The sequence below is a fragment of the Bacteroides sp. RTP31139st1_H2_RTP31139_211217 genome (assembly GCF_040227615.1).
Lineage (GTDB): Bacteria > Bacteroidota > Bacteroidia > Bacteroidales > Bacteroidaceae > Bacteroides > Bacteroides uniformis.
Map to the genome: position 1 here is coordinate 1 of NZ_JBCNZM010000018.1, position 52369 is coordinate 52369.

A 52369-nucleotide genomic window follows, 5' to 3' on the forward strand; every position below is an offset into this window, starting at 1 on the left:
ACTCACCACCCTGAATGGCACAATCAAGCCACTCCTGACGCTTCTCCACCCTATTGTAAAGCATGGAGAACATCCATACTTCCCGGCCTTGCAGCCAGATAAATTTATCCGTGTCGAAAACATTCCCCTCCCGATCCAGACAAGTAAAATAGCCACCGTATTCGGTGTCTTGGGAATGATTCAACCAAAAAGGAAGAACATTATTCATAAGTTCGTCCTTATACTGATTCGCCAATTTCTTAAAATCCATCATCTTCATTCTTTTTTAAATAGGGCTGGGAACGTTTTTTATCCGACATGCATCTAAACCAGCCCTTTACATTCACATTATTTATCTGTTGTATAAGAAATTACATCTCTTACCCAAATATCTGCTCCTTCAACGGGGTTTACCCATTTACAAGTCACGGTATATTTGCCATAAGACTGTACATAATTAAAGAACAACTCATGCTTACGGTGATTATACTTCAGCGGAAGCTTGCATACCTCAATCAATCTATCATTGAAATACACTTCCAGTTCAGCAACGTAATCTTCGGGCACATTCTCACCTTTCAATTCACCTTTAATGACAGCCCCCACACCTTCAAATTCGAAGGTCGGGAAATTAGCAATCCAATTCTCCACTACCACTTTTTTATCAACTTTCAAGCCTTCGAAGCTAATCTCCAATTGTGCAGGTTCCAGTTCTTGAAAACAGATAGTCACCTCATCGCTTCCAACTTTTCCACCGTTTTTTTCTATCATTTGTAAAGCGTGCCCAAAACTCAATTCACATCCTTTATTAAAGCTCACTGTATTATTGAAAGGAATATCTTCGACTACAGTCAGCTCTTTTCTGAATTTCTCGGGAATGCGATTATACCCAATCATTGTTCCCAAAATTCCCCCAGAAGAAGCCGGATTACAATCTGAATCCTGACCGGCACGTGTAGAAATATCAATCGTCTTCTCAAAGTCACCCTGCCCGTAGAGAAGCCCTAAAATGATATATGCACCGTTCACATAAGTCTCAATATTGAAAGGCATCTCAACCCCATCTGGACAAGCAATATCATTGGATCCCCATTTTTTCTCTATTTCTTCCCAACATTTTTTCCAATCCTCTGGATACTGTTTATGCCAATTTATAACATCAGCCATGCATGCATGAAAACGACTTTCCCGAGGAATAGACCTCAACGCCTCCGTCACAACATACTCAACATCATCGCTCACATAAGCCAAAGAGTACATGGCTGCTACATATACACCACCATACCAGCCATCGCCATACGCCATGATGTGTCCTACACGATCGCAAATTTCAGTAGCACTATTTACCATACCTGGAGCCATGATACCTGCAAAATCCGCTTCAATCTGAAAATCCAGACAATTGGCATGGGGATTATTTTTCCAATGCCCGCTGGCGGGAGGAGTCAAGCCATGAAGAAGATTGTAACGGGCCATCTGATTGGCATGACACAAAGGGTATTCTTTAGCCAAAAAGGCTGTGGCAAAAGAATCGGCCGGAGCATCCAAACCGTATCTTTCAAAAGTCTCCACAAAAGTCAGGTCGACATATACATCGTCATAAAGACCGCCACCACCATCGTACCATTTTTTAATTTCACCCGGTCCCCAAGGCATCACTATCGAATCCGGAATCATAGTAGACAGATAGCGGAACTCTGTAGGACCTCCATACGTACAGCCGATAACCTGACCGGCCCAAGCACCTTTTACTTTATCAAACAGAGCATCTTTTGATAGAGTAAGATTCAAATTCTCGTTTTGAGAACCACCACATGAGCATAAAGTTGCCACCAAACAACCACTCAATAAAATTTTTCTAACTTTCATCATATCTATTATTAAGGTCAATTTTTTATTTTCATCCAATAACGTTCAATCTCTTCCAATGATTTTCCGGTGGTCTCCGGCACCAGTTTCCAAACTATCAGCATGTAGGGAATACACATGGCAGCAAACAGGAAGAATGTTCCGGCGGGGGTAAGATTTTGGAGCATCCAGGGGGTAAGCTGCCCAATCAGGTATGTACCTATCCACAATGCAAAACCGGCAATGGACATGGCCAGCCCACGCACCCGGATTGGATACATTTCGGAAAGCAATACAAACACGACTGCGCAAATGGAAACCGCACAGCAAAACACATAGAACAAAAAGAAAACTAGCAGGAATAGGCTTGAAATGCCCCATGATTCTCCGGCAATAAAATAAAAGCCTATCAATACCAATGAAAGAATCATGCCTGAAACACCGTAATACACCAATTTCTTACGACCCACTTTATCAATAATGGCAAGAGCCAGTACAGTAGTCAGGGTATTGACTAGCCCCACCAACACCTGATAGAACAAGGAATCGCCACCGGAAAGGCCAGCCCCTTCAAAGATGGAAGGACCATAATACAAGACTGCATTCACTCCCATAAACTGTCCGAGGATGGCTATACATACACCGATAATAACGGCTTTCATAATACCCGGCGACAAAAGCAAGGACCACTCTGATTTGGTTTCGGAAGTAAGAACAGACTTCGTTTCGTTCAATTGCACCAACGCTTCTTTGGAAGAGCTGTAAATGTGCTCCAAAATATTGACCGCACGCTCTTCACGATTGCGGACAATCAGCCAACGCGGACTTTCCGGAATAAAGAAGACAATGGCAAAGAACAGCAAAGCAGGCAAAGTCTCCATTCCCAACATTCCTCTCCATACTTCATTCACAAAAATCCAGTTAAACCAGCTATCGGCAGCTCCTGCATGGGTCTCAGCATACATAAGCAACTGATAATTCATTAGATAAGCTCCTAAAAAGCCAATGGTAACCGCTAATTGATAAAGTGATACCAAGCGTCCACGATACTGAGCTACCGACACCTCGGATATATAAAGAGGGGATACAATGGAAACCACACCGATACCTACACCTCCGACAATACGGTAAACCACCAACTGATTGAAATCTGCACATACCGCACAACCGATAGCAGACATGGAAAAGAGTATGGCCGACAGAATCATGGTACGTTTACGACCAAGCTTGTCACTTAAAATACCAGCAAAGAGCACTCCTACAATAGAACCTATCAACGCACAGCCCACATACCACCCTTGCGACATGGTATCTAAATTAAACTGAGCGGTTACCTTGGCAATGGTACCGGAAATGACTGCTGTATCATATCCGAAAAGAAATCCTCCCAAAGCAGCCACAACAGACAAGAAAACTACATAACCAATATTGACCGAAGATTTCATAGTATAAAATTTATCGATTAAATTCAAATTATTCTTTTACAAGTTGCTTATAAACAGTACCGAAGCGATCGGTCACTAGTACTTCTATGCGAGCCTTTTTATCTTTAGGAACAGCCTTAAACAAATGATTGGTAGGAAAAGCATTCACCCAGAGTGCACCCATCTTTTCACGATCGGAAAAAGCTTCTACAGCAGCTGGATCCAAACCTTCACAACGGGTCATCTCACCCATACAAGTACCATTCTCGAACCACTCTACCTTCCACTGCTCATCCCAATTCCAGACATTGGCCAGCACTTCTTCGGGAAACTCTTTCGAACTACCCGGAGCATAAGCCTGAAACTGGTATTCCAGCGGATAATCTACCGCTTTGTAGTGCCACTTCACCTGATTACCATCTACCTCATAAAGTCCAAAGCCTTGGGGGGTACCGTCAGAACAAAGCATGGATTTCCAAAAACCTGCACATACAGCAGCTGTATTGTGTTCCATTAACCGGTCGTTGAACACCACGTTACCGTTCACATGGGTATGTCCGGTAATGAGGTGTGCCTCATGGTCTTTCAGCAAATCATACAGACTATTGGCATTGCTTGTCTCGTCGGGTAGCAAGGCATTGAACTTGATGTCCTTGGTAGTGCTGGAAGGAATATGCATCATTACAAATACCAGATGATCTTTCGGCACCAAAGCCAAATCTTTCTCTATCCATTGCAGTGTACGTTCATCAATGTAACCTATATAACGATAATCCCTATTGATATAAAAACAATTGTCTAGTATAATATAATGTGCCTTTCCACGATTGAAAGAATAATAAATGGGACCAAAATAGTCCTCATAGGTCTTGTATGAATGTTCAAAAGAACGTACACCCATTTCCATATCATGATTTCCTATGATACGGTAAACAGGCAATCCCAGACCGCCAGACACTTGAATGTAATCTGGGTATAAACCAGGAGTATTACCCACAATGTCACCACAATCCAACACGAAGGCATCACGCTCCTTGGCATACTTTTCCATAAAGGCTCGTGCCTTACCTACATAAGAACGATAACTGTCTAAATGCTCCTGACAGCTGACTTGCACATCAGTCTGTACCATAAACACATGCTTCATATCATCTTTCAGATTCCTCTTCAATTCAAAATCATACTTTAAACGGCCTTTCTTAAGCGGGAAAAAGAAAGCGATATGCCCACCACCCTCTTGCGGCAGATAACCTGCAGGCGTGGAAAGATATACAAACCGAGCATCCCGGTTGCGCGGCAACTCATAACGGCCCTGAGCATCAGTCAGCACCACGTCAAAACCATCTGTCACCACAACACCAGCAAGCCCTTTGCCTTTACAGGTCACCACGCCTTCAACGGGATCTGGATAAATTGCAGCCTGCATGATTGAGACAACCAAGAACAGACAACAACTGCAAAACAATCTGAGCATAAAATTCATAATCACTTAATATTGAAATATTCCTTATACCTATTATACAAGTGTCCTGCCTGCAAATATGCTGATTGGGGACTCATAAAATGAGAAAACTCAAAAGTGATGGCCTTGTCATAACCGGCTCGCTTGGCAGCCTCCAGCTTCATCCGTAACTTGTCAAACTTAATAGGCAAAAAGTCGATGGGCATGTCACGATCAAAGGTTTCAGCGTTTGTCCAACATTTCATGCCATACTTATCAGCCAGCTTTTTGTTCACCGTAAAGAAAGCATCCAGTTCATCGTAATCGATATGTCCGTCCTGAAAAGCACAGGCGTCAACCACATCATGAATGCCATCGAAAATTTCATTCCACTCCCTTTCATGCTCCTGAACAGAAACCGCATTCTCCTTTGTCAACTTATCTGTACCCATCACGGCCTTTTTCCCGTCAATCCACGGAGAAATAAAAGTCGGCAAACCGCCGGAGACATCCTTGCATTGTTTGCCCATCGCATGAAAGGCATCAATGGCACCCTTCGTCTTACGGCTTATCTCACAACTGATATACCATCCGCCGAAACTCTTGTACTTCTCACCGTACCTGCTCCACACCTCATCAATCACATACTTGTTATCCTCAACCTCCCACGAAAGGTCACCGGTATCCCAGTACTTGCCCGAATCATATAAACCAAAATAGAACTTCATGTGATATTTCCCCGCCAGCCGAAGGAACATGTCCAACAAATCGACGGAAGGCATATAACACCCTTTGCCCAGCAAATGCGCCGAAGGATAAGTAATGAATTTGCGATAACCCGACCGGATCATTATGACCGTGTCAATTCCAATACTCTGCATATACCGGAAATCCTGATCCCATTCCCTTTCCCCCCAATTCTGATGGGGAATATCATGGGATATCTCATCCAAGAACGTGCCGGTAATTTTAAGTGCATCGCCCATGGGAACTAGCATGGAAGAGGCAGACTCTTGAGAAAAGAAGCAATCCCCATCACCCTCTCGCCCCAACAATGAAGGGGCCATGAATGCAGACGCACCGAACAAAGCGGTCCTCTTTAAAAAATCCCTGCGTGTTTTCATTATTAATAAAATTAAGATCAACCATTATATATTAAACCTATCGAATACACTTTTTTAAGATAAAAAATCAATTATGTTTTTCATTGTTTTAGATATTAATTGTTATTATTCAATTATCACGCTGCAAATATAGATATATTTATTATATTTGCAAGACTTAATAAAGTATTTAATTAATATATAACCTACAATTAATATATATTAACGCGTAATTACAAAACAATTTACATAATAACAAATCAAATACATAATATTTTAGAATAATAAATCCGTATTTATTAATATAATAAACAAAATAGAGTAAATAACATAAAAATACATACATATGAAACAGAACTTATTAAAAGAAATGGAAACCGGGAGCAAGAATGCACTCTTAAAAAAAAGGATCATCACACATTATATATATAATGGGAGCTCCACTATTACCGATTTGGCCAAGGAACTCGATCTGAGTGTGCCCACAACCACCAAATTCATCAATGAAATGTGTGAGGACAACTATATAAACGACTATGGGAAACTGGAGACCAGTAGCGGCCGCCATCCAAGCCTATACGGACTCAACCCGGAATCAGGATACTTCATTGGAGTGGACATTAAGAAATTTGCCATAAACATCGGACTGATCAATTTCAAGGGGGATATGGTGGAAATCAAGATGAACATACCATACAAGTTCGAAAATACACAGGAAGCTTTGGAAGAACTGTGTGCACTCATCCGAAACTTCATAAAGGGAACGGAAATCAACGACAAGAAGATAATGAACATCTGCATCAACATCTCCGGAAGAGTAAATCCGGAATCAGGATATAGTTTCAGCATGTTCAACTTTTCAGAGCGTCCTTTGGCGGATGTACTGAATGAAAAGATAGGATACCCGGTCTGCATAGACAACGACACAAGGGCCATGACCTATGGAGAGCATATGCAAGGATGCGTCAAAGGGGAAAAGGACATCATCTTTGTCAACATAAGCTGGGGACTCGGAATCGGCATCATCATAGACGGGAAGGTATACACGGGAAAATCTGGATTTTCCGGAGAATTCGGGCATGTCAATGTTTTCGATAATGAAATACTGTGCCACTGCGGCAAAAAAGGATGCCTGGAAACGGAAGCCTCAGGATCGGCACTACACCGCATCCTGTTGGAAAGAATCGGTAGCGGAGAAAGTTCCATACTATCAAAACGGACTGCAGAAAATCCGCCCACCTTGGATGAAATCATCACCGCAGTCAATAAAGAGGACTTGCTATGCATTGAGATAGTGGAAGAAATAGGCCAAAAACTGGGAAGGCAAATAGCTGGATTAATAAGCATATTCAATCCGGAACTAGTAATAATCGGGGGTACACTATCATCAACAGGAGACTATATAGTGCAGCCAATCAAAACGGCAATAAGGAAATACTCATTGAATCTGGTCAACAAAGACGCCACGGTGACTGTTTCCAAGCTAAAAGACAAGGCTGGAGTAGTTGGGGCCTGCATGCTGGCACGGAGCAGAATGTTCGAAATTTAAAACGACCATTGCCAGCATAATGGGATTGACAAAGAGTATACCAAGAACGCAACTATCATATGCAAAAATATTGAAAAAGCGAGTCAGTAGTTGGTTACTGATAAAAGCACAGAATAAACCAGCATCATGATAACCGATTTCCAATACTGCCTCATATTGTGGAATTCGAAAATGCAGATTATTAAACTGTCAATAAAGAGAAGATGGAATCTATAGGATATACTCGGAAATATTACGAACATAACAAAGATTTGGGAAAGTATACCCTAAGATAAGGACAGAAAAGCAAGAAGCCATCATTACGGGTATCTATATTACTATAATTCCCTATCTGTAGCCTGCGTAGTGGGTTTAGGTGACGGAAAGAGGTTGTGGCAATCACAATCTCTTTCTTTTTATGATACATGGGAAGCTGTTGCATTTCAGATAAAATCCTTTACCTTTGCCGGCAAACACATTTATCAAGATATCAGGATGAAGAAAGTACTTAAATTGGCCGGAGGATTCATGGTCGGGGCATGCATCGGTTTCGTAGGAGTAATAGGTGTAAGAGTCCTGGTTTTGGGAGACTCGTTCGACGGTTTACACAGCAAGTTTGCCGAAACCGGCATGCTGGAGACGGTAGGAATTTCCCTGTTAGCCATACTGATTCTGCTGTTCTCCATCTTCCTGCAAGTACTTCTGCACGAAGGCGGGCATCTTGTCTGCGGACTGGCAACCGACTACCGCTTCGTCTCCTTCCGCATCTTCAACCTTACCTTCATACGGAAAGACGGGAAATTATGCATCAAGCGTTTCAGCCTTGCCGGAACGGGAGGCCAATGCCTGCTTACCCCACCCGAAAGGCCTCTTGAAGATATCCCAACCACCTTGTACAACCTGGGTGGAGTGCTTGCCAACCTGCTGACCGCCATCCTTGCCTTCCTCCCCCTGCTGACCGTAGACGGGCTGCCTTACCTGCTGAAATTCTTCCTTCTGATGCTCTCTTTGATTGGCATTCTCCTTGCAGGGATGAACGGCATCCCCATGAAGATGGGCGGCATCGGCAATGATGCCGACAACATGTGCCTGCTTCTCAAGGACAGCAAGAGCAAGCAGGCACTGGTCACCCAGCTGCGCATCAACGCATTGGTGCAAGAGGGCATGCGTCCTAAGGACATGCCTGCCGAATGGTTCAGCCAAACGGAAGACATCAACTACAAAGATGCCCTGCAGGTCACCATAGCCTTGATGAGCGCCTCGCGCCTGCTCGACTGCGAAGAATGGGAAGCCGCCTACAATGCATTTGAGAAAATAATGAGCCACCGGCACGAAGTCATCGGGCTTTTGATAAAGGAAACCGCTTGCGAGCTGCTCTTCACCGCATTGGTGACAAAGAGGACCGCACGGGCAGAAGAATTATATACCGATGAGCTGGATACCTACATCCGGCAATATAAGGATGTGACGTCTTCCAAACAGCGGCTGCTCTGCGCCCTGGCACTCTACCGGGACAAGGACACAGCAAAAGCAAAGGAGATTTACGAAGCCACCTGCCAACGGAAAAACAAATACTTGATGCAGGGAGAAGTCAGTTCGGACATAGCCTTGATGAAATCAATCCTTACCGCCAAGAATGCCTTGTAAGATGGAACGATATTTCTTTTACTTGTTATATCTACTGCTTGGCTGCTCACTATGCGGTTGTAGCAGAAAACAAGCGCCAAAGCAGACACAAGACCCGGATACGGAGACCACCATCCCGTACGCCGACACCATAGCGGCACCCGTCCCTCCGGCTCCGGCTAAAAGCCGGACAGCCCGCTACCTGGACTCCCTCGGTTTCGTCAACATCGCCGAAGCGGACAGCAGCATCGCCATCGACTTGATGTACACCCGTGCCGACAACTTCACCGGAACCCTATTGTACGAAGACCTGAAAGAAGCCTACCTGCACCCCGATGCCATGAAAAGCCTGAAGCGGGCACAACGCCTACTGAAAGAACAGTACCCCGGCTACAGCCTCATCGTCTACGACGCAGCGCGCCCCTTGTCCGTACAGCAGAAGATGTGGAACGTAGTGAAAGGAACCTCCAAATACATCTATGTCTCCAACCCCTCACGCGGCGGCGGCCTGCACAACTACGGATTGGCGGTGGACATCAGCATACTCGACGATAAAGGAACTCCTCTGCCCATGGGCACCCCGGTAGACCATCTGGGCAGGGAAGCCCACATCACAGAAGAAGCCGTGCTCGTGGCACAAGGCAAGCTGACAGAACAAGAACGTGAAAACCGGCTGCTGCTCCGGCAGGTAATGAAAGAAGCCGGATTCCACCCGCTACCCAGTGAATGGTGGCACTTCAACCGCGTCAGCAGGCAGACGGCAAAGGAGCGATACCGGGTCATCCCTTAACTCTCACCCCCAGCTTGTCCGGAAACTTAAATTTGCTATCGCTTTGACGCGGATGACGCAGATGACACGGATTTTTAATATTCTTAATCTGCGTAATCAGCGCCATCTGTGTCTGAAAAATAATCAAACAGAAAGCTACGAATTCATGCCTTACTTTGCCCTTTTTGAGATAACTTTGCATCAGAATAAATAAGCCAAGCCATGCCTTTATCCCAAGACACCCTCCGTTTCATTCGCGAGCATCGCCGCGACGACGTACGTAGCCTTGCTTTGCAGGCACGCCGCTACCCTTCGGTAGACATGCCCGCTGCCATCACACAAATTTCCGGCTGGCAGGTTGCCAAAGAGAAAATACCCGCATGGGCGAAGAACGATGACATCCTCTACCCCGCCCACCTCTCATTGGAGCAATGCTCCTCCCAAGCAACGGCACAGTATAAAGCGGAGATCATAGCTAACCTGCTACGCACAGAACAAGAGCATCCCGCGAAGGACAGCGCCCCTGTACCAGCCGCCACCTTTACCGACCTCACCGGAGGTTTCGGCATCGACTGCTCCTTCCTCTCCTGCTGCTTCGGGCATGCCACTTACGTCGAGCGCCAGGAAACCCTCTGCCAGATAGCCGCACACAACTTCCCTGTCCTCGGCCTGAACCACATCTCCGTCTGCCACGCAGACAGCGTCTGCCATCTGCAAGAGATGGAGCCCGTGGACTGTATATTCATAGACCCTGCCCGCCGCGACGGACACGGTGGAAAGACCGTAGCCATCGGCGACTGCGAACCCGATATAGCCGCCCTCGAAGAACTGCTGCTGCGCAAGGCAAGACACGTACTGGTAAAACTCTCCCCCATGCTCGACCTCACCCTTGCCCTGAACGATTTGAAGCATGTCCACCAGGCACACATCGTCTCCGTGGGCAACGAATGCAAGGAACTGCTGCTCTTGCTGGGACAAGGCGAAGGAGTGCCGGCAGACGACATCCCCATCCATTGCGTCAACTTCACCGGTGTACCGGCTCCCCAAGCCCTCGTCTTCACCCGCCGGCAGGAGAAGGAGCGTGCATGCCCCTACACCCCTCAACTGAAATCATACCTCTACGAACCGAATGCCTCCGTGCTGAAAGCCGGTGCATTCCGCAGCCTCTCCTCATTGTATAAGGTGGAAAAACTGCATCCCAACAGCCACCTCTACACCTCGGACCACTTCCTGCCGGACTTCCCCGGCCGCAAGTTCCGGATTACCTCCTCCTGCGGCTTCGGCAAGAAAGAAGTGAAAGAGATGCTGGCTGCCGAGAAAAAGGCGAACCTCACCGTGCGCAACTTCCCCGCCACCGTGGCCGAACTGCGCAAACGACTGAAATTGGCCGAAGGGGGAGGCACTTATCTCTTTGCCACTACTCTGGCAGACGAGAAGAAGGTACTTATCCGCTGCCAGGCTACGGGATAAGACACCAACCCCTATACCTTCCTCTGCACGAGATGTACATCTCATGTTGCTCGAGATGTACATCTCATACAGTCCGAGATGCACATCTCGTGCATCTTTAGCATCAGTCTGCCAGATGACGGCAAAGGGAGATACCGCCGAAAAGGTACTACCTCCAAGAATTTATGTAACCTCATTGTAACTGAATCGTTATCTGTTCTTCAACGCTCCGCAACCTCCACGTAACGGCAACCCTCTACTTTTGCGGCAGATTATTAACAGATAATAACAAGTATGAAACAGATTTTGAGAGCATTCTTATTCTTACTCCTATTCACCGCCACCGTCAATACGGCCATTGCCGACGAAAAAGCAAATGTCACGAAACAAGGAACTGTACGTGGACGCATCATCGACGCCACTAAACAAACTCTCCCGGGTGCATCCATCTACATCGAGAAACTACACACTGGCGTGACGAGCGACGTCAACGGCTTCTACACTTTCTCCAACCTTGACCCGGGAACCTATACAGTAAAGGTGAGCTACGTGGGCTACTCTCCCGTAGAACTGAAAATCACCATCCCCGCAGGCCGTACACTGGAAAAAGACGTCGTGCTGAATGAAGGCGTGGAATTGCAGGAAGTCGTAGTAGGCGGCGCCTTCCAAGGCCAGCGCCGCGCCATCAACTCACAGAAAAACAACATGGGGATTACGAATGTAGTCTCTGCCGACCAGGTAGGCAAGTTCCCCGACTCCAACATCGGTGACGCCCTTAAACGTATCTCCGGCATCAACGTGCAGTACGACCAAGGCGAGGCGCGCTTCGGGCAAGTGCGGGGCACGAGTGCCGACCTCAGCTCCGTCACCATCAATGGCAACCGCGTTCCCTCTGCCGAAGGCGATACACGCAACGTACAGCTCGACCTCATTCCGGCAGACATGATTCAGACCATCGAAGTGAACAAGGTAGTAACCGCCGATATGGACGGCGACGCCATCGGCGGCAGCATCAACCTCGTCACCAAGAACTCCCCCTACAAGCGCACCATTGCCGCCACTGCCGGAACCGGCTACAACTGGGTGAGCGAGAAGGCGCAACTGAACCTTGGCTTCACCTATGGCGACCGCTTCTTCAACGACAAACTCGGCCTGATTGTATCGGCCTCCTATCAGAACTCACCTTCCGGTTCCTACGACACCGAATTCGTGTGGGAGCAGGATGACAACGGCAAGACGTACGTCAACGACTACCAAATCCGCCAATACTACGTCACCCGCGAACGCCAGAGCTACTCTGCCGCACTGGACTGGGACATCAATGCCAACCACAAACTGACCTTCAAAGGCATCTTCAACAACCGCAACGACTGGGAGAACCGCTACCGCACCACGCTGAAAGACCTTGACCCCGACGGCAACGCCACCGTACGCATACAGACCAAAGCCGGTACACCGGACAACCGCAACGCCCGCCTGGAACGCCAGCGCACCATGGACTTTGCCCTTGGCGGCGAACACCTCTTCGGCGCCCTCTCCATGGACTGGCACGCCAGCTATGCCAAAGCCAGCGAAGAACGTCCCAACGAACGCTACATCGACTTCCAACTGAAAAAACAGAAGTTCGACATGGACCTGAGCGACGAACGCGAACCGTTTGCCAGCCCCAAAGCAGGCTCTACCATGACATTGAACAATGAATTCAGCCTGAAAGAGCTGACGGAACAGCAGGAAGACATCAAGGAGCAGGACCTGAAGTTCTCTGCCAACTTCAAGCTTCCTTTCAAGAACGGCAACAAGCTGAAGTTCGGCGCAAAGGTAGTACGCAAGACCAAGGATAAAGAAGTGGATTTCTACGAATACTCTCCTCTGGACGAGGACGCCTTCATGACGAACAGCCTGGCAAATACAGTGGACCAGACCAACAAGAACTTCATGCCCAACAACAAGTACCAGGCAGGCATCTACGCCAGCAAGGAATACACCGGCTCTTTAGACTTGAACAACGCTTCCCTATTTGAGAAAGAGCAGGTGCAGGAAGAACTTGCCGGAAACTTCAACGCCCGCGAAACCGTGACTTCCGGCTACCTCCGCTTCGACCAAAAACTGACAAAAGACGTGGAACTGATGACCGGACTCCGCATAGAGAACACCAACCTTGCCTATACGGGACGCACCTACGATACCGACGAAGACCTCACCAGCAAGACCGACCGTCAGCGCAACAGCTACATCAACTTCCTGCCGTCGCTGCTCGTAAAGTGGAATGTAAACGATGACTTCAAAGTACGCGGTTCGTTTACCCAAACCTTGTCACGCCCCAAATACTCGGCCCTCGTGCCCAGTGTGAACATCAAACGTTCCGACAACGAAATCACCATCGGAAACCCGGAGCTGAAACCTACCGTCTCCTACAACTTCGACTTGAGTGCCGACTATTACTTCCGCAGCATCGGTCTGATAAGCGCCGGCATCTTCTACAAGAAGATAGACGACTTCATCGTAGACCAGGTGAGCACCAACTATGAGTATCAAGGCAACACCTACACCCGCTTCACTCAACCCAAGAATGCAGGCAACGCCAACCTGGTAGGTGTAGAGTTATCCTACCAGCGCGACTTCAGCTTCATTGCTCCCGCTCTGAAGTGTGTAGGTTTCTACGGAACGTACACCTACACCCATTCCCGTGTGGAAGACTTCAACTTCGAAGGACGCGAGAACGAGAAAGACCTGAGCATGCCCGGCTCGCCGGAGCATACCGCAAATGCTTCCCTATACTTTGAGAAAGGCGGTCTGAATCTGCGCCTGAGCTATAACTTCGCTTCCGACTTCATCGATGAAATGGGAGAAAGCACCTTCTACGACCGCTACTATGACAAGGTGAACTATATGGACGTAAACGCCAGCTATACCTTCGGAAAGAAGTTCAAGACTACCTTCTACGCCGAAGCCAACAACCTACTGAACCAGCCTCTACGCTACTACCAGGGCACGAAAGACCGTACCATGCAGGCAGAATACTACGGCGTGAAAGTGAATGCGGGAGTGAAGATTAATTTCTAAACAAACCATCCAATGCATTAAGTATCTCAACTTCCCCTCCTCCGGGGAGGAGGGGTGCCCGAAGGGCGGGGTGGTAGGGAGCATAAAGCTATAAACCATATAATACTCCTCTGTGTATATCGCTACCACCTCCCCCTACGGGTACTCCTCCTCCCCGGAGGAGGAGAAGTTGAGATACCATCAGATTATCAACTATCAATACTTTACTATTTAATCAAAAAACAAAATGACAATGAAGAAAATATTCCTTTTACTGTTTATTGCCCTACTCGGCAACGCAGCCATTGCCCAAATCACCGATTACTCCATCTTCGACAAGAAGTTCAACTTCTACGTAGCCAACGACCTCGGCCGTAACGGCTACTACGACCAAAAGCCCATCGCCGAACTGATGGGACAGATGGCAGAGAACGGCGCAGACCCCGAATTCGTACTTGCCACCGGCGATGTACACCATTTTGAAGGCGTACGCAGCGTGAACGACCCGCTTTGGATGACCAACTACGAACTTATTTACAGTCATCCGGAGCTGATGATAGACTGGTTCCCCCTGCTGGGCAACCACGAATACCGCGGCAATACGCAGGCTGTGCTCGACTACAGTAATATCAGCCGCCGCTGGACCATGCCCGCCCGTTATTACACCAAGACGTTCGAGGACAACGGCGCTACCATCCGCATCCTTTGGGTAGACACCGCCCCGATGATTGACAAATACCGCAACGAAAGCGAGACCTATCCCGATGCCTGCAAGCAGGATTACCAGCAACAACTTTCCTGGATAGATTCCGTACTGACTGCCGCCAAAGAGGACTGGGTTATCGTTGCCGGACACCATCCCATCTATGCCGAAACCCCGAAGGACGAGAGCGAACGTGCCGACATGCAAGCACGCCTCGACCCCATCCTGCGCAAGCACAAGGTGGATATGTACATCTGCGGACACATCCACAACTTCCAGCATGTACGCACGGCAGGCAGCGACATCGACTATGTCACCAATTCTGCCGGTTCGCTCGCCCGCAAGGTGAAGCCCATCGAAGGGACCGTATTCTGCAGCCTCGAACCGGGTTTCTCCATTGTATCGGCCAGCAAAAAAACACTGGAACTGCGCATGATTGACAAGAAAGGGAATGTACTGCACACGGTGACGCGCAGCAAATAGTCTAAAGCAGCACGCAAGCAGACACACTCCCTAAAGCCTTGTCCAACAACCACTTTCCTCCCACGAAGCAGAAGAGTATGTTTCGTAGGAGGATTTTTCTATCTCATACGACAAAAACAAAGCCTATCCGCAGGAATACAAGAAAAAGCCCTATATTTGCATTTGTCAATACATAACTATGATGAAGAAGATACACTTCCTGATACTAATCAGCCTGCTACTTGCCGCTTGCAGTGACGACGACAAAGAAAAACAACCCGCTTTTGTGACCAATATCACCATATCCGATGCCGGAAAGACCTTCAATCCCGGTGATGCCGTGACCGTCAAAGCCGACGGTTTGCAGGCTATCGTGAAGGCGACTTCATCGAAACTTATGATTTCCAGACAAAGGAATGGAGGATGTTTATGTTCTACGTACCGTTTGCAGAGATTTTACTGGCACGATAACCGGCCCCGTTACTGCTTTTTCTCCCTCAAGTCATCCTTCGGTATCGTCGTCTCACTGCCGTCCCTCGTCGCCATGTAGTGGGGCGACATTATCTCCACGCCAGCCTCGTTGAACTTGTCCTGAATGTTCTGGTGCAGGTCGGAGTAAATCTGTGCCAGGCGGTCGGCATCCTTGATGTAGGCATTCACCTGATACACCGGATACCAATCGCTGAGCGAAGTCTCAAGCACAAAGGGACGCGGGTCGTCCACCACGCCGGGCGTGCTCAGCGCAGCTTCCGTGAGCAACTGATGCACTTGCCGCCACGGGGCGTCGTAGCCTATCGTCACCTCGGAGTGGATGATGAGTCCATACTCGCGCGCCGACTGGCTGTAGTTCACCGTGTGGGAGGACATGATGAAGGAGTTGGGGATGGTCACCACCTCGTTCTTCGGAGTGCGGATACGGGTGACGAGCGGTGTTTTCTCAATGATGTTGCCCGTAGTGTCATTCAGCTTGATGCGGTCACCCAGCTTGAAAGGCCGCATGTAGGTTATGACCAGGCCTGCAATGATATTGCCGATAACCGTACTGGAACCGAGCGAAACTATCAAGCCGACAAACACGGAGATTCCCTGGAAGACTCCCGACTTGGAACCCGGCAGATAAGGGTAAATCATGGCAATCATAAACGCATAAAGCAAGAAGCGCACAATGTGATAGGTAGGAATGGCCCAATCCGGATAGAAGCCGTTTATCTTCAGCCGTTCAGCCTGCACCTCATTGGCTAGATAGCGCACCAGTCTGACCAGATACTTCACCGCATAGCATATCACAAAGATAGTGAACAGATTGGGAATATAGTCGGCTATTCCATTCAGGATGACCTTTATAGGATTCCAAATGTAGGAGAATAAGGTATAAGCGAAATTCTTGGTCTGAGGGAAAATGGAGAATAATAGCGGAACCGTCAGCAGCAACTGCAACAGCATGACTACATAACGCACCAGGTTGGCAACAAACACCAGCAGGTTGACCTGCTTCTGCGTGTCCAGCAATTCATAATCCTGAATGGAGATCGGTTTCAGCTTGGTATCCTTCAGCCTCTGGATGCGTAGTTTGAGTTTTCTGAACAGCCAGTTGGTAAACTTGAACAAGAAGAACTGTCCCACAAGCACCAGGATAAAGTACAAGATACGTTTACCCAACTGCCACAAGCTATGCTCCTTCTGCATGGCTTTCAGTTTGTCCACCACGACATGCCTCTTGCTGGCGGCCAGCTGGTCACGGGTACAGTTTTCCCACAAAGCATCCTGATCGGTAAAGGAAGCGATGACCTTCTCGCCATACATCAAATCCGTAACAATATCCGTACTCTCCAAATAAACAGAGTCCGGACGCAGATTGAAACGCGTGCCCAATGCTTCGATGACGCTGCTTACATCCTTGGCCCGCTGTTGGGGCGTATGCCCTCCACGCTTGGCATACAGATAGAACAAGGTGTCCTTCTCCACCACCACCGGAATGCCCGGCGTCACTGCCCGCAACGAATCAATGCGTTGTTTCTGCAATGCCAGCTTCACCGAATCGACCGCATAGCTCGCCAGCCTCATCTGCTCCATTTCCATCCGCAGGTTGGCCTCGTTCAGCCGGGCTGCCTCCAACTCCTGCCGAACAAGCGACAGCTGAATCGAATCGGAGTCGGTCCTTGCCACTGTGACACTCCCCACACTATCCTCACCTAAAACACTGAGCACTTTATCTACCAGCTGAGCTGACACTCCGCCTGCCAGCATCAACAGCCAACAGAGACAGAAAGCACGGATAACCTTCATATATAAACTTCTTGATTTAATTCTGGTTGCAAATATACCCAATAAATGCTTCAAACATACGGAATGTTTTTAACTTCCTATCCTAATCAACATAACTTTTTCATGCAAACATGAAAGTTCTGTATCCGGTTTGCATTATCTTTGTACTCAAAATTAACATACCTATGGATATATTGTTTCTTGTCGGAGGACTGCTCCTCATTCTTCTGGGTGCCAACGGGCTGACAGACGGTGCCACATCCGTTGCCAAACGTTTCCATATACCGTCCATCGTCATCGGGCTTACCATTGTCGCCTTCGGTACTTCCGCACCGGAACTCACCGTCAGCATATCCTCTGCCCTAAAAGGCAGTGCAGACATTGCCATTGGCAATGTGGTGGGAAGCAATACGTTCAATACCCTGGTGATTGTGGGTTGTACGGCCCTTTTTGCCCCGATAGCCATCACCCGCAATACGCTGAAACGCGAAATCCCTCTTTGTATTCTTTCGTCCGTCGCCCTGCTGATTTGTGCCAACGACGTCTTTCTGGACGGCAGTGGCGAGAACATACTCAGCATCACCGACGGCCTGTTGCTGCTATGCTTCTTTGCCATTTTCCTAAGTTATACTTTTGCCATCGCAAAAAGGGATGGAAGCATGAAGGAACCGGAAAAGGAGCCCCTGCAGGAAGAAGACGAAATCAGGCTGCTGCCCGCGTGGAAGTCTGCCCTATACATCGTCGGCGGACTTGCCGGCCTCATCATCGGAGGTAATTTCTTTGTAGACGGTGCCAGCGGCATAGCCCGCGGATTGGGTGTCAGCGAATCCATCATCGGGCTGACGCTCGTGGCAGGCGGCACTTCACTGCCCGAACTCGCCACCTCCATCGTAGCCGCCTTGAAGAAAAACCCCGAAATAGCTATCGGAAACGCCATCGGAAGCAATCTCTTCAATATATTCTTCGTGCTGGGTTGTTCGGCCTCCATCACTCCATTGCGCCTGACGGGCATCACCAATTTCGATTTGTGGGTACTCGTAGGGGCCAGCATCCTGCTTTGGCTGTTCGGTATCTTTTTCGGGAAACGCATCATCACCCGGGTGGAAGGAAGCATTCTGATTCTCTGCTACATTGCCTACACAGCGGTACTGATATACAACCTCTAACAGCAAATTTACAGACACTCTACGCGGTATTTTAAAGATTATCACGTTTCTTTAAATAAGGCAAGCTGCACTTCGGCATAAAAAATAAGCAAGCTTATTTTGTTCTGCCCTCAGTTTGCATTACCTTTGCTACCTCAATATTGAACAACTATGGCAATTACAATCAAGAAAGTAACCACAAGACGGGAACTGGAGCGCTTTATCCGTTTCAACTACCTGCTCTACAAGAACAACCCTTATTCCGTCCCCGACCTTTTCGATGACATGCTCAACACCTTCAACAAGAAGAAAAACGCCGCATTCGAATTTTGTGAAGCCGATTATTTCCTGGCTTATCGGGAAGGTAAAATCGTAGGACGCGTAGCTGCCATCATCAACCACAAGGCAAACCGGACCTGGGGCAAGAAGGAAGTCCGCTTCGGCTGGATAGACTTCATCGACGATGCGGAAGTCTCCGATGCCCTAATCCGCACCGTGGAAGAATGGGGAAAAGAACGGGGAATGACACATATACAAGGCCCGCTGGGATTCACAGACTTCGATGCCGAAGGTATGCTCATCGAAGGATTCGACCAGCTCAGCACCATGGCCACCATTTATAACTATCCCTACTATCCGCAACATCTGGAACGCATGGGCTTTGAGAAGGATGCCGATTGGGTGGAGTATAAAATCTACATTCCCGACGCCATACCCGACAAGCACAAGCGCATCTCCGACCTCATCCAGCGCAAGTATAACCTCAAGGTAAAGAAATACACATCTGCCAAGAAGATTGCCCAAGACTATGGCCAGGCCATCTTCGAGCTGATGAACGAAGCTTATCAGCCACTCTACGGCTACTCTGCACTGAGCCAACGGCAGATTGACCAATACGTCAAGATGTACCTGCCCATCCTCGACCTGCGTATGGTGACATTGATTACCGATGCCGACGACCAGCTGCTTGCCGTAGGCATCTCCATGCCGTCACTCGCCGAAGCGTTGCAGAAAGCCCACGGGCGCCTGCTTCCTATGGGTTGGTATCACCTGGCAAAGACCATCTTTTTGAAGAAATATCCCAAGATGCTCGATTTGCTGTTGGTTGCCGTGAAGCCGGAATATCAGAACAAGGGGGTGAATGCACTGCTCTTCTCCGACCTTATACCCGTTTATCAGAAGCTAGGCTTCGAGTATGCCGAAAGTAATCCGGAGCTGGAGCTGAACGGCAAGGTACAAGCGCAATGGGAGTACTTCAAGACGGAACAGCACAAACGGAGAAGATGCTTTGTGAAGGAGATAGGATAAGCGGCTAATCCAAAAAATCATCATAACTTTTCGGATTAGAGAGGAAAAGCCAACAATATAAACCGCTCATCAGACATAAACCTAATACGGAAAAACCGAACAGCAAGAATATATGACACTTATTCATCACAACGAAGTTCCCGGCAATTATGCCCACTGCATCCACCGAGACTGCCCCCTTGCCACCAACTGCCTTCGCGCCATGGCCTGGGAAGCACTGCCCAAAGAAATTATCTCCGTACCGGTACTGAATCCTGCACAAACCAAGACTACAACCGATTGCCCTTTCTATCGCAACGCTGCCCCGGTGACCTACGCCCGCGGCTTCACCAAAATGCAGCAGCAGATGTTTCCCGAACAATACTTCCGGTTCAGCAACCGGCTGATTGCCAGCTTCGGCCGTAATCCCTACTTTGAGCGCAGACGCGGCGAACGCCCACTCTCACCTAAAGAACAGCAGACGGTACGTGCCGCACTGAAGCACGCAGGTGTGTCGCCCGACCTCGAGTTCGATGCCTATGAGGAGCGGCTCAGCTGGAACGACTGACCCATCCGTACACCTGCAAGACTCGCCCTGACAGAGGACTCCTGTCCTTCCGAAAAAACACGCGAATACTTGCGTAGCAGTATCAGAGTTCTTTCAATGAGAATACCACAGTACTTGCATGAAAGTACCGCGGTACTTATATGGAAGTACACTTGTACTGCCATGCAAGTACTACGGTCGCACCATAGGCTGTGGCAAGACGAACCAGCCTTTGAAGAAATAATATCTCTCACAGAGCGTTGCATTGTCTAAATAAAAAGCGTACCTTTGCAAAGTCCGACCGGAGAAATGGTCCGGACGTAAAGACAGCATTTTTTGTTTTATCCTAAGAACGAAATCGGCAAAATTTCAAAGGTAAAGGATAGAGACAATGTGACGCTCATTCTGATTTGCGTATGCTTCTAACGTAACATTTGCTACGTATGTCGTGTTATATGCAACAGCGTGAGAGTATTGTTTCTTCGTTCATTTTGCCATGGTGTTTGCCGATACCAGTTCTTGATGAACAGAACCAGGTCTCACGCTCTCTTTTTATAGTCACCCTCTTTTACATGCCACCCGCGGAGATCTACCGGCAAGAACTCATACACACATGAAAAATGAGATTCACATAGGCAAACTAATCAGACAACATCTGACAGAAAGCGGACTTTCCGTTTCTGAATTTGCCAACGCCATCCACAAGACACGCACAAATGTCTATGATATCTTCAAACGAAAGAATGTGGATATCGAGTTGCTTATGGCCATCTCCGAAACCCTTCATTTCGACTTCATCAACTGCCTGCACGATGCCAATTCCACTGCAAAGACACCAACCCGAGAATGCGGGAAGTATCTTGTGGTAAAGATTGTCGAAGAAAGCGACCTGGAAAAAGAAAAAACCGTTCTCTTCAGTTACAAGCTTGACATGTAGAAATTTATTGACGATCCCGTTAAATCGTCCGCACAACGCACCCTGCAATCCAAGCAATACCAAGATGTAAGAGCCGTGGTCAATACGAATGAAAACCTGATACAGTTTTTCAATTCATACCCGACATCATGTATCAACAATGATTTCGGCACCCGATGGGCCATGTATGCAAATACACCACTGAGCAAACAAGCCCAGCGTACTCTTTATCCTGCCTTGAAACAAGCCATCAGCGGAAAATCACAGTATGAAGCCGTCAGCAGATTACTGAATTTCGTTCAGACGGCCTTCGTATATGAATACGATGACAAAGTATGGGGATGCGATAGGGCTTTTTTCGCGGATGAAACCCTTTATTACCCGTATTGCGATTGTGAAGACCGTTCAATCCTATTCTCCCGATTGGTCCGCGATTTGTTAGGACTGAAAGTCGTACTGATTTACTATCCGGGGCACTTGGCAACCGCCGTCTGCTTTACAGAGAATGTAAACGGAGACTACATTTCCATGAATGGCAAGCGCTACACAATTTGCGACCCGACTTACATAGGAGCACCCATAGGAGCTACTATGCCCAAAATGGATAATCAAAAGGCAAAAGTCATACTTTTAGAATAGGGCAAGTCTCCATCATACATCACCATGTTGCAGCTGGAAGTCAGGATAGCAGATATCCGTTCCCGAACAGACAGAAGCGATATCCTGCACAAATAATCCACTGAACACTTGGGATATACAGAAAATCCTACTAACTTTGCCCATTGCCACCCTGGCAAGGGGCAATTTTTATTTATAGGAGAACTTGATTATGGCAACAACAACCATGAACCTTGATGTGCAACGGGCCGAAATCATTCGCCAACTCTTCGCCACAGACAGCCCGGAAGTGCTGAAGAAAGTGCAACGCACATTGAAGAATGCACTGAAAGCCCTGCAAACCGAAGAAAAGGAGGAAACCGAATACATCAGCAAGGAAGAAGTGATGGACGGCATTCGTGAAGGACTGACGGAGATGTTTCGTGCACAACGGATGGGGATAAAGCAAAAAACCTTGCAGGAACTGATAGATGAATTATAATATCGTCACCGAGAGAGCGTTTTTACGGGAAGTAAAACGTCTCAGTAAAAAGTACAAATCACTGAAACAGGACCTTCAGCGATTACAAGATGAACTATTGGCCAACCCGCAAGCCGGTGCCGACCTTGGCAACGGTGTCCATAAAGCGCGCCTTGCCATCGGCAGCAAGAACCGGGGCAAAAGCCACGGTGCATGTGTCATCACCTACACCTACCGCATAGACGAAGAAAACGGGAACATCACCCTGCTCTACCTCTACGACAAGGAAGAACGCGACAGCATCTCTGCTACCGAAATAAACCAACTGGTTGCCGAAGCCAAGGCATCTGCAGGCCTCTAAGCCCTCCTCTATGCGGCTCTACCTCCACCCCCCTGCCATCAATACCGAAGGACAATATGAAAAACAAACATAACTACAAGAGCATCTACCAGGAAGTCAAGAGTACAATCCTCGACCAGACTTACCCCACCAACACACTGCTCCCTACAGAAACCACACTGGCCGAAAAATACGATGTCTCCAGACCGACGATTGCCAAAGTATACAGCCAGCTGCAAAAAGAAGGACTGGTACAGAAGAACAAAGGCAAAGGAACCGTTGTATTATACCAAAAAGAGTCTAAAAGCAATTACACCTTCGGCCTGCTGCTGCCCGGAGCCGGCGAGTCGGAAATCTTTTCGATCATAAACGACCAAATATTAAAGCAGTCCGAAGCCATGCAGTTCACCTGCCTGTGGGACGGGGCCACAGCCAGCAACGCCCAGATAAGAAAAAACCTGATTGAATCGTGCTGCAACAACTATATCAGAAGGAAAGTAGACGGCATATTCTTTTCCCCCTTAGAGCGGGTGTCGGATGCAGATATCATCAACAAAACCATCTGCAGCCAAATAAGCCGCGCCAATATCCCACTGATATTGATAGACCGGGACATTGTACCCCCTCCCCAGAAAAGTCCTTTCGATGTAGTCTCCCTGGACAACTACGGAGCCGGATGCACGATGGCGCAACATCTTATCGATGCCGGATGCCAACGCATCTATTTCCTGTACAGGCCCAGCTCCGCCTATTCCGTAAAAGTCCGCTACCTGGCCGTAAAGAATACCTGCCAGGAACACGGCCTGCCCTTCGACTTGCAACACGAGTATTGCGGCAACCCCGAGAACATGGACTTCATCAACCGCATCCGGATAGAGCGGGGCAAGACAGGCATCATATGCGCCAACGACGCAACCGCCGCCGTACTGATGTCTTCATTGGAAGCAATCGGTTATAAGACAAGAACCGACCTGCTCATCACAGGCTTCGACGACATGAAGTACTCGCAACACCTGAAGTGCTCCCTCACCTCGTTTGTCCAGCCCTGCAAAGAGATTGCAGACGTCAGCATCGAACTGATGATGCGGAAAATCAAGTGCTACAACCGCCCTCCGGTAAGCGTATCCCTGAGAGGAGATATCATCATAAGAGATTCTTCCAAATTCTTGAAACCATAAAAAGACGGAATGTGCCGGATTTCTCATAAACTAAAAATCACCCTCGCCACAGGTAGTTGCAACGAGGGTGATAGCCCGGATTATTCTGCCAAAGGCACCACCTTCAGGTTTGTGATTTCCATCTTATCGCACGCAAACTGAAGCCTGTCTACAAACAACTTCTCCCGATAAGAAATCATCGTCCGCTTACCGGCAATTTCCGTATCCACCATCGTACCATCAAACTTATCGGAAGCCTTAACCAGCATGCGCACTGTAAACGGTCCGTCTGTATCCGGCAACTGCTCAATGGCATAATTCCTTCCCGATTGCGGTGCCCCGCCCTCGCGCAATGTCTTTTCATCGCAATCCGCCCGAGCGGTTACAAACGAATACTGCGCCCGTCTGCGCTTATTGTCCAACCGCCATTCGCAAGCATCTTGCAACGCCTTGTCAGCCGACGGCAACAAGCAGACAGACAACCGACCGTCGGCAGCCGTCGGATTCACATCAAAAGTCAGCAAAAAAGACCGGCAGGGAATATTCTGTGCTTGATTAGAAGATGCCTCTACAGCAACCTTCCTATTCAGGGTCACCAGCACCAGTTCGTCCATCCATTTCGTGCCGATTCTTCCATCGGGCAGTTGCACCAACTCATGAATCACCAACGGGCCTCCCCACGCTTTCATCCACATCCAGCCGGCCATCACATACCGATTATCGAATATCCTCGAAATGGTAGGCACACAAAGGCCGTTATAGAAATCCACTCCCGATGCCACCATATCCTTATACGCACTGTCCGGCTGCTCCGCACGCTTGGACCACAACCTCGTGAATCCGCCTATGATGTAATCATAATCTCCCCAATGGAAGAAGAACGTGCAGTCTCCTCCCAACGGGAAATTCTCGTTCAGGCAATGCCAGCCACCATTCACCGAATCGGACGCCCACGTGCCTTGCGCCCCATAGTTGGCAAGCATCTTCAGCCTTCCTTCGGGGTCTACATAGATACTCGGATTCTCGCACGGATGAAACAGCACACCGGTTTTGGCAAAGTGAACCCCGTCTTCGCTGACAGAATAAGAGGCACCTGCCGCAACACCCCTCATTTGATGCCTGTCGAACGCTCCCGTATGTCCCTTCTTGTCCAGATACTCGTAAAGCTCGGGAAGCGTAGTCTGCTCCCTCGGATAGATACGGGTGGTATGATAGCCATAACTGATGCAAAGCTTGTCATCGTAGACAAAAGGAGTGCCGGTTCCAAACGTCTCCCACTGCTCTTCGACAGGAACCGCAGCCTCGTGCTCGGTCCAATGCTTGAAGTCTTTTGTAGACAAGTGTTCGAAGTAGTGTCCTCCCCTGCCCAGTTTGCTCTGATGCCCGCGCCGGTCGTACAAATAGAACAAATGATAAGTGTCCTTATGATAAAGGCTGACCACATCGCCCACCCACGTATTATGGCCGGCAGGCGTCCAGAATTGCACTTGAGACCCATCCCCCCGAACCGTTCCTTCTTTACGTACCGGAGCCACCGCCGGATAAACCAGCTCTGCCTTTGAGACAAAATCCGGATTGATTTCCCACTTGTCCATTTGTTCTGCCAAAGGATACCCCAAAGGGAAATCATTATCGAGCAATTGCCCGTCTACATACATCGTCCATCTTGCTCCTGTAAAATTCAATAGAACGTCGTGCCTTCCCAAGGGGCTTTCCAACATAGCCAAGGGAATGCCCACCGGCATTTTTTCCACTTTCCCCTCCATGGGTGTCTTGAGTGAGATGACAGCCTCCAACACAGGAACCGACCCATCGGCCATCTTAAAGGCCGGATAATTTTGCTTGTCCCTATCCAGCGGATTGTGCTGGCGCAAACATACATCCAGCACTCCCGGGATTTGCAAAAGACACCTGTCCCTGTTCGGGATGGAGAAGTCTGCATTGAAACGGATAGAGAAACCCTTCGTAATATCCTCCAATGCAGGTAACGGGCCACTCCAATTCCGACCATCCAATTCTGCTATCGTTCGATTGGACGTGCTGGTATCCCAATGGTTGCTTAGTAACGCTACTCTTGCTCCATTCTCTTCTGCGGCCTGCGGTTGTTTCCCGCAAGCAGAAAAACAACCGGCCAACAGCAAATTCAAAGTAATTACACCTAATGTATTTTTCATATCAACCTATTTTTTATTATTCATAGCCATGCAGCAAGCACCGAAAGCAGCCTCTTCTTTTATGTCAGATAGCCTTAGCTCCCTTTCGAAAACCTCTTCAAGCGCATGTTGCATCAGCCGATTCTTCTTTATACCATTACCGGAGCCTATCAATTTCGTTTTCCCCTTACTGATTGAGCCCGGTATCAAGACAAAATAGTCGTACAAGCTATCGCATACACCATCAACAAATCCAATGATTAAATTCTCCGGAGTGAAATTATTCAAAGAGATACCTTCTATCTTCCCCCGTTTATTAGGGTTGGAACGAGTGCCGCAAAACAGAGTTTCCACCTTGATATTCTCTACCGAATCTGCCTGATATGCCATAGAGGTCATCCGTTGGAACAGATATTCATCATCCGCCTCTGTCCCGGCAAAAAGTTTCAAAGTCTTTCCGAAAAAGTCTTTCAACATGACAAACGATATTCCGCCACAAAGCGGTGCCCCAACCAGCAAATAGCCACCGCCCGGAAAAGGCCGTGTATCCAGTTCGTCTATCTCGATATATTCATCAGAGTACACGGAGATTTGGCTGCTGGTTCCGATGGTAATGTGTATCGACCGGTCGATGTCCTTGACCGACCCTAAGAAAGCAGCCTGGTTATCACCGATAGATACACAAACCGGAATATCATCGTAATGCCCTACCACGGTTTTTGATCCGACAACGGTTGGCAATATCGATTCATCAATGCAGAGCCTGTCGAACAAAGATGACTTGAACCGTAATTGCTGTTTGTCAAACAATCCCAGGCCTGCCGCATTCGATGGTTCAATACTCGGAACCGTTTGTTTGCATAACCGCATAGACACATAATCCATGATTGTGCACAATTTAACCGCCTCCTCAGGAACAATGCCATTCTGCAGGTTGTAATAATGTGTCGCAAGTCCATATCCCGTCGCCATAGGCCAACCGGTCACTTTCGTCATATAGCCGGCATAAGTCTCCCCATCTTTATACGGAAGATTTCCCCTGCCGTCTTGCCAAGTGTACAAAGGGCTTGCTGCCACTCCATTCGCATCAACATACAATATACCATGCATTTGTCCGGAGAAACCGATGCCCTTTATATCTGTGCACAAAATTCGCAACTCGCCAATCATTTGCTCAACGATGCGATAGATCCGTTCCGGGTCTTGGATTCTCTCCCACTGACAGTTTGAAACCAAGTTTGCGTTGTTCTCTTTGACTATCGTCTTACTGCTTTTATCAGAAGGGTTATAAGCAATTCCACAAATGGAACTGGTTCCAATATCGATTCCTATATATTCCATAACATCCTCCTCTTTAAGAACACTTATCCATCTTACCGGACAGGAACAAAAGATAGGCCACACAGACTGCCAGAATAATGACAGTACCGATTTGTCCGCCCATGCAATCGGAAGCCATGCCCATCAGAACCGGGAAAACTGCTCCTCCGGTTATGCCCATAATCATCAGTCCGGAAATTTCATTGTCACGCGAAGGCATATAGAGCAATGCGCGCGAGAATATCACAGAAAATACATTTGAATTGCCGATGCCGACGATTGCCACACAGGCATAAATCATCATCTCGGAAGAGGCGAACATCAGTCCCACAACTCCCACAAGCATCGACACCACGCTACAGACAAAGAATTTCACCGGCGAGAATTTTGCCATGATGATTGTACCGGAAAAACATCCCAATGTGCGGAACAAAAAGAACACACTCGTTGCATAACCGGCCTCCGACAAAGAAAGCCCTATACGCTCTTGCAACAGCTTCGGAGCCGAAATATTAACACCAACATCAATGCCTACATGCACCAATATACCGACAAACAATAAAAGGATGACCCCATTTTTCAACAACAAGACACACTCCTTGAACGTCGAAGAGCTGTTTTGAGCTTTAGCCTCTGCAACCGGAGTAAACAGCAGATAAAGAACTGCCATGACATCTATCACCGCAAAAATCAGAAACAGCAATCTCCAATTATCCATTTGCACAGCTGCATGTACGGCAATCAGCGGGGCAACAAACGAAGCGACGGACTTTATGAACTGACCTAAAGTCAGGCAACTTGGCAGCCGCTCCTCAACAACCAAGCCAGCCAACAATGGATTCAGTGAAACCTGCATCAGGGTATTTCCTATGCCGATGAACGAAAAAGCAAAAAACATCGAAATGGCATCATATACCAAGAGCGGAACAAGCAAACCGACAAAAGTAACTGCCATGCTCAACAACACCGTGTTTTTCCGCCCTATCTTATTCATCAACATGCCTGTTGGGATTGAAAAAACAAGGAACCACAAGAAGACCATCACCGTAAACGAATTGGCGGCCGTGTCCGATAGGGCAAAATCCTGCTTCACATAATTGGTTGCAATTCCCACCAAGTCGACAAACCCCATTGTGAAGAACGCAAGCATTACAGGAATTATGCTTTTATAGCTAACCATACTGCTTTTCATAACGAATCTTATTACATAAACCGACCACTAATCAAATATATCAACTTGGATGTTCTTAAACTCAAGGTTTCCCTGCTTCGTATAGAACCAAAGGTAGTTTCCTTTACGTTCGGGCAATCTGTTCACAATGCAACGCCGATCGTTGATGCAAACATCTATGATGTCCTCTTTAAGGATAAGCTCAACCTTTATCTGCTTATCCAATCCCGATACAGCCTCGATAAACGCATCATCACCCAGCCGCACAGTTCTCTTATTGGGGCTAAAGCTGAGCTTGTATCCATCGTTGGCCTTCTCCTTGGCACGGATAAACAGCCCGAACTCATCACAAACACTTTGCGGTTCTACTTCAAACGTAACCCTGCAGGAGTATGGCATATCTTTAATATATGCACCACCCATTGCACCCTGGGCCTTCATCACCACCGTATTGCCCGCCACAATCTCTGCATTTTGTCCGCTTTCCAATTTGATATTTGAAGCTGCTACTGTATGAAAGCTCGTTTCCGGAACAAATTTGGTCGCCAAATCCCCGTTAGGCAGCTGAATGGCCTCGCGAAGCACAATACTGCCTCCAAAGCGTTCCCAACCGTAGTCTTTATTATCTTGCTTACTGGGAATCCACCCTGCCACAATTCTTCTATTTCCATTGAACCGGGCTGTTTTGGCCACGTTTACCCACTGTTCCAGCAAAGCTTGCGATTCCGGATATTCCCAAGGGCCATAGGGCTGTCTTGATTTCACATAGTAAGTATCCCCGGCCTGCCCATAAACCAGATAGTACCAATCGTTCCATTTAAAATAGTCCGGACATTCCGGAACATCTCTTTGCCCGGTCAGTAACGGTGCTTCCACTTTCCAATCTTTCAGGTTTTTCGAAGTCAAATGCACCAAGCAACCACGTCCTTCGGCGATTACATAATTATCTACTTCGGTAGATACAAACAAATGGAAAACACCGTCTTTATCTATAACAACCTTCGGATCCCGGAAATGCCTTTTGCTATACCCCGGTGCCGAAGTATAAAACGGATTCGGCTTTTGCTTGGTGTATTTCAACCCGTCCTTGCTGACGGCATAGCTCAACTGTTCGTTTACGCTGTTGTCATCCAGTATGAGCCGGGTTGCATAAAAAGCATAATGCTTCTTCCCGTCATAAGCGACAGAACCTGTACAGATGGATTTCTCCCAATCTTCGTCAATCCCAATGGCTATGGGGTGATGTTTCCAGTTCTTAAGGTCGGTACTTGTACTTACACACCACTGGTGCCCTCCCAGGCCGTTCAGCGCCGAATGGTGCCCCTCGTCGAGCAGCCAATACAAATAAAATGTCCCGTCCCTGAAGAAAGGGATACAGTCACCCACAAACTGGTTTCCGCCTACCGGGGTGAAATATTGTATGTTCCCTTCCGGTTGTTCTTCCGGATTGTATTTCACTGAAAATTGGGCAAAGCACGATGATGCGGCAGTGGCCAACATCATCGCCATAGTCATTAATCTATTCTTCATATTTCTATTATATTACTTAATTAATTGAATAATCGACGAATCATTGATAGTTACCGAACCTGAATCGGCAAAAAACTCAATCACTTCAATATCACCTCTCGGGTAGCATAAAGAAGAGATGTTTATCCGGCCATTTGCGGCAATCAGTTCTATTGAATTATAATCGTATAGTATATACCAGTCTATTGCATCCATGGAAGGCCGATAACTGCCTCCCATTATCTGCCCCATCCAATCAGACAGTGCCGGAACTATACAACCGGAACGGTCTATGTAGAAATAGCTAAGCTCGTTTTGATAACCTATTGAAATGGATTTTCCGCTTTTCGTAATGAGTCTGATTCCGTAATCGTTGGCTTTCCACCATGCAAAGTTGTCCCTATTGTCGTAATTCACATGCAGGATAAACGGCTCATTCCGATACGGATTGCTTATGCGCATTACGTCAGATTCGAGTCGCTTACCATGGACTAACCCAGACTTTCCCCCAAACAGCTTTTCGACATTGCGTTGGAGATTTGATTGCAAGACATAGTGGTTGCCCTCTTCTACCAGATTCAACGTTCGCGGCGTTGTCATGCCTCCACGACCATTCAGGCTGGGAATACTATTGGCATATTCCCAGCAATTCATCCAGCCTAAGAAGATTCTATCTTCCTCTTGCAATCCTTCAAAAGTTCCTCCTGCATAGTTGTCCTTACCGTAATCTACCCACAACCTCTTATTTTGTGTAGGGATGAACTTCCCACCCGAAAAATCTCCGACAAAATAACGTGTGGCCGGCGCACCGTTGGCCGGCCCGTTTGACATATTAACCAATAATACCCATTTATATAAATCTTGCCCCGAAACTCTTATACGAAAGAAATCCGTTCTTTCCATATTCGAGCCGCTATTGTCATCCACGGTAAATTCACTCTGATAGCTCCATCGCTTACCATCATCCGACTTATAAAACAGCACCGAATATCCTGTGGAAACTGTCATCAACCAACAGTGCATGTCAATATTCCACTTCACTTGCGGACTATTCAATTTCACACCGGGCTCGTTTTCCAACTGAATTTTGCCCGATTTAATCCAGTTCTCTCCTCCGTCAAGGCTATAAGCATGATACACACCGGTTGCCTCTTCCGACTGATAGGTATAATAGGCTATCAAAGGCGTTTGAGAAGCAGAGCCCAATCCGGACAGATTCTTATCGTCTGCAATCACGCTTCCCGATTTCAGATATCCGATGCTATCCGGGCACAAAGCTATCGATTTCTTTTCCCAATGATACAGGTCGTTGCTGACAGCATGCCCCCAATGGATGTTTCCATATACAGAATCTGTCGGATTATACTGGTAAAAGAGGTGGTAGCCTCCTTTATAAAACAACAATCCCGTAGGCTCGCCCACCCAAAACATATCCGCAGAGAAATGCACCAACGGCTTATCGGGCTCATAAACCACCCCACCACCGCATGCACAAATCACGGACAACAAATAAACAATCAGAGTATAACTAAGTAAACGGTTCATATAGGCAGATAACTATTATTTGATTACAAATTACCCATTGGCGGAATTAATCCATTGCCGCTACCAGACGAACTATATTCGAACAATTTGTAATAATTTATCAAAAGCATAACAACTATTCACAAATCGATGATTATCAACAGCAACCAAATCAACTGCATTCAGTATACGACTGAGCCCTATTCAATATACGACTGAATGGCATTCAGTATACAACTGAATTAGGTTCAAAATACGACTGATTCTTCATTTTACATCGTTTGTAAATAATATGGATTACGATTCAGTCCTTTGCTACAGTTTGCAGGAGCTATTCCCATCCATAATTTTGCGTATACAAACCTTTTACATAACTAATCTGCGTTTGCGGGATGGGAAAGTACTCATCCCTGTTCTTTTGGAATTTGGCATCTTTCAGATAAGTGCGTCTGGTTCTTTCCACATCGAAATAATCATTCATATAGCGGTCTGCGACGCCCCAACGCACCAGGTCAAAGAACCATTTCCCTTCTGTTGCAAATTCCAGGTGACGTTCCCACTGCAATGCCTTGAAAGCAAATTCTTGTGTAAGGGCAGGGCAATTCACTCCAGGCTTATACACATCAACATCAAATTTTCCGGTAGGTGTTCCATCGGCAAATTTAAGTCTGCCCGTACCTCCGGCTGCTCTAAGGCGAATCCGGTTAATCAAATCGAGGGCTGTATCCAAGTCTCTGTTCAATTGGATAAGAGCTTCTGCACGCCACAACATGACTTCATCCAGACGAATCACGTCCCAATTGAGGCCACTACCCATAAACGGGTTGGTTTTTCTGAAGCAATCGCAAGTGGGGAGCACAATCAGTTTCTGGCTCATGGAGTAGCCATACACTTCCGGAGTTCTGGCCCAGCTTTTTTCCATGACATATTCCGGATCGTATTTCCAAGGCATTTCCGGGACACAAGCAGTGTGCATCAATCTCGGATCCATAGGGATTGTCGCAAATGCCTCCTTGTTATCCAATGTCTTTCCTTCGTTGAATTTTTCAAAATCGGGCAGACCATTCACTGTCTTAAAGCAGTTCATCATGTGTACAGAGGGCTGGAAGGCTCCGCAGCAACCGTATTCATCATTGATGGGATAAACCAGCCAAGAATTGTTGCGTCCTACCGGAGATCCGTCGTTGTTGGCCGAATATTGAATCGCCCATATCGACTCCGAGTTGTTTTCATACTCGCACAAGAAGTTCTCGGCAAAATCGCCTACCAACTGCTTTCCGGCGTGAGCCATGACATCCGCGCACAAACTTTCCACCTCTTGCAGTTTTTCTTTACTGATATTTACCACATTGTGCTTTTCATCTTGTTCGTAAGCCGAGAACAGCAGAGTCTTGGCCAGATAGGCCTTTGCAGCAAAACAGGTCGGCCGTCCTACTTCACTTTGTGTTTCGGGCAGAGTAGCAGCTGCATAGCGGAAATCGTCAATCAACTTGTCCCACAACTGTTGGTCGGTCAAATCGTCATTGCTCACTTTATCGTATTGGTCGTTAGGGGTGTTCTCATCAATCCATGGAAACAGCTTAAAACAGAGTTTCATATACATGTAGATATGTGCACGCAAAAAACGGAGTTCGGCAATCCGTTGGTCTCTTAACGGATATTCCTCTGTCGTAAGGGCTTGCGCACGTCTCAAAGCATCGTGCACGCGTCCCACTCCGACATAATGTACCCACCACAGGTTGTCCAAATCACCGGTCGTTGTGGGCTGCATATAAACGAATGTCTCCCACAAGTGGCGTTCCGCATTGTCATTGGTGCCCGATGCGCCTTTATAGGCTTCGCCTCCACGAAGGGAACCTTCTTCGTAAGGCATGCCAAACTGTTTGTTGAAATGGTTCTGTCCGCAAAAAGAGTATGCCGCATTCACCATCTGCTCTACTCTGCCAACTGCATTAAGGTCGGCGTCCGATATGATTCCTTGCGGATTTTGGTCCAACAATGAGGTACAAGAGGTGCCACACATAGCCAATGCAAGGCTACAAACTATAGTATTTAATTTTTTCATACGAATGTGATTTAAAAAGTTACGTTTACTGACATAGTCATTGAGAACGGCAGCGGATAGCCGTTACCCGGAGTTTCCGGATCGAGCCCGGTATAGGCATTGCTGCCCCAGCCTTTTTTAATGGTAGCAATATTGTCGGCTCTCAAAGCGATGCGGGCTCTTTGCATGCTGAGCTTTTTAGTGATTGACTCGGGAAGGGAATAGCCGAGCTCTGCATTTCTCAATTTCAGATAAGAACCGCTTTCCACATAGTAGGTGGACATCCGGCCCTCATCGTTATAGTTGTTGATAGAGAGCGCGGGGATAGTGGATTTTTTATTGGCAGGAGTCCAGGCATCCAACAACCGGGTGCCATAGTTCTCTCCGGAAGTACTCAAGGCATAGATGTCTGTCCAGCTCTTCCAGCCCGACACATTGAGGTCTTTGCCGCATACACCGTTAAAGAACAGGCTGAAATCAAAATTCTTATAGGTCAATCCGACTGTTACTCCATATTCCAACGCAGGATTTTCGTTGCCAATCCATGTCCTGTCTTCCGAATTGATGACATTGTCATTATTCAAGTCACGATAACGGATACGTCCCGGAGCAGCTCCCGTCTGCTTGGCATGTGCATCTACCTCTTCCTGGCTTTGGAACAATCCGTCGGCAATGTAACCATACAAGGAGTTTCTGGGTCGGCCCAAGATATTGTCTTCTTTACCGTTGCCGGCAAAATTGTTAATGACGTCATCCGGCACTTTCACAATGGTCTGGCTATTGTGGGAAAAGACTCCGCTGATATTCAAGCCCAAATCTCCGAACTTGTCGTTGTAGTTCAAAGTCAGTTCAAATCCTTTGTTGTCAATGTCCGCACCATTCAGCCACATGTGGGCGCCTTCGCCCAAAGTGGCAACCGTGCCGGGCTTCATCAAGATGTCTCTTGTATATTTCAGATAATAATCGAATGATCCGCTCAGCTTGGAATGGAAGAGGGCAAAATCCAAACCAAAGTTGTGCTGTGACGTCGTTTCCCATTTCAAATCCGGATTACCTCTTTGTGTACGGCGGAAACCTGATGGGAGAGTACCTCCCATACCTGTAAAGTCGTAGGCAGTTCCCCAGTTCCAATCATACAGATTGTTGCCATCATACGCAGCCTCATAAAATTGATAAGAAGCGTATGCATCGATACTGGAATTACCGTTCTGCCCCCAGCCGTAACGTAGTTTCAGCAAAGGAACCACAGAAGTAAGCTCTTCAAAAAAGGCCTCATTACTGATTGACCAACCCAATGAAAAAGCCGGGAATGTAGCCCATTTGTTGTTCTTGCCAAATACCGACGAGGCATCGCGGCGCAACGTCACCGAAGCCAGATAACGGTTATCATAATTGTAATTCAACTTGCCAAACCAGGAAATCATCGTGTTCTTGACGGAGCCGCTGCCATTATCCTTTTCCGATTCACCAGCACCCAGCCACATATAATCGTCATTTTCCAATGCAAAATCGCGACGGCTTCCCCAATGTTGCTGGTAAGTATGGATAATGGTTTCTTGGCCGGCCATCACATCGAAATTATGCTTGCCCAGCTCGAAGAGGTATTGAAGTACATTACTGTTAGTACTGGTCAAGTCAAAATATGATTCCTGGTACACCTTGTTCCGGTCTTCACTGAGGAATCCGGATTTATACCTATAGTCCATCGTACGCTTCCAGGAACCTACACCGTCTACACCAAACGAGGAACGGAAAGTCAGCCCTTTCAAAATATTCACATTTGCATAAAGGTTCCCGAATATCCTAAGGTTATCGTGATGATTCTGCTTGTTGTCCTCAATCAGCCGGACCGGATTCTGACGGTCGCTCATACCGCCAATCGGACCACCCCATCCACCGTCTACCGTGTGAACGGGGACTATAGACATCAATGATTTACATCCACCCAAATTGCCATCACCGATATTATCGCTTTCGCGCCATTTGGAAACCGTAAAGTTTTCGCCAATGGTCACCCTTCCATTCAAGAATGAATAATCTGAATTGATACGGCCATTGAAACGGCGATAGAAGCTTCCGTCAATGGTCCCTTTGTTGTCATAGTAATCCAAAGCAAACACAGAGTGCCCTTTATCCGTACCGGTAGATAATGTGACACTGTATTGCTGTACCTGGCCTGTACGCAGAATTTCTTTTTGCCAATCCGTATCAGCCGATTTCATGGTCTTGGCATCGTCAAGGTATTCGCGCCAAGTCACTTTATCCAACACCCAGTTTCCATTAGCATCTTGATGGTCTTGATATTGGTATAGCCCGCCTATGCCCATCTGAGTAGGGTCAGCATTCGGATTGTCATTCTTGATGGCCCAATATTGCGCGATACCTCTTTGTTCCGTATTCATCAATTCGTAAGGCTTTTTCTTGCTTACCAGCGTATAAGAAGCACTAAAATCTACGGTTGTACCTTTCTTTCCTTTGCGTGTAGTAATAATAATGACACCATTGGCCGCACGGGAACCATAAATGGACGCGGAAGAGGCGTCTTTCAAAACCTGCATCGACTCAATATCCATAGAAGCCAGTTCGGCCATAGAGCGGGTTGTAGGCGTACCGTCAATGATATACAACGGGTCATTATTGTTCAACGTGCCCTCACCTCTGATTCGGATGGTGGCATTGGGAGCAGGAGAACCATTGGCCGAGACAGACATACCTGCCACCTTGCCTTGCGCCGCTTTCATGGCGCTTCCGTATGAGCCGGATTTAAGTTGGTCAACCTTAACAACAGAAACAGAACCGGTCAAATCCGCCTTCTTCTGTGTGGTATATCCGGTAACAACCACTTCATCCAAACTAAGCGCATCTTCTTCCATCCGGATAATGTTACCATCTGCCCGGTCAGGAGTGAGCTCAACATTTTTATAACCTATATAGCTGAACAGCAAAGTACTTTTTCCACCTACTTTTATAGTAAAATTTCCATCAGAATCCGTTATAGTGCCATTGCCGGCATTGTTCTTATCAACAATCGTCACTCCAATGATAGGTTCTCCGGCTTTGTCCAACACACGTCCGGTAATTGTCCGCACTTGCTGTTGGAGCATTGATGGGATTGCCGCAGGAGCAACAGCTACTGAATCAGGTACCTGCAAACCGCACAAGCAAGTTATCAAGGCACATCGATACAAGAAATGTTTTTTCATACTCTTATTTTTTGGGTTAATAATGTTGTCATATATCAGATATTCCGATTAAGCGAATAAGATCTTAGTTAACATTAGGTTCTCTATCCTTTGGCAAATATAACACGGGAAGCTATAAAAAAAATAGATTATGTCAATTTAACAATCAGTTCCATTCTTTTTTTATATTACATATATGCAAAAAGAATCTACATCACTTGCTAAAATAGAATTATATTTAAGCATAAAATAGATACGTAAAAACAGTTTATTTACATACACACCATTTCCCATATCAGCTAAACGCCGCACATGCTTAAAAAACCGAGAGAACCATTACATGTATGTCATATATCCATCTTCATCAGGCCTTGTTCCTTACTAACAAAACATGGCATGGAGAGATAAAGAACAAGTGGCACTGCCAGAAATTGAAAGGAAGAAGAAGCCCGTCAGCCGGGACAAAGCATCATCGAGATTCCACAGCTCTTTCATTTAACTTCAAAATAAAGGCATAAAAGGGGGTGTGTCGTAATGAATATTTGAACACGAATTACACGAATTACACAAATTTGCAGAAAGATAATATGCTGATAATAAATATTCTATAAAAAAAATCGTGTAATTTGTGTTCTTTTCTCTCCTTTAGACACACCCTCTTTATTATTACATATCAGTTAGCTGTGACTTGAAAATCTTTTTTATTTTAAACCCAAAATCCTCAAAACTGCTTTAATCTTACTTCAGCTTTCTTCTAACCTACTTAATTCACAACAAGAGTTAACGGGAGTGAGACAGGTTAATTCCAAACGAAGCCCTAACTCCCGTGAATAATATAAACTAAATGAAAGAACTATGGAACAATGCAGCGACATTTCTCCAGTACCAGGGAAGGCTGGAGTTCCCCGATGCCGCCCCCTCACTCCTCTGTGCCGAAGAAATACATGCTTTTTCTGAAACAGACAAATAAAACCTATATATATAATAGGATAGAACATTCCTGTCAATATTTTATCAACATCTGCTGCAAAAACATGCGATACTCCTGCGGTGTGCTACCTTTCTTTTTCTTGAATATCCGTATGAAGTTGGAGAGATTGTTGAAGCCACAAGTATAACAAATTTCAGCTACCGTATGAGTAGTTTCCGACAGTAGCTGGCAAGCACGAGCTATCCTTAGGTTGGTAACATAATCAATAAACGTACAATTAGTCTTTTTCTTGAAGAAGTGGCTGAAAGCAGATTCGGACATACTTACCAATTGTGCCACGTCTCCCAAACGGATGGGTTCCTCAATATTCTCTTCAATATACTCACATACCTTAGCTATACGTCTGCTTTTAGAGGTACGTACGGTATCTTTTGTATCATATTGGTTACTTACCAGTATACGGCGATCAGCTATGGAAAGTTCATAGAGAATGGAAAAGAACTCCAATACTGTATGAAATCCCTGCATTTTTGTTAGTTTCAGAATCTTATCCTTCATCAGCAACTGTGTTTGCTCCGAAAAGCTAATACCATGTTGCGATTCAATCAGCAACTGCTTAATAGAAAAAAACAATCGTTTCCCCAAAATAGGGAAATTAAGTAATTGATCAGAGAATTGAATGGTAACCACATGGTTACCCGACACCACTTTCCCCTTCCATGCGTGAGGCACATTAGGTCCTATCATAACCAAATCCAAAGAATCAAATTCCTCTTCTGAATCACCTACCGTACGAGTGCCATACGTGTCCATCACCAAATTGATTTCATAATCCGAATGGTAATGAACCGGATAATCAAATTTGGCATTCGGATGATTAAGGACAATAAACAAATCTTCCGCAGCGATAGGAGTAATTTCTTTCTGTATATCTTTCATGGCAGTATAAATTTTGCTGATACAAAGATATGCATTCTAATGAAAACATAATCAAGTATTCAAAAAAGTACAATTGATAAACAGAATACTATAAGTGTATTATTGAAATCAGCTCTACCTTTGCGGTGTAAATTAAGAAACGCAAAAAGATTAAACCATGGAAACATTTTCAATCAGTATTTTAGACCTTATAATCGTACTCATTTATATGGCTGTCATTGTATGGTGGGGACTGAAAAACGGCAAAAGCCAAGACTCGCAATCCTATTTTCTCGCAGGACGCTCCATGCCTTGGTGGGTGGTCGGACTATCATTGTTTGCCGCCAGTATTTCAAGCACTACATTAATCGGGCAATCAGGTGATGCTTACCATACGGGGCTGGCTGTATTCAATTACAACCTGACGGGAATCATAGTAATGGTATTTTTCGCCGTTTTCCTATTGCCTCTTTATATCAAATCCGGCATTTTCACCATCCCCGAATTCTTGGAGAAACGTTTTGACCGACGTTCACGCTATTATTTTTCGGGCATCTGCATCATCGGCAACATCTTCTTGGATGCCGCCGGCGCACTATATGCCGCAGCATTAATAATCAAACTGATACTCCCCGATGCCGATTTACAGTCAATTATCATCATATTTGCCATCATCGCAGCTTCTTATACCATTCCCGGAGGATTATCTTCAGCCATCAATGCCGAACTGATACAAGCTGTCATACTTATATTAGGTTCTGTCATGCTGACATTCTTCTGTTTCCAGCAAGGAGGCGACTACTTCTTCCAGCTGTTCAGCAACGATGACATGCTGACCAAACTGATTCGTCCGCTGACTGATACTGCCACCCCTTGGCTTGGTCTGATAGTAGGTATGCCCATTTTAGGCATCTACTTCTGGGCTAACAACCAGACACTCGTGCAGCGCGTGTTAAGTTCCAAAACAATAGACGAAGGACGCAAAGGTGTCCTTTTCACGGGATCCCTGACCATGTTGACCCTCTTCATTATCGCCATGCCGGGAGTCATTGCCCGCCATCTGTTTCCCGGACTGGAAAAGCCCGATATGGTTTACCCTAACATGGTGCTCCAACTTATCCCTACCGGATTGCTCGGCATCATGCTTGCGGCACTGCTTTCGGCTTTGACCTCTACCATCAGTGCCATTCTGAACTCCACCTCCACTCTGTTCACCATGGACTTTTACGCTCAGTTCAACAAGAAAGCCGATTCCAAGAGACTGGTCTTCATCGGTAAAATCACCTCTTGTGTTATCATTGTTATTGCCGCCTTATGGGCGCCACAAATCGGCAAGTTCGGCTCTCTGCTGAAATATTATCAAGAAATGCTCTCCTACATCGCCCCTCCTATAGTTGCCGCCTTCCTATTGGGCGTGTTCAACAAGCGAATTAATGGAAACGGAGCCTTTGCCGGATTACTGGGTGGCTTGGTTATGGCCATAGGCATGCTCTTCTTAAAAAATGAAATTTTTGGAAATATGCACTTCCTGCTCATCGTACCCTTCCTGCTCTTGGCAAGCGGAATCATTATCTGCGTAGTGAGTCTGTGCTACCCCAAACCCGCCCTCGAAAAGCTGAAAGACACCGTGTTCACTCCTGCCGACCTGAAAGCGGACTTTAAGGCGAACCAGGCATTGCCTTGGTACAAGAACTACTACTCATGGGCAGCAATATTGTTGATTTCGAGTGCATTGATATGGATTGTATTCAATTAGTCGTCATATAAACCATTAAACATAAGAAGATGAAATTAAAAAAGTTTGAAGGGAACCCGATACTTTCCCCTTTGGAAACAAACGATTGGGAATCACTGGTTACTTGTAATCCGGGAGTAATTTACGATAATGGAGTATTCTATATGCTGTATAGAGCCGCCGGCAATGATACCGAACATGTCATTCGCCTTGGTTTGGCCATCAGTAAAGACGGATTCCATTTTGAACGTGTCTCCAACCAGCCGGCGTTCGGCCCCAGCGAAGACGGTCCCGATTCCGGTTGCGTGGAAGACCCCCGTATCATTAAATATGGTAAGGAATTTTATATTACTTATGCTTATCGCCCATACGCTCCCGGACAATATTGGACGTTCGGACACGATGAAATTCTGCTTCCGGAATGTGGCGAAGATGCCCCATTAGCACTTCGCAAGAGTTTGGGCAATACCGGATTGGCCATGACTACTGACTTCCGCAAATTCAGGAGGTTAGGCAGGCTCACCTCACCCGTACTTGACGATAGGGACGTCATTCTGTTTCCCGAAAAAGTGCAGGGAAAATACGTGATGCTCCATCGCCCCAAGGAATATATCGGTGAAAAGTACGGTGTAAAATATCCCTCCATCTGGATGAAGTTCTCAAACGACATGCTGAACTGGGAAGACAAGGAAAGCCACTTACTGCTGGCCGGTCGTGACGACACCTGGGAAGAGAAAATAGGCGGAAGCACACCTCCACTCAAAACGAATAAAGGATGGCTGATGCTCTATCATGGAGTGGAAAGCGGAGGTCTGGGATATTATCGCGTAGGAGCGATGCTGTTGGACAGCAACGACCCCACACATATCATCGGCAAAACACCGTCACCGATATTGGAAGCAGAGACTGAATTTGAGACCAAAGGATACTACAACGGATGTGTATTCCCCACAGGTAATGTAATAGTAAGTAACACGCTCTTCGTGTACTATGGGGCCGCTGACAAATATGTATGTGTAGCAACTTGCCAAGTAGATGAATTGGTGGATTATCTCTTGTCTGACGAATGTAGAATCTCCTATTAAAGATTTATGAAACACAAGATTCTAATTGTCTTATCAGTTCTGCTACATGCTTCCACAAGCATGGCAAAGATTACCTTGCCCGAAATTGTCGGCAACGACATGGTGCTACAGCAAAGCACGCAAGTGAAGCTTTGGGGCAAGGCTTTGCCAGACAAGCAGATTGAAATAACGGCATCATGGAATTCCCACACAGTCACTACCCTAAGTGACAAAAAAGGAGATTGGGAAATCAGCATAGCTACCCCAAAAGGCAGCTATGCTCCCCATACCATAGAAATTTCAGACGGAGAGAAGGTAATACTATCCAATATCCTGATTGGAGAGGTTTGGCTTTGCTCCGGACAGTCCAACATGGAAATGCCGCTGAAAGGTTATCAAAATTGCCCGGTGGCCGGAGGTAATGAGACCATAGCCACCAGTGGCTTGTGGAAACAGAAAATCCGTTTTGTCAACATCCCGTGGACTGAAAAGCTCACCCCTCAAGAGAGTTGTCCGGGCAGATGGAAGACATCCGTACCGGAAAACGCACAATGGTTCAGTGCAATAGGTTTTCATTTCGCCACAATGCTCTGCCAAGTACTTGATGTGCCCATAGGCATCATAAGCTGTTCATGGGGAGGCTCCACAATCGAAGGATGGCTTCCGGAAACCGTCTTGAAAGATTATGCCGATATAGACTTGGATAAAGCCCGTAAAAAACAAGGAATGCCATGCCTGCGTCCTATGATTATGTACAATGGAATGCTACATCCTCTGCATCGATACACCATTAAGGGTGTCTTGTGGTATCAGGGCGAGTCCAATGTCGACAAATACGAGGTATATGCAGAGCGATTGGCCACCATGGTGCAACTTTGGCGTAAAGAATGGGACATTCAATTTCCATTCTATTTTGCCGAAATCGCTCCTTACCGGTACGAAGAAAGATTAGATGCAGCACGTTTCCGCGAAGCCCAATACAAAGCACAATTCATGATTCCCAGCAGCGGAATGATTTGTACCAACGACTTGGTTGAACCCTATGAGTTAGGAAATATCCACCCCAAGAACAAAAAAGATGTAGGAAAACGGTTCGCCTATATGGCACTGAAAGAGACTTATGGAATCAGAGGTTTCTACAGCCGGGGACCCGAGTATAAGACCATGAAGATTGAGGATGGAAAAGTGATATTGGCATTTCACCATGCCGAAGAGGGATTCAGCAGACTGGAAGGAATACAAGGATTTGAAATAGCCGGAAAGGACAGCATTTTCCATTCCGCACAAGTGAAGGTCTTGTATGCCGAACGCAAGCTACAGCTCTCTTCGGACAAAGTGACCGAACCGATAGCTGTCCGATATTGTTTTCACAACTCAATGACCGGAAATACAGGTAATCAGATGGAACTCCCCATCGTTCCTTTTCGAACAGACAATTGGTAATTCATTATATTCATATATAATATTCAGCCCTATTCAAAAAAGTACAATAATTCGATATTTTTTTAAAACATCGCTGACAAAAATGTACATACCTTTGTCATACTAAATAAAAACAATTAATAATCAATAAATTTATCAGCTATGAAAGCAAAATCATTTTCAAGATTTTGGTCTTTCTCACTGTTCTTGATGATCATAATCTGTTTTCAGGTTTCTGAAGTCATGGCCCAGAAAACCGGAAACAAGATTACCGTTACCGGAGTAGTGAACGACCAGACAGAGTACCCCATCCCCGGGGCAACAGTAGTAGTCACCCAAGCTTCCTCTAAAGGAACGGTGACCGATGCCAACGGAAACTTCTCACTTGACGGAGTTACGGTTGGCCAGACGTTGACGGTTTCATTCATCGGCTACAAAAGCCAAACGGTGAAAGTTACGGGAAAAGGAAAATTGACCATCACACTCTCCGAAGATTCGGAACTGCTGGACGAGGTGGTTGTTGTGGGATACGGACAAATGAAGAAGTCCGACCTCACCGGTTCGGTAGCCTCCGTAAAAACGGAGAAACTGGCTGATATACCTTCCAACTCCATAGAAAAAGCCCTGCAAGGACGTATTGCGGGTGTGCAAGTAATCAACTCTTCCCAAGACCCTGGAGCAGGTTCCACGGTGCGCATACGCGGTAACTCATCATTGAACGGTTCCAACGCCCCGCTCGTTGTGGTAGACGGATTTCCCTTTGGCGATGCGGGCAACTTGAAACAAATCAATCCACAGGACATTGTGTCTATGGAAGTCTTGAAGGACGCATCGGCCAGTGCCATTTACGGTTCACGCGGTGCCAATGGCGTTATCCTCATCACCACCCGTCAGGCCAAGCAGAACGTGACACGCATCAACGTGAAGCAACAGACTACTCTTTCCGAGTTTGGCTCAGAGCTGAATCTTTGGCGCGACCCCGTACTGATGGCCATGCTGAGCAACGAATCCTATATCAACGCCGGACTGACGCCCCTCTACACCGGTGCGGTGAGCGGTAACGGCATCTACTATCCTTCCATCGAAGAATTGCAGACCACCTGGACCACCAACACGCGTTGGGACGACATTGTGTTCCGCGATGTACCTGTTTCAAACAACACCACCGTGCAGCTGCAAAGCAGCAACGACCGCACTTCCTTTATGGCCAGTGCCAACTACTTCTCCGAAGACGGTATGTATATTGAAGACAATTACCGCAAATTCGGAGGAAACTTTTCCGTGGAACACAAGGTACTGGACAACCTCTCCGTGAAAGCCAACGCCAACATCATACACAGCAAACGCCACAACAACGGCTATCTATCATATAGCCGTAATCCCATCTTCCCCGTGTATGACGAAAACGGGAACTACTGGCTCTACAGCGAGACGGACTATTACCATCCACTAGCCATTACCAACCTGCAGAAAAACGAGAGCAAAGGATTTGATGTCATCTCGTCCGTACTGGTGGACTATCAGATGCTTCCCTGCCTCAACTTGAAAACCCAATTCAACTATAAGCACGGAGAAAGCACCGGAGACCAGTATTATCCCAAGAAATACACCTCCAGCGGTGTACGCAACAACGGCTACGGTAAAATCACCAACTCAAAAAGCGACAACATCGTATTTGAGACTTACGCCACCTTCGACAAGACCTTTAACGAGAAGCACCATTTCACCGCCATGGGTGGTTACTCTTACGAAGAATACCAGTCACGCAGCTCGTCACTCGCCGCAAAGAACTTCGTAAACGAGTCGTTGGGTAACGAGAACCTTGCCGCCGGTGACGCGCAGAGCTACGAAATCAGCAACGGGTTCTACAAGACCAGGCTCGTTTCAGGTATGGCCCGCTTGAACTACGTGTACAACAACCGATATATGGCAACCTTAACCGCGCGTATGGACGGCTCCTCCAAGTTCGGTAAAGATAACCAGTGGGCTTTTTTCCCCTCGGGTGCTCTCAGCTGGAAGCTGCACGAAGAGGAATTCATCAAAAAACTGAACGTATTCGATGTTCTGAAACTGCGTGCCAGCTACGGTATCTCTGGAAACCAGGGCATCAGTGCCTATCAGACCCTGAGCCGATATGGAACGCACAAATACTACAACGATGGAGAGTGGCAGACCGTGATAGGTCCGGGATATATCTCGGGATATTACGGAGCAGACAACCGATATAAATACTGGAGTGGAGTATCGAACAAAGGACTGAAATGGGAGACTACTTCACAACTGGACTTCGGACTCGACATGAGTTTCTTCAACCAACGCTTGAACATTACTTTCGACTGGTATGACAAATATACCACCGACCTCTTGCGCCAACGCAACATCGCTCCCTCTTCAGGCTATGACAAAATGTGGGTGAACGACGGGAAAATCCGTAACCGGGGAGTGGAACTTACCATTGACGGCACAGCCTACCAAGACAAGGACTGGAGAGTGGGAGGAACCATGGTCTTCTCACGGAACCGCAACAAAGTAGTCAGCTTGGGAAATGTGATAGAGGCAGGACTCACCACCGACCCGCGCACCGGAATGCTTTATGAGAATTACGGTGATTCCAACAGCACCTTCGTGGCCTACACCAACATTCTGGCCGTAGGCAAACCCATGTACGTGTTCTATGGATACAAGACGGACGGTATTGTACAAACTGTCAATGAAGGCATTGATGCCGGATTGACCGGTAACTTCGCGCAACCGGGCGAGTTCAAGTATGTGGACGTGGACGGAAACGGTACCTGGAACGAGAACGACCGTTGCATCATCGGCGACCCCAACCCCGACTGGTCGGCATCACTTGGCATCGACCTGTCATGGAAGCATTTCGACTTCAGCATCTTCTTCAACGGAGTATTCGGGGGAGACGTGGTAAACATGGCAAGCTTCAATCAACCCAACAACTCGCACTTGCGCTGGACGATGGACAACCCCACCAACAGTTACCCGCGACTGAACCAAAGCAGACAGACCAAATTCTCCGACTGGTGGATAGAAGACGGTTCCTTTGTACGTATACAGAACCTGACGGTAGGTTACTCCATCCCCATCTCCAAAAAAAATTCGGCACGCAAGGTACGCCTCTACCTCAACGTGGACAACCTGCACACCTTTACTGGATTCAAAGGATACGATCCCGAAGTAGGGATGACCGGTATATATAGCGGTGGATATCCCCGCCTGAGAAAATGGACCATAGGTGCCGACTTTACGTTCTAAGGCCTTTCAATATGGTTAGTCGTTAATTTATTCAGATATTAAGAAACTAAAGACATGAAAAAGAATACACTCGCACTGATTTCATCAGCCATCATGGGGATGACAGCCCTCTCCTCGTGCGACCTTTCCGAAACTCCTTACGGATTCTACTCGGAAGACAACTTCTACAAGACGGAAGCTGACGCCCAGGCCGCCGTGAACTATATTTACGATGCTATCACTTACATCGAGTTCTCACGTGCCATCGTCTTTCTGGGAGACATGCCCACCGATGTGCTCGACCCCAAGACAAGCACCACCAACAGCGACAACCAACAGCTGGACGAATGGACTTTGGAAAGTTTCAAGGACAACGTTTCCCTGGGAAACTTCTACAAGTATTGCTACATCACCATCAACCGTGCCAATGCCGTGCTGAAAAAAGTGCCGGGCATGAACATCGACGAGAAATACAAAAACCGCTACATGGGCGAAGCCTACTTCATGCGCGCATACGCCTACTTCCACCTGGCACGCAACTTCGGTCTCGTCCCTCTCCATTTGGAACCTGTGGAAACACTAGAGCAATCTACCGTGGGGGCAGCAAAATCATTAGACGAGCTGTGGGGAATCATCTTGTCCGACATAGAACAAGCTTGCAATCTCATACCCTATTATGAGAAACCTCAATTAGGCAGAGCTGATAAAGTGGCAGCCTACTCGTTGGCGGCAAAGGCTTACATCTATCTGGCATCGGCCAAGGACCACAACACTCCGCGCTACATCGATATGAGCTTCGATGTAAATACCTACTACGCCAAAGCTGCGGAATATGCAGCCAAAGTAGTGGATAACCCCGAACAAACCCAATTTGGCTTCGAGCCCAATCTGCTCGACATCTTCGATGTGTCTAAGCCCGAAGGACGCGAGCATATCTTCATGATGTCCATGGATCGCACCGGAGTAGACGAAGGGCAATACTCCAAAATATCCAAGATGTATATTCCTTACGTGGCAGGTGGGACCATCTACATCAAGCAAGGCGACTCTGACAAGATGATTGCCACACACGATGGATGGAGCGAATACCGTACTAACCTTCAATTCTACAAATCATTCGAGTTGGGTGACCTGCGCCACGACTGGCTCATCGTAGACAAAGTGTACAACAAGGACGGAGAAGTCATAGCTTCTGTGGAAGACAACAAACTGTCATACCCCTTCTGCCGTAAGTTTATTGACCCGGAATTCATAGGAGACAAGACCTCCACCCGCCCCTACCTCATCCGTTATTCGGACATCGCACTCACCTATGCCGAAGCCGCAGGCCCCACACCGCTTGCCTACAGCTTGGTGAACTACATCCGTCAACGTGCCGGGCTCAGCCAGCTAGACCCCAACCTATCGCTCCAGGACTTTCGCGAAGCTGTACTGAATGAACGCAAGTATGAGCTCGCTTTCGAAGGAAACTGGTGCTACGACTTGCGTCGCTGGAACCGCCTGCATACAGACATACAAGCCGCTCGCGAACAAGGCCTCACAGCGGAGAAGATGGTGTTCTATCCCATACCCTCCATGGAAACAGACTTAAATCCTAACCTCTAAAAAAACAGACAACATGAAACTCATCAATTATATATCCATAGCCCTTGTAGCCATGGCTACCCTCAACTCTTGTAAAGAAGATCCTTGGGACAACGTGAAAGACGGTGGATGGAACCACGAACGCACTATCCTTGACATCAAACTCGAAGGACAAGTGGGAGTAGCAGAAATAGAAAATACAGATGCAACCACCGGAGTCATTCACCTGAAAGTATCCCCAGATATGGTGGAAGACCTTTCGCAAGTCCGTATTGAGAAACTTACTCTCTCTTATCAAGCCGAGTCCTCCCTTGCCAAAGGCGAGACCCTTGACCTCTCTTCCTCTTCTTCTCCCTCCATCACGGTGACATCCGAGATGGGAGAGAGTCGTACCTACACGGTGGATATGACGCCGTTCATTGAGTCTCTCACCGGTGTGTATTCCATCAACGAGTTCTATGTTTATGGTGGAACCGGTCCTTCATACGGTGGAACGGCAGTAGTCAAAGTGGACTCCAAAAGTTGGTGCTGGACCACCGGAGCTACCAAGCCCGCGTCAGAATATGACAACTATCTTGAGTTGAGACTTACCGAAGTGCTGCCCAACGGAAACACCACAGGTGAATGTATCAATTATGGAGGGCGTGACGGTAACTATTGGGACTGCATCTTTGTAGCAGCACAGAACCAATGGGGCACAGGCGACCTTGACCTCAGTTCCTTCTACCGCCGCATACCCCAAGGCAAAAGCATCTGGGTACGCAACTATGCAGAAAATACCATTACCTTCACCACACCGGATGGTACCCAATCCTCCACGTCTATGTTATTGGAAGCCGGAACCTACACCATGTACGAAGGCAAGGATGTTGTGGTAAAGAATCAAGCTTTCGCATTCGATGTAGCGGGCAAGGACAACTGGGAAGGCAGTATCTACACCGACTTTAATAAATTCGCCTCCAGCCCCCGCAAGTTCTTTGTTATGATTACCAAACAGGAAGACGGCTTCGTCATACCCGAAGAATCTAAGACCATGCCGAAATAATCCGTACACATAGATGAAGAATAAAAAAAGAATAGGAATGGAGGATGAAGAATTTCAATGTAAATGTTCTTCATCCTTCATATACATAATATGCTCCTTGCTGCTCTTATGTGGATGCACAGAAACAGCACAAACAATCGTTTCCATTGATACGAAACAGATTGTCAATGAAGATTACATAGGAAACGGTGCCCAGTGGGACCCCTATCGATTAGACTATGGCAAAGGGAGAATGGAGATTTCAGAAGCCGATTGGGAAAAAATGTACAGGCGGTTGGACTTCATGCGCCCACAATTCATACGGGTGATGACCAACACCACCTCAGTGATGAAAGATGGCGTACTCCATCCCGAACAAGGACTGGAACACCTCTCTCATATTCTGAATTATTGCCAGACACGCAATGTAACCGTGATGTTCGGTGACTGGGGAGGAGGGATGGTAGACTCACAGCAAGAAACCATCAATGAAAAGAATCTCACGACCGCTGCCGAATATGTCCGCTTCCTGATAGAAGAGAAAGGTTTTTCCTGCATCCGATATTACAACCTGATAAACGAGCCCAACGGCTACTGGTCTTCCACAGACGGCAAATATTCCTTGTGGGCGAACGCCATCCGCTTCTTCCACCAAAAGTTGGAGGAAAACAAGCTGACCGACAAGCTGCAAATCGTAGGTCCCGATGCGGCCATCTGGAGTGCCAACGAATCTTGGTGGGTAGACAGTTGCGCCATCCACCTGGACAAGGAGATAGGGCTATACGACATCCATACCTATCCCTCCAAGTCGACGGTAAACAGTGGTGCTTATACCGACATTATCCGTGCCTACAAGCAAAGCGTTCCCGCCGACAAGAAAATCGTAATGGGAGAAATAGGATTCAAATTTGTGGCGCCGGAAGATTCGCTCTTCCTGCAAGAGAACCTCCGCAGAGCCGAGGCAAAGCAACATGCTTCCATGGACGACTCACAGATGTTTGTGTACGACTCCATGTATGGCACAGATATGGCGGATGCACTTTTCCAGACTGTCAATGCCGGATTCTCAGGCTCGGTGGTGTGGATGCTCGACGATGCCATGCACTCCAAGGAAGCCCCGGACAAACTGAAAATATGGGGATTCTGGAACATCTTCGGCGAAGAGCGGTTTGGCAAGGAAGAGGAGGAGGTGCGCCCTTGGTTCTATGCCTGGTCACTGCTGACACGCTACATGCCGACCGGCTCGCGTGCCTACCGGGTAGAGGTGGAGGGAGACTCCAGCATCAAAGCCATTGCCGTGGAGAAGGAGGGGAACTACATGCTTGCCGTGGTCAACGTAGCCAAAGAAGAAAAATCGGTCGTGCTGAAAAGCTCCACCCTTCCCGTGCTGGAGGGAGTGAAAGAGTACCTCTATGCAGATGGAAAACTGAAAAAGGAGGGTGACAGCCAGCTGCTTCCCCTACGCCGGGGAGTAACCTTACGCTTAGACAAGGGAGAGGTTATACAGATGCCCGGAGAATCATTGACCGTATATACCAATTTCGATTATTAACCATCCATATTAAAAATAGATGAAAAAGATAAATATCCTGCTGAACGGCCTGCTCTTGGGCATGGCAGCAGCCTGTACACCCAAAGAGGTGACAGAAATCACCGTATCACCGGAAGTCATCAACGCCGACTACATAGGCAACGGTGCCGAATGGGACCCCTACGACGAAGCAGAAGCGTGGGGCTCATCTATCTCCGACGAAGACTGGAAAACGCTATATAAGCGATTGGACTTCATGAAGCCGCAATACGTGCGCTGCATGATAAACAGTCCTTACCGCTATTATGATTCAGAAAGCGGGAAATACGATAAGACCCGAAACATAGAGTCTATCTCCCGGTTACTTGAATATTGCACAAAGCAAGGAATTACCGTTATTTACGGTGAATATAACCCGCCCACATGGGACATGAAAGAAGACCAAAAATGGGTAGATATGTCTGTTGATTACCTCAACTATCTGGTCAATGATCTCGGTTTCTCCTGCATCAAGCATTTCGTCATCTTCAACGAACCTGACGGGAGCTGGGCATCCACTAATGGAGATTATGAAATGTGGAAAAAGATGCTTTTCCGATTCCACAAAAAGATGGAGGAATATCCCGGACTGACAGAGAAAGTAACACTTGCCGGTCCGGACGTAGTAGCTGATTATCGCAACAAAGCATCCAACCATGATGCTGAAGGATGGGTAAAACAAAGTGTACTTGATGCTGACTCCATCATCGGGATATATGACGTACACTCCTATCCCGGACAAAATGAAGTACGTAACGGTAAATATCCAGAAATACTGGCCCGTTACAAACAGCACCTTCCCGAAGGAAAGAAAATCGTATTAGGCGAAGCTGGATATAAATACTGGCGCAAGGCCGACTCCCTGCTGATGGCAGAGTACAACCGCCGCGTAGAAGAACATCCTTTCACCAAAGGAAGTGACTGCAATATGCTCTGTTACGATTATTTCTATGGCCTTGACATGCCTTTATTGGCAATGGAAGTAATGAATGCCGGCTACTCGGGCATGGCAGTGTGGATGTTAGACGATGCCATGCACAGCAACGGTGACTCCGGCAAAACGGAAGACGTAAAAATCTGGGGATTTTGGAATATATTAGGCAAAGAAGTCTTCAATAAACCGGATGAGGAAGAAATTCGCCCTTGGTTCTATTCTTGGTCACTTATGTGCCGCTATTTCCCTACAGGAACAGATATTTTGCACAGTTCGGTAACATCAACAAATCAAGATATTTATGTGGTAGCGGGTACATACAAAGGCAAATTAACTGTAGCCTTAGTAAACGTCGGAGAGAAAGATAAAAATATCCGCATAACTCTTCCTCAGCCAATGGATAATGCCTCTCTTTATGTATATGAAGAAAACAACTTGGCAAAGGACAGTGATGGATTCCCGATTCCCTCAAAAGACGGCTTGAAGTTGACAAAAGACTATGAGACAACTTTAAAAGCACAGACTTTCCAGTTATTGACTGATATCAAATATTAACTAACACACTCTCTATGAATGCCGGATTTATGAAAAAATTATTTATCCTTATTCTTACGGGATGGGTTAGCTTTTCCGCTTGTTCCGAAAGCAATGACACCCCCGGTAACCCTAAGCCGGAACCGCCCGTTGCCGAAAACACAGAACTAAGCATGGTGGACAAGAATGCCACCGCAGAGGCCAAAGCACTGTATGCCAACCTATGGGAAATACAGCAAAAAGGATTCATGTTCGGCCATCACGATGACTTGTTTTACGGTCGCAAATGGTATGATGTATCCGGAAATTCGGATACAAAAGATGTATGCGGAGACTATCCGGGAGTATTCAGCCTGGACTTTGCCGAAATTATGGACGACCGCCACGAAGGA

38 protein-coding genes and 1 pseudogene are annotated in these 52369 nt (G+C 47.0%); 25 read left to right on the top strand and 14 right to left on the bottom strand.

Annotation, left to right across the window (positions count from 1 at the left end):
• The 5 genes from ABUA47_RS04570 to ABUA47_RS04590 form a co-directional block, all read right to left on the bottom strand.
• The coding region (locus ABUA47_RS04570) for an AGE family epimerase/isomerase (RefSeq protein ID WP_349831433.1) at positions 1–250 on the bottom strand (250 nt) is incomplete at its 3' end.
• A gap of 77 nt (positions 251–327) precedes the next feature.
• Positions 328–1848, bottom strand: coding sequence for an ADP-ribosylglycohydrolase family protein (locus ABUA47_RS04575; RefSeq protein ID WP_035447801.1), 1521 nt, complete (start codon positions 1846–1848; stop codon positions 328–330).
• Positions 1849–1865: 17 nt separating this feature from the next.
• On the bottom strand, positions 1866–3272 hold the full coding sequence (locus ABUA47_RS04580; RefSeq protein ID WP_035447316.1) for a sugar porter family MFS transporter: 1407 nt from the start codon (positions 3270–3272) through the stop codon (positions 1866–1868).
• A gap of 28 nt (positions 3273–3300) precedes the next feature.
• A complete protein-coding gene (locus ABUA47_RS04585) occupies positions 3301–4725 on the bottom strand; it encodes a calcineurin-like phosphoesterase C-terminal domain-containing protein (protein ID WP_178610878.1) in 1425 nt (474 codons plus the stop codon).
• Positions 4726–4736: 11 nt separating this feature from the next.
• Complete coding sequence (locus ABUA47_RS04590; RefSeq protein ID WP_035447803.1) at positions 4737–5816, bottom strand: DUF4434 domain-containing protein; 1080 nt, start codon at positions 5814–5816, stop codon at positions 4737–4739.
• A 325-nt stretch (positions 5817–6141) separates the two neighbouring features.
• Between ABUA47_RS04590 and ABUA47_RS04595 the strand changes: the two genes are divergently transcribed.
• From ABUA47_RS04595 to ABUA47_RS04625, 7 genes are all read left to right on the top strand, one after another.
• Positions 6142–7344, top strand: coding sequence for an ROK family transcriptional regulator (locus ABUA47_RS04595; protein WP_035447319.1), 1203 nt, complete (start codon positions 6142–6144; stop codon positions 7342–7344).
• Between the two features lie 474 nt (positions 7345–7818).
• A complete protein-coding gene (locus tag ABUA47_RS04600; RefSeq protein ID WP_035447805.1) occupies positions 7819–8970 on the top strand; it encodes a hypothetical protein in 1152 nt (383 codons plus the stop codon).
• A gap of 1 nt (position 8971) precedes the next feature.
• Positions 8972–9739, top strand: a complete 768-nt coding sequence (locus ABUA47_RS04605; protein ID WP_005834325.1) for a M15 family metallopeptidase — start codon at positions 8972–8974, stop codon at positions 9737–9739.
• A 201-nt stretch (positions 9740–9940) separates the two neighbouring features.
• Positions 9941–11188 (top strand): THUMP-like domain-containing protein, encoded by a 1248-nt coding sequence (locus ABUA47_RS04610; RefSeq protein ID WP_035447322.1) that lies wholly within the window; start codon positions 9941–9943, stop codon positions 11186–11188.
• A 273-nt stretch (positions 11189–11461) separates the two neighbouring features.
• Positions 11462–14230 carry a TonB-dependent receptor gene (locus ABUA47_RS04615; protein WP_349824404.1) on the top strand — a complete coding sequence of 923 codons (2769 nt, stop codon included), beginning with the start codon at positions 11462–11464 and terminating at the stop codon, positions 14228–14230.
• A 232-nt stretch (positions 14231–14462) separates the two neighbouring features.
• Positions 14463–15395, top strand: coding sequence for a metallophosphoesterase (locus tag ABUA47_RS04620; protein WP_349824403.1), 933 nt, complete (start codon positions 14463–14465; stop codon positions 15393–15395).
• Positions 15396–15573: 178 nt separating this feature from the next.
• Entirely contained in the window at positions 15574–15924 is a 351-nt protein-coding gene (locus tag ABUA47_RS04625; protein WP_349824402.1) for a hypothetical protein, read from the top strand.
• Here ABUA47_RS04625 and ABUA47_RS04630 read toward each other — a convergent pair.
• Positions 15855–17660 (bottom strand): mechanosensitive ion channel family protein, encoded by a 1806-nt coding sequence (locus ABUA47_RS04630; RefSeq protein WP_349824401.1) that lies wholly within the window; start codon positions 17658–17660, stop codon positions 15855–15857. The two genes, ABUA47_RS04625 and ABUA47_RS04630, sit on opposite strands and share 70 nt — an antisense overlap.
• A 164-nt stretch (positions 17661–17824) precedes the next feature.
• On the opposite strand from ABUA47_RS04630, the gene ABUA47_RS04635 reads away from it, so the two are divergent.
• From ABUA47_RS04635 to ABUA47_RS04670, 8 genes are all read left to right on the top strand, one after another.
• Positions 17825–18805: a calcium/sodium antiporter gene (locus ABUA47_RS04635; protein WP_349824400.1), complete on the top strand. Its 981-nt coding sequence runs from the start codon at positions 17825–17827 to the stop codon at positions 18803–18805.
• Positions 18806–18955: 150 nt separating this feature from the next.
• Positions 18956–20092, top strand: a complete 1137-nt coding sequence (locus tag ABUA47_RS04640) for a hypothetical protein (RefSeq protein WP_025832391.1) — start codon at positions 18956–18958, stop codon at positions 20090–20092.
• A gap of 112 nt (positions 20093–20204) precedes the next feature.
• Positions 20205–20639, top strand: a complete 435-nt coding sequence (locus tag ABUA47_RS04645) for a DUF6078 family protein (RefSeq protein WP_025832389.1) — start codon at positions 20205–20207, stop codon at positions 20637–20639.
• A gap of 592 nt (positions 20640–21231) precedes the next feature.
• Complete coding sequence (locus ABUA47_RS04650) at positions 21232–21555, top strand: helix-turn-helix domain-containing protein (protein WP_209441601.1); 324 nt, start codon at positions 21232–21234, stop codon at positions 21553–21555.
• A 75-nt stretch (positions 21556–21630) separates the two neighbouring features.
• Positions 21631–22173 carry a hypothetical protein gene (locus ABUA47_RS04655; protein ID WP_025832385.1) on the top strand — a complete coding sequence of 181 codons (543 nt, stop codon included), beginning with the start codon at positions 21631–21633 and terminating at the stop codon, positions 22171–22173.
• 190 nt (positions 22174–22363) lie between these two features.
• A complete protein-coding gene (locus ABUA47_RS04660; RefSeq protein WP_128809431.1) occupies positions 22364–22633 on the top strand; it encodes a hypothetical protein in 270 nt (89 codons plus the stop codon).
• Positions 22623–22973 carry a type II toxin-antitoxin system RelE/ParE family toxin gene (locus ABUA47_RS04665; protein ID WP_349824399.1) on the top strand — a complete coding sequence of 117 codons (351 nt, stop codon included), beginning with the start codon at positions 22623–22625 and terminating at the stop codon, positions 22971–22973. The genes ABUA47_RS04660 and ABUA47_RS04665 overlap by 11 nt, the downstream gene beginning before the upstream one ends.
• A 56-nt stretch (positions 22974–23029) precedes the next feature.
• Positions 23030–24130, top strand: coding sequence for a GntR family transcriptional regulator (locus ABUA47_RS04670; RefSeq protein WP_025832379.1), 1101 nt, complete (start codon positions 23030–23032; stop codon positions 24128–24130).
• A gap of 80 nt (positions 24131–24210) precedes the next feature.
• Here ABUA47_RS04670 and ABUA47_RS04675 read toward each other — a convergent pair whose 3' ends face one another.
• The 7 genes from ABUA47_RS04675 to ABUA47_RS04705 form a co-directional block, all read right to left on the bottom strand.
• Positions 24211–26283 (bottom strand): hypothetical protein, encoded by a 2073-nt coding sequence (locus ABUA47_RS04675; protein ID WP_349824398.1) that lies wholly within the window; start codon positions 26281–26283, stop codon positions 24211–24213.
• Positions 26284–26289: 6 nt separating this feature from the next.
• A complete protein-coding gene (locus ABUA47_RS04680) occupies positions 26290–27603 on the bottom strand; it encodes a sedoheptulokinase (protein WP_349824397.1) in 1314 nt (437 codons plus the stop codon).
• A gap of 13 nt (positions 27604–27616) precedes the next feature.
• On the bottom strand, positions 27617–28774 hold the full coding sequence (locus ABUA47_RS04685; protein ID WP_349824396.1) for an MFS transporter: 1158 nt from the start codon (positions 28772–28774) through the stop codon (positions 27617–27619).
• A 27-nt stretch (positions 28775–28801) separates the two neighbouring features.
• Positions 28802–30283, bottom strand: a complete 1482-nt coding sequence (locus tag ABUA47_RS04690; RefSeq protein WP_349824395.1) for a family 43 glycosylhydrolase — start codon at positions 30281–30283, stop codon at positions 28802–28804.
• A 12-nt stretch (positions 30284–30295) separates the two neighbouring features.
• Positions 30296–31807, bottom strand: a complete 1512-nt coding sequence (locus tag ABUA47_RS04695; protein WP_349824394.1) for a glycoside hydrolase family 32 protein — start codon at positions 31805–31807, stop codon at positions 30296–30298.
• Between the two features lie 310 nt (positions 31808–32117).
• Positions 32118–33851, bottom strand: coding sequence for a RagB/SusD family nutrient uptake outer membrane protein (locus tag ABUA47_RS04700; RefSeq protein WP_349824393.1), 1734 nt, complete (start codon positions 33849–33851; stop codon positions 32118–32120).
• A gap of 11 nt (positions 33852–33862) precedes the next feature.
• Positions 33863–37033, bottom strand: coding sequence for a TonB-dependent receptor (locus tag ABUA47_RS04705; RefSeq protein WP_349824392.1), 3171 nt, complete (start codon positions 37031–37033; stop codon positions 33863–33865).
• An 823-nt stretch (positions 37034–37856) separates the two neighbouring features.
• On the opposite strand from ABUA47_RS04705, the gene ABUA47_RS04710 reads away from it, so the two are divergent.
• Positions 37857–37982: a hypothetical protein gene (locus ABUA47_RS04710; RefSeq protein WP_349824391.1), complete on the top strand. Its 126-nt coding sequence runs from the start codon at positions 37857–37859 to the stop codon at positions 37980–37982.
• Between the two features lie 33 nt (positions 37983–38015).
• Here the strand turns inward: ABUA47_RS04710 and ABUA47_RS04715 are convergent, their stop codons facing one another.
• On the bottom strand, positions 38016–38882 hold the full coding sequence (locus tag ABUA47_RS04715; RefSeq protein WP_025832370.1) for a helix-turn-helix domain-containing protein: 867 nt from the start codon (positions 38880–38882) through the stop codon (positions 38016–38018).
• Positions 38883–39039: 157 nt separating this feature from the next.
• On the opposite strand from ABUA47_RS04715, the gene ABUA47_RS04720 reads away from it, so the two are divergent.
• From ABUA47_RS04720 to ABUA47_RS04760, 9 genes and pseudogenes are all read left to right on the top strand, one after another.
• A complete protein-coding gene (locus ABUA47_RS04720) occupies positions 39040–40617 on the top strand; it encodes a sodium:solute symporter (RefSeq protein ID WP_349824390.1) in 1578 nt (525 codons plus the stop codon).
• Between the two features lie 29 nt (positions 40618–40646).
• Positions 40647–41681: a glycosidase gene (locus ABUA47_RS04725; protein WP_349824389.1), complete on the top strand. Its 1035-nt coding sequence runs from the start codon at positions 40647–40649 to the stop codon at positions 41679–41681.
• A gap of 6 nt (positions 41682–41687) precedes the next feature.
• Complete coding sequence (locus ABUA47_RS04730; protein ID WP_025832367.1) at positions 41688–43103, top strand: sialate O-acetylesterase; 1416 nt, start codon at positions 41688–41690, stop codon at positions 43101–43103.
• A gap of 141 nt (positions 43104–43244) precedes the next feature.
• Positions 43245–46352 (top strand): SusC/RagA family TonB-linked outer membrane protein, encoded by a 3108-nt coding sequence (locus ABUA47_RS04735; RefSeq protein WP_410520141.1) that lies wholly within the window; start codon positions 43245–43247, stop codon positions 46350–46352.
• A 54-nt stretch (positions 46353–46406) separates the two neighbouring features.
• Positions 46407–47936: a RagB/SusD family nutrient uptake outer membrane protein gene (locus ABUA47_RS04740; protein ID WP_025832366.1), complete on the top strand. Its 1530-nt coding sequence runs from the start codon at positions 46407–46409 to the stop codon at positions 47934–47936.
• Positions 47937–47949: 13 nt separating this feature from the next.
• Entirely contained in the window at positions 47950–48960 is a 1011-nt protein-coding gene (locus ABUA47_RS04745; RefSeq protein ID WP_025832365.1) for a hypothetical protein, read from the top strand.
• Between the two features lie 37 nt (positions 48961–48997).
• A complete protein-coding gene (locus ABUA47_RS04750) occupies positions 48998–50491 on the top strand; it encodes a hypothetical protein (RefSeq protein WP_410520142.1) in 1494 nt (497 codons plus the stop codon).
• Between the two features lie 19 nt (positions 50492–50510).
• On the top strand, positions 50511–51998 hold the full coding sequence (locus tag ABUA47_RS04755) for a hypothetical protein (RefSeq protein WP_410520140.1): 1488 nt from the start codon (positions 50511–50513) through the stop codon (positions 51996–51998).
• 29 nt (positions 51999–52027) lie between these two features.
• Positions 52028–52369 (top strand): annotated as a pseudogene (locus tag ABUA47_RS04760) (beta-mannosidase); the annotation flags it as partial.

Excerpts from the sequence above, each read along its gene's own strand:
- ABUA47_RS04580 (WP_035447316.1), bottom strand. The coding sequence starts at position 3,272 with ATGAAATCTTCGGTCAATATTGGTTATGTAGTTTTCTTGTCTGTTGTG.
- ABUA47_RS04605 (WP_005834325.1), top strand. The coding sequence starts at position 8,972 with ATGGAACGATATTTCTTTTACTTGTTATATCTACTGCTTGGCTGCTCA.
- ABUA47_RS04670 (WP_025832379.1), top strand. The coding sequence starts at position 23,030 with ATGAAAAACAAACATAACTACAAGAGCATCTACCAGGAAGTCAAGAGT.
- ABUA47_RS04640 (WP_025832391.1), top strand. The coding sequence starts at position 18,956 with ATGGCAATTACAATCAAGAAAGTAACCACAAGACGGGAACTGGAGCGC.
- ABUA47_RS04595 (WP_035447319.1), top strand. The coding sequence starts at position 6,142 with ATGAAACAGAACTTATTAAAAGAAATGGAAACCGGGAGCAAGAATGCA.
- ABUA47_RS04675 (WP_349824398.1), bottom strand. The coding sequence starts at position 26,283 with ATGAAAAATACATTAGGTGTAATTACTTTGAATTTGCTGTTGGCCGGT.
- ABUA47_RS04610 (WP_035447322.1), top strand. The coding sequence starts at position 9,941 with ATGCCTTTATCCCAAGACACCCTCCGTTTCATTCGCGAGCATCGCCGC.
- ABUA47_RS04720 (WP_349824390.1), top strand. The coding sequence starts at position 39,040 with ATGGAAACATTTTCAATCAGTATTTTAGACCTTATAATCGTACTCATT.
- ABUA47_RS04685 (WP_349824396.1), bottom strand. The coding sequence starts at position 28,774 with ATGAAAAGCAGTATGGTTAGCTATAAAAGCATAATTCCTGTAATGCTT.
- ABUA47_RS04710 (WP_349824391.1), top strand. The coding sequence starts at position 37,857 with ATGAAAGAACTATGGAACAATGCAGCGACATTTCTCCAGTACCAGGGA.
- ABUA47_RS04650 (WP_209441601.1), top strand. The coding sequence starts at position 21,232 with ATGAAAAATGAGATTCACATAGGCAAACTAATCAGACAACATCTGACA.
- ABUA47_RS04600 (WP_035447805.1), top strand. The coding sequence starts at position 7,819 with ATGAAGAAAGTACTTAAATTGGCCGGAGGATTCATGGTCGGGGCATGC.
- ABUA47_RS04755 (WP_410520140.1), top strand. The coding sequence starts at position 50,511 with ATGAAAAAGATAAATATCCTGCTGAACGGCCTGCTCTTGGGCATGGCA.
- ABUA47_RS04665 (WP_349824399.1), top strand. The coding sequence starts at position 22,623 with ATGAATTATAATATCGTCACCGAGAGAGCGTTTTTACGGGAAGTAAAA.
- ABUA47_RS04620 (WP_349824403.1), top strand. The coding sequence starts at position 14,463 with ATGAAGAAAATATTCCTTTTACTGTTTATTGCCCTACTCGGCAACGCA.
- ABUA47_RS04725 (WP_349824389.1), top strand. The coding sequence starts at position 40,647 with ATGAAATTAAAAAAGTTTGAAGGGAACCCGATACTTTCCCCTTTGGAA.
- ABUA47_RS04700 (WP_349824393.1), bottom strand. The coding sequence starts at position 33,851 with ATGAAAAAATTAAATACTATAGTTTGTAGCCTTGCATTGGCTATGTGT.
- ABUA47_RS04730 (WP_025832367.1), top strand. The coding sequence starts at position 41,688 with ATGAAACACAAGATTCTAATTGTCTTATCAGTTCTGCTACATGCTTCC.
- ABUA47_RS04695 (WP_349824394.1), bottom strand. The coding sequence starts at position 31,807 with ATGAACCGTTTACTTAGTTATACTCTGATTGTTTATTTGTTGTCCGTG.
- ABUA47_RS04615 (WP_349824404.1), top strand. The coding sequence starts at position 11,462 with ATGAAACAGATTTTGAGAGCATTCTTATTCTTACTCCTATTCACCGCC.
- ABUA47_RS04750 (WP_410520142.1), top strand. The coding sequence starts at position 48,998 with ATGGAGGATGAAGAATTTCAATGTAAATGTTCTTCATCCTTCATATAC.
- ABUA47_RS04645 (WP_025832389.1), top strand. The coding sequence starts at position 20,205 with ATGACACTTATTCATCACAACGAAGTTCCCGGCAATTATGCCCACTGC.
- ABUA47_RS04625 (WP_349824402.1), top strand. The coding sequence starts at position 15,574 with ATGATGAAGAAGATACACTTCCTGATACTAATCAGCCTGCTACTTGCC.
- ABUA47_RS04690 (WP_349824395.1), bottom strand. The coding sequence starts at position 30,283 with ATGAAGAATAGATTAATGACTATGGCGATGATGTTGGCCACTGCCGCA.
- ABUA47_RS04635 (WP_349824400.1), top strand. The coding sequence starts at position 17,825 with ATGGATATATTGTTTCTTGTCGGAGGACTGCTCCTCATTCTTCTGGGT.
- ABUA47_RS04630 (WP_349824401.1), bottom strand. The coding sequence starts at position 17,660 with ATGAAGGTTATCCGTGCTTTCTGTCTCTGTTGGCTGTTGATGCTGGCA.
- ABUA47_RS04745 (WP_025832365.1), top strand. The coding sequence starts at position 47,950 with ATGAAACTCATCAATTATATATCCATAGCCCTTGTAGCCATGGCTACC.
- ABUA47_RS04590 (WP_035447803.1), bottom strand. The coding sequence starts at position 5,816 with ATGAAAACACGCAGGGATTTTTTAAAGAGGACCGCTTTGTTCGGTGCG.
- ABUA47_RS04740 (WP_025832366.1), top strand. The coding sequence starts at position 46,407 with ATGAAAAAGAATACACTCGCACTGATTTCATCAGCCATCATGGGGATG.
- ABUA47_RS04705 (WP_349824392.1), bottom strand. The coding sequence starts at position 37,033 with ATGAAAAAACATTTCTTGTATCGATGTGCCTTGATAACTTGCTTGTGC.
- ABUA47_RS04735 (WP_410520141.1), top strand. The coding sequence starts at position 43,245 with ATGAAAGCAAAATCATTTTCAAGATTTTGGTCTTTCTCACTGTTCTTG.
- ABUA47_RS04680 (WP_349824397.1), bottom strand. The coding sequence starts at position 27,603 with ATGGAATATATAGGAATCGATATTGGAACCAGTTCCATTTGTGGAATT.
- ABUA47_RS04585 (WP_178610878.1), bottom strand. The coding sequence starts at position 4,725 with ATGCTCAGATTGTTTTGCAGTTGTTGTCTGTTCTTGGTTGTCTCAATC.
- ABUA47_RS04575 (WP_035447801.1), bottom strand. The coding sequence starts at position 1,848 with ATGAAAGTTAGAAAAATTTTATTGAGTGGTTGTTTGGTGGCAACTTTA.
- ABUA47_RS04715 (WP_025832370.1), bottom strand. The coding sequence starts at position 38,882 with ATGAAAGATATACAGAAAGAAATTACTCCTATCGCTGCGGAAGATTTG.
- ABUA47_RS04660 (WP_128809431.1), top strand. The coding sequence starts at position 22,364 with ATGGCAACAACAACCATGAACCTTGATGTGCAACGGGCCGAAATCATT.